Here is a 57,671-nt window from a genome sequence, read left to right as displayed (position 1 = left end):
CATCATCAACTAAAAAAATAAAAGGCGCCTCAGAGTTTTTACGCTTAGGCATTAATATTTCGTTTAGCTGACTAAAGCTTCCTCGCCCAAAAACCACTCTGGGAACCATTGGAAAATTTTTGTACTTCATGTATGCTTTTTGAATTATATCCGTTGTTCTAGTTCTAATCTCTATTTATCTTAAACCCACTATGGAGTTTTTATTAATTGTAATATCTCTTTTATAGTTGCTACCGTTTTATAGGATCCATTTGCATCTTCCTCTTTCACCATTTCATGCGCCCATGTGGTATGAAAAGGAATGTGGATTGCCTGAGCTCCTATATTAATTAACGGCAATACATCCGATTTTAAAGAATTTCCTATCATTAAAAAATTCTTCACATCTATTTCTAAATGATCTAATAGATTTTTATAATTTTCATCTTTTTTATCACTTAAAACTTCAATATGATGAAAATATTTTGAAAGTCCCGATTTCTCTAACTTTCTTTCTTGATCTAATAAATCTCCTTTTGTTAATAAAATAAGCCTATAATTATCAACTAAAGATTTTAAAACCTCCTCAACACCATCTATAACTTCTACTGGTTTTAAGACCATCTCTTTACCTAGATTCAAAATTTTGGAAATGGTTGCATTGTCAATCTTACCATTTGACAAATCTATTGCACTTTCTACCATAGAAAGTACAAATCCTTTGATTCCATAACCATATATTTCAAGATTCTTCATCTCCATCTTGAAAAGTTCTTGATCTATTTTATTTTCTGTTTCGTATGCTGAAAGAAGTTTTGCAAACTCATGCTCCACCTCTCTAAAGTACGTTTCGTTTACCCAAAGAGTATCATCAGCATCAAAACCTATAACTTTTATGTTACTATAGTTTACTTCCATACTTTCTTTGCACGTTCCAAATCTTCAGGAGTATCAATTTCAATTCCTTCAGAATCTGTTTCTACCATTTTAATTTTCTTGCCATATTCTAAATAACGAATCGCTTCAATTTTTTCGGTAGCCTCTAAAGAAAGCATCGGTAATTTTTGAAAATCAACAATAGCCTGCTTTCTAAAAGCATATACGCCTTTGTGTTTAAAATAACTTACGTTTATAGATTTATCTCTTGGATATGGAATTGGAGAACGCGAAAAATAAAGTGCAAAATCTCTGCTATCGGTAATTACTTTTACCGTATTTGGATTATTTATCTCGTCCCAATCTGTAATTTTTGTCATCAAAGAAGCCAAATCAATCTCTTTATCTTTATCTCCTTTAAAAACTTCTATTACCCTTTCCAAGCTTTCTTTATCTGTAAAAGGCTCATCTCCTTGTACATTTACAACAATATCTACATCCATTTGCTCAACAGCTTCCGCAATACGATCACTTCCACAGTCATGCTCTTTCTTACTCATAATAGCCTTACCGCCATTATCTTCAATTTCTTTATAAATAATTTCACTATCGGTAACTACAAAAACATCGTCAAAAAGACCTGTCTTTACAGCGGCCTTGTAGGTACGAAGAATTACGGTCTCCCCCCCGAGGTCTTGCATTAATTTTCCTGGAAAACGAGATGCGGCATATCTGGCCGGTATCATTGAAATAATCTTCATAAGTTCTTAAACCTTTCTGAATAAACAAAAATAAGAGATAAAATTGAGAATTTAGTTGCTACGCACCCTCAGTTTTTTATAAAACCAATATATTAATAATAATATTATGATTACTAATACAATAGCCAATATGGGGATAAATATAGAAATTATTGCTAACATAAACGAACCTCCTGTTTCTACCGTTGAGACAATTGGATTACCCAATCCAGCCGTTGTAGCCGAAGACGTTAATCTCGTCCCTGCGCTTGCACTTTTAAACAAAGTAGCCGTTCCTCCGCCAGCTATAATTGCCATAGACCAAGTTACAATTGGAGACAAATCTGCTACTGTAGACACCATCACGGTAGTTCCAGCAATAGCTGCCAGCGGCACTGCTATTGTATCTAATAAATTATCTATAAATGGAATGTAATATGCAAAAACTTCTAATAACATTGCAACTCCAAGCGTTATCAATGCAGCTATTGAGCCTATCCACTCCCAATTATCGGCTAAATTTAGCACATTAAAATATGCGGATAGACTTAAAACAAATAACGGAAGGAAAACTCTAAATCCAGCAGAAGCAGCCAAACCTATTCCTAAAAAGATACTTATTATTGTTTCTGATGTCATTATTTATATTTTTCTTAAAAATAAGAATTTCAATCGAATAAATAGATTCTATATTTACTACCATTAATGTCCGATTAAAAATATAAGACCGCTTCACTGTAAGAAAAAAGAACAAAGACTAAATCTTAACTATTATAAAATGAGTAGTTTAAAGAAGTTACATTGTTAAAATTTTCTTTTTCATTCATTTTTATTAATAGCAAGGGAGCTATTTTAAAAACCTCTATTGACTCTTGATATAAGTAGAGTCCAATAAAAGTCGTTAACCTTTATCGGACAACAATATTTTATTACTAATTATCCACAAAGAAATCGTCTTTAAAACCAATTAAATACAACTTATTTTTTGCTCTTGTTACTGCTGTATACAACCAACGCAAGTATTCTTTATCTATGCCATTTGGCAAATAGGGCTGCTCTACAAAAACTGTGTTCCATTGCCCACCTTGACTTTTATGACAAGTAATGGCATAAGAGAATTTTACCTGAAGTGCATTAAAATATTTGTTGTTTTTTACTTTTAAGAACTTTTTATACTTAGAGGTTTCTTCTTCATAATCTTTCATCACTTCTTGATAAAGTCTATTTGAATCTTCATAAGAAAGCGAAGGGGAATTTACATCCAAAGTATCCAATAAAAGTACTGTCTCAAAAGGTTTCATCTTTGGATAATCAACCATTTGCACCTTTACTTCAGCAAATTTAAACCCATATAATTCTTTAATTGAAAAAATCTCTAACACTTCTATAATATCTCCATTTGCGATGAATCCAGCGTCAGAAGAAGTTTTTAACCAGAAATAATTATTTTTTACTACCATTAAAAAATCTCCTGTAGCAAGTTCATTCTCCAAAAAAAGAATCCTATTTCTAATTTGTTGATTGTATAAATTAGCTCTTTTATTGGAACGTACTATAATTGCAGTTTCTTCTTTTCCATTTTCACTATAAGAATCGTTTATAGCATCTTGTATTTCATAGCCATCTACTAAGCGAATAATATCGGTGAAATTTGTAACTTTAAACTTAAAATCCTCTGCATAATCATCTTGAAGCTGCTCTCGTAAATTGGTAGCATTTAATAAAATTCCAGAATTTAATTGCTGACGAACAACTTCATCTAATTCCATTTTTTTAACTTCCTTATTATAGTTCAGGGATAAGGTGTTCTCGTTTAACGCAGGACTCAAAGAAAGGTTTACAGGCGGTAATTGCGCAGTATCTCCAATAAAAATTAATTTACACTTATGTCCAGAATACACATATTGAATAAGATCGTCTAATAATGAGCCGTTTTCAAATAATTTAGAATCGGAAGGAGCATCAGGAATCATAGATGCCTCATCCACAATAAATAATGTATTAGTATGCTTATTTGGCGACAAAACAAATTGCACGCCTCCGCCAGATTGCTTTTTTGGAAAATATATATGCTTATGAATGGTATGAGCCGTGGTTCCAGAATAATTAGTAATTACCTTTGCAGCACGACCAGTAGGTGCCAAAAGAACAGATTTCTTTAAAGTTTTCCATAAATTGGTAACTAAAGCACCAATAATTGTTGTTTTTCCAGTTCCTGCATAACCCTTCAAAAGAAACAATTCATTTTTATCTTCTGAATAAATAAAATCCGAAAGTTGTTGAAGCACAACGTCTTGCTTCAATGTAGGTTGATGAGGAAAATGTTCTTTTAATAATTTATAAAATGATGCAGCGTCCATAAAATCTAATTCAGACCCAAAATTAGTGATGTTTTTTTTGGGTATCCCTTTCATGAATGAAAAAAAATTGTAGATTTGCGTAAACCTCTTTAATACAAAAAATAAAAATGAAGACAGTAATACAAATTGCTCTTTGGCTTTTAAGTATTTTTTTCGTGTATCAAATCTACGTTTCTGTAATGGAACCTATCAGATTTGATAAAGTAAAAAAAGAAAGATACTCAGCCGTTATTGGAAAACTGAAAGATATTAGAGATGCGCAAGAAGCATACAGAACTGTAACTGGAAAGTTTGCAAAAGATTTCCCTAGCCTTATCAAATTCATCGATACAGCTCAGTTTACACTTACTCAACAAAGAGACTCTTCTTATATGGAATACGACAAGGTATACCGTATTGATATGGAAAGAGAAGTTAAAGTTATTGATACTTTAGGGTTTGTACCTGTAAAAGATTCTTTATTTGGCGGTACAGATTCATACAAAAACTTAGCTTCTGTTCCTTACGCTCAAAATAATGAAAAATATACTATGGCTGCTAAAACTATTAACACAAATGGTTTTGTTGCTCCAGTATTTGAAGTAAAAGTTGATAAATCAGTTTTACTATATGATCAACCTAAAGACCTTGTTGCTAAAGAGAAAGCTGCTATTTCTGTTGAAGAAGTAAATGGTCCAGAAATAAAAGTGGGTAGCCTTAGTGAAGTAAGCACAAGTGCAAACTGGCCTCCATATTATGACACAAAACAAGACAACTAATATACTTAGTAATCCATTTAAAGAACTGTCCATTCAAGTTAGCTTGAGTGGACTTTCTTTTTGTATTCTAGACGGTGCTAATAATCAAATAGATTTATTAGACATTATTAGCTTTGAAAAAAAAGCTACTCCAGAAAATCTTATCCAACACCTTGAAAATTGGTTTTCTAAAGAGAATATTAAGGAACTTGCCTTTCATAAAGTTTCAGTAATTCATGAAAATGACCTCTCTACATTTGTTCCCAAATCCCTATTCAACGAAAGTAATCTTTCCAATTATTTAAAATATAATATAAAAATACTAGAGAACGATTTTATTAGTTTTGATGAACTCAAAGAGCATGATTTATACAATGTTTATGTGCCGTTTGCCAATGTAAACAACTATATATTTGATAAATTTGGAGATTTTGAATACAAACATTTCTCCACTATATTAATAGAAACCCTTATTAATACAGCTAAAAAAAGTGATGAGCAAACGCTGTATGCATATATTTCTAAAAATCATTTTGAAATTACTGTTTTAGATCAGAAAAAATTAGTTTTATATAACACCTATCAATACCAACAAAAAGAAGATTTTATATATCATCTTCTCTTTGTTATTGAACAATTAAATTTAAATCCTGAAGAAACTCCCACCTATTTATTAGGAGATATTTCTGAAGATAGTGAGTTGCATAAAATAGCATATCAATACATAAGGCATGTGGAAATTAGCAATTGTTTTTACCCTAAAAAAATAAAAGAAACCACAGAACCAACCATCAAAAACTCAAATACATTTATCTTACTAAATAGTCTTTAATGCGAATAATATCTGGTAAATACAAAGGAAAAAGATTAATGGCACCGCAAAAATTACCGGTACGCCCAACAACCGATTTTGCAAAAGAAGGTCTTTTTAATATCCTCAATAATCAGTTTTACTTTGATGAAGTTTCTGTATTAGATTTATTTTCTGGTACTGGAAATATTAGTTTTGAATTTGCCAGTAGAGGTGCGCAATTGATAACTTCTGTAGATGCACATGCTGGTTGCGTTCAATATATAGGTAAAATAAAAGACGAATTAGAGTTTCCAATTCAAACTGTAAAAAGCGATGTCTTTAGCTTTCTAGAAAAAACAGCAATGACTGCAGATATTATTTTTGCAGACCCTCCTTACGATTTTACAACAGAACAATTTGGTGAAATTGCTCTATTAGTAAACAAAAATAATTTACTAAACGAAGACGGACTCTTAATTATTGAACACTCTAAACACACAGATCTTAGCGATTTAGATGGATATACCGACGAACGAAAGTACGGAGGAAGTGTTTTTAGTTTTTTTGAATTCGAATAAAAAAGCAGGTCATAAGCCGGATTCTGTATCTATAAATAGATCCTTATCATTTATCTGGATGTTACATTACTGCAACATTCTAGCCGCCTACCCTCCAACATCGGGCGCGCAACCCTCAAACATTGGTTTACATGACGTTGCACCGCATAGAGTTTACCTGATTTCACTACAGCATTACCTGTACATCCTTTCTTTTGCACTTGTCCTAATCTCTCGACCGACGGCTGTTAGCCGCTATGCTGCGCTGCGGTGTCCGGACTTTCCTCTTCATTTATAAAACAAAGCGATAAGGTGACCTGCCGCGCAAAATTACGGTTTTAAACCAATTTATCTCCTATATCCATCATAATAATTAATTGTAATGTTTTTAGAGATGGAAGTTAAAAGCAGTAGGCTTTAGGCTTTAGGCAAAAAATTGTTATTCGTTATTCGTTAATAGTTATTTGTTAATTGTTATTGGTTAATATCTCTGTCTTTTATATTGAATTTTTCAACTTCGGTCTTCCGACTTCCGACTTCCGTCTCCTTCAACCCCAAGTCAATTGTTAATAATTAAATACAAAATCCATAGTAAAAATGAGATTATAAAGTTTCAATTTTTATCTTTGTTACAATGGAACACTTTGTAGTATCTGCTCGCAAATATAGACCCAAAACTTTTAAAGATGTGGTAGGCCAACAGGCTATTACCAATACTTTATTAAACGCTATTGATAATAATCATTTAGCGCAAGCTCTTTTATTTTGTGGTCCTCGTGGAGTTGGAAAGACGACTTGTGCCCGTATTTTGGCAAAAAAAATTAATGATGACGGCACACATGCCGAAGATGAAGATTTTGCCTTCAATGTTTTTGAGCTCGATGCCGCTTCTAACAATTCCGTAGATGATATTAGGAGCCTTATCGATCAAGTTAGGATTCCACCTCAAGTTGGTAAATACAAAGTATATATAATTGATGAGGTGCATATGCTTTCTCAGGCAGCTTTTAATGCGTTTCTTAAAACATTGGAAGAGCCACCAAAACATGCTATTTTTATTTTAGCTACCACAGAAAAGCATAAAATTATCCCGACTATATTATCGCGTTGTCAAATATTTGATTTTAAGCGAATTACCGTTAAAGACGCTAAAGAATATTTACATTATATTGCAGAAAATCAAGGGATTGAAGCCGAAGACGATGCACTACACATTATTGCTCAAAAGGCAGATGGTGCCATGCGAGATGCGCTTTCCATATTTGATAGAGTGGTAAGTTTTGCTGGAAAAAATTTGAGTCGCCAAGCAGTTACAGAAAATCTAAATGTATTAGACTATCAGACTTATTTTGAAGCTACTGATTTAATTCTGGACGGTGATATCCCAAAGCTGCTAGTCGATTTTAATAAAATATTATCGCTAGGTTTTGATGGTCATCATTTTATTGCTGGCTTAGCATCCCATTTTAGAGACCTTTTAGTCTGCCAAAATGAAGCTACTATCCCACTATTAGAAGTTGGAGACGAAGCAAAACAAAAATATCTCGAACAAAGTAAAAAAGCTCCCCGAGAATTTTTATTGAAAGGGATTGAAATTGCCAATACATGCGACCTTAATTACCGAAGTAGTAGGAATCAGCGATTACTTGTTGAACTTAGTCTTATGAAACTTGCCTCCATCACTCACGATGGAGAAAAAAAAAAAGGTAGCAATTACATAATTCCACCATCATTTTATCGAGTTACATCAAAAGAAACAACTAATAAAGTTCCGCAGAAGGTATCTACAACTGAAAATAAACCAGCAGAAACTTCAGTAGAAAAAAAAGCGGTAAAAGATGCTGAAGAAAAAAAACCAGAAGCCCCAAAGGTAAACATCAATTTAAAAAATAAAAGTAGCGTTTCTGGACTTTCACTTTCAAGTATTAAGAAAAAGAAAGCACATGAACTAGCCAAAAAGAATCATGTTGTAGACGAAGCAAACCTTCCAGAAGATCCTTTTGATGAGCCAACAATGCAAAAACATTGGGATGATTATGTGAAGAAAATTGACAACGAAGGAAAAAAAATATTAGGTTCGGCATTAGGTTCTGATACGCCTAGATTAAAAGGAAAAAATACGATTTGGATTGAACTCGCTAATGACACGTTAAAAAAAGAGGTAGAAAGAGATCAATATCCGTTAATGGAATACCTAAAAGAGCATCTTAACAATTACCATATTGAGCTTTATATTACCATTAATGAAGAAGTAGCAAAACAATATGCTTTTACTCCACAAGAAAAATACGAAAAACTTAGAGAGAAAAATCCGCTTATAGACCGCTTACGAATGGAGTTTGATTTGGATGTTTAAGCCCACTACAACGAGAAATTTGTCAACTCAATTTCTCTATTCTCTAATCAATCTACTTTAAACAAAACTAAATAGGCTTTCAGTAATTAAACCTTCTATAAGAGATAAACTTTCTACAACCTTATAAAGTTAGTATATTTGCAATTCATTTAAATGAAATTAGATTATGCTCGGTTTGAAACTCCCAACAGATCCTAGATGGGTTAATATCGTTGAAAAAAATTTAGAGGAAATCCTTACTGACCATGCTTTTTGTGAGCAAAAAGCTACAAGTACAGCTATTTCATTTATAGTTCTATTTCCAGAGTATACCGATATTGTACAAGAAATGACAGCTTTGGTAAAAGAAGAAATAAGTCATTTTAAAATGGTACACGATAAAATAATCGAACGAGGTTGGGTTCTTGGTCGCGATCGAAAAGATGAATACGTAAACCGCTTAATGACATTTTTTCCAAAAGGAGGAAGCAGAACTACTTTTTTGGTTCATAAACTCCTATATGCCGCATTAATAGAAGCCAGAAGCTGTGAACGCTTTAGACTTTTATCTGAAAATTTAGAAGACGAAGAACTACGTACTTTCTATAGAAATTTGATGGTAAGCGAAGCAAACCATTACACTATGTTTTTACAATTTGCCAGAAAATACGGAGGCGAAACAGAAACTAACAAAAAATGGCAAGCCCTTTTAGATTTTGAAGCTGAAATAATGAAAGACCTTGGTAAAAAGGAGACTATTCATGGTTAAGACTTTATCATAATTACAATTTTTTTTCTAACAGCGTAAGCGGTCTTACATCTTTATTCAGACTCTAATAGAGTTTAAATAATCTTTTACTTTTTACTGAATTAAAGGCATATTTTTTTCTTTTTCAGTATTATAAAGCAGTTTTATAATTCCATCAGACAAGCCTATTTTAGGAACATGAATTTTCTTAGCTCCGCTCCATTTTGAAGCATTTAAATAAATTCGGGATGCAGGAATAATTACATCTGCACGATCTGGATTTAGCCCTAATTCGGAAATCCTATCTTCATAACTCATTTCTTGAAGAAATTGGTACTGTGCATTTAAATAAATATAAGATAACGGCTCTCCAGGCTTTCTACCTGACATTTTAAAGAGTTTATTGATATTTCCGCCAGAACCAATTATTTCTATGCTCTTGTACTTTTTGGAATGATTTTTTATCCATTTCTCAATATCCTTCCAAGTTTCTGCAGAAATCATTTCGTTAAGCAAGCGTACAGTTCCTATTTTATATGACTTTGAGGCTACAATCTTACTATCACTAAAAATGGTAAACTCGGTACTCCCCCCTCCTACATCAATATATAAATACGTCTTATCTTTTTCTATTAAAGTATGTAAATCTGTAGAAGCAATAATAGCTGCCTCTTTTTTACCATCTATAATTTCTATCTCAATGCCAGACTTCTTCTTAATAGTTTCTACCAACTCATTTCCATTGTTAGCCTCTCTCATAGCCGATGTAGCACAAGCCATATATTTTTCTACTCCATGAACTTTCATTAGTAATTTAAAGGACTTCATAGCATCTATCATTCTTTCACAGTTTTGCTTTGAAATCTCTCCCACTGTAAAAGAGTCCTGTCCCAATCTTACAGGCACTCGCACTAAAGAACTTTTCTTAAACTGAGTATCTTTAAAATCATACTCAATTACGTTATTTATTAATAATCTAATTGCATTCGATCCAATATCTATAGCGGCAAACTTTCTTATTTTCAACATACAAACTCTTTATTATTTACCTATTTGCTTTCTTAAATAATATTCATAAGTTTCAAACTGCGATCTATATTTAGCTCCTTTAGTCTTTCTATAGGCATTATCATGCCTTTCTGATAAAACTCTTGCTTTTACATTGTCCTTCCAACATATTTCAAAAGTATCTAATAATTCTTTTTTGATATCTTCATCATAAATTGGACAACCAACTTCTACTCTAAAATCTAAATTTCGGGTCATCCAATCGGCGGAGGAAATATAAAACTTTGGATCGCCATCATTTCCAAAAATAAACAACCTAGGATGCTCTAAAAATCTATCCACTACACTAATAGCTTCTATATTTTCACTCATTCCTGGCACCCCTGGAATTAAACAACAAGTCCCTCTAACAATTAATTGAACTTTAACCCCATTCCTACTAGCCTCATATAGTTTATCAACCATTTTATAACTTGTAAAGCTGTTCATTTTAATTTTAATAAACGCTTCTTTTCCAGCTTTTGCATTTTCAATTTCTTTATCTATTAGTTTAGAAAATGCTCTTTTAGTGTAATGTGGAGAAACTATTAAATGCTTGTATTTATTGATTTTATAATTGGTTTGAAAGAAATCAAAAACCTTATCCAGTTCCTTTAAAACCCCTTGATCTGCAGTAAAAAGTGTATAATCGGTATAAATTTTTGCAGTAGACTCGTTAAAATTTCCTGTACTTACAAAACCATATCGCACCATTTTTTCTTCTTCTAAACGCTCAATAAGACAAATTTTACTGTGGACTTTTAATCCTTGAACTCCAAAAATAAGCTTTACCCCTTCCGATTGAAGCATTTCTGCATATTCTATATTTGCTTCTTCATCAAAACGCGCTTGCAACTCTATTTGTACAGTAACTTCTTTCCCATTTTTTACAGCATTAATTAAGGAACTTGCTACCTGAGAATTTCGAGCCAGACGGTATACCGTAATCTTAATAGTTTTTACTTTCGGATCGATTGCAGCCTCTCGTAAAAACTTAATCACATTTGAAAAAGTATGATAAGGTGCGTATTGTAAATAATCTTTTTTAGCAATTGCTTCAAATAAACTCCCATCGTGAGTTAATCCTTTTACTGGTAATGGCGGGAACTTTTTATACATTAAATCAGGTCTTCCCAAACTCGGAAACCCCATATAATCCCGTCTGTTATGGTATCTTCCCCCAGGAATAACACTATCGGTATCGTCTATTCCCATTTTATCTTTAAGGAACTTTAGCGTGTCTTTTTCAATATTTTTATCATAAACAAAGCGCACAGGTTCACTCAATCTACGTCCTTTTACGCTGGAAGAAATTTTTTCGATAAAACTTTTACTTAAGTCGCTATCAATATCTAATTCCGCATCTAAAGTAATTTTAATCATATGAGCCGAAAGAGAATCGTAATTAAAGATGTTAAAAATACTTCCCATACAATAGCGAATCAAATCATCTAAAATGATAATAAATTGCTTATCTCCCTTACTAGGAAGTACCACAAACCGGTCAATAGTTCTTGGAATTTCTACCAAAGCATATCTTACATCTTGATGTTTAGCCTTAAATAATCCTTTTACACCTTCCACTTTCTGATCCGTCTTCATGGACATTTTAACTGCTAAATACCCAGCACTATCTTTTAGATTTGGAATTTCATCCAAATCGTTAAGCATAATTGTTACAAGAGCTGGACTAACTTTTTCATAAAAATAATTTTTTATAAAATCGTTTTGCTCAGGAGTTACTTCGTCTTCTTTTATCATAAAGATATTTTCAGACTCTAATTCTTTTTCAATATCACTTAAAATCCTAAGGCTTTCTGTTTGATGATTAATTACTATTTGGGTAATATCTTCCATCAAATCTTTGGCTTTAGCACCTCCTAGCACACTTTTTCCTGTTTTTCCTGAAAGCGCAATCCGTTTTACAGTAGCATAGCGCACTTTGAAAAATTCATCCAAATTATTTGAAAAAATCCCCAGAAAACGAAGCCTTTCGATAAGTGGAACTGTTGTGTCTTCTGCTTCTTGTAATACTCTGGCATTAAATTGAAGCCAGCTAATTTCTCTATTTATATATTGATTTTTTACTTCGTTCATTTATTTAAGTTGCTTTGGAAAAATAATTAATTCTGTTGTGCCATACTCAACATCTTGCCATCTTTCAATATCAAAATTTAATTTAACCACTCCAGATGTTGGAAGATTATCTATGGATTTATTTCCAAAGATATTAGAAATTGAGGTGAATGCATGATTATGTCCAAAAATCATAACATTTTTATAGCTATTATCTAATTGTTTTATAAAATTACTCACGGAAGTACCTCCAAAATCATAAAGTTGCTCTGTAATTATAACTTTAGATACATCCAACTCTAATTTTCTCATAAAAATTAAACAGGTATGTAAAGCTCTATTTGCAGGACTTGAGAATACAGCATCAATAGCTTTAACCTTTTTTTTAAGATGATTAGAGACCAAAATGGCGTCATTAATCCCTCGTTCCATCAACGGGCGGTCTTTATCATCAACACCATAATCCCAAGAAGATTTTCCGTGCCTAACAATATAAAGTTGCTTCATTATTTTAAAATTTAAACTTACTATTAAGGCTGTTTATTAGTAGCCAAAACAAACGCAGTTTACTATGAAATGAAAATAATAAATCTTTTTATCATTTTAGTGCATTGCGAGCGCTTTCTTTCCTAATAAATGATTAAAAAAACACTTCAGAATTTACTAAAATAAAGGTAAGTGAAGACTTACTAATACTTACAAATTGTATTTAATTTGAAGCAACTGAACATAAAAATAATTACAAGTAGAAAAATAGATTTGATTTATTTACACGAAATAATAGTGTGTAATTCTATTATCTTTTAACGAAGATATGAGTATAAAAATAGTCTCCTTTTTTATTCTGCATAGCAGAAATCCCAGTTGTGGTATAGTCTCCTTCAATATTTTCCCGGTGAGAATCACTCTTTATCCAAGCATCTACCACTCCTTTGGCAGTATGGTAACCATAGCCAACGTTTTCTCCTACCATAACAGCATTAACACTTTTTCGTAAATTATATTCCCTATCAGCAAAATAATCATGGTTAACTTCATTTTCAGAAATCATATACTCTGTATGCTCCTTTGCTTCCATTGATATTAAATTAAGCTTCTCTAAAGGAGATAGATTCTTGCTCATTCGATATTCATTTATTAGATGGATAACGTCATCTTCAATTTTAACATAGAAAACTGAGTTTTCAGTGTTAAGTTCTTCAATTGTTGAAACATCTTCTGAACTACAAGAGTAGAAAGATGAGAAACAACAAACTAGCAGAGCAGTAACGAATATTCTTACTAAAGCATCCATAATAGTGTGTATATGTGGTTTCTATAATACAAATTTATAGAAACAAAACCATATCATCTATGAAATGCACAAATAATCGATGAAATGCACTTTTTATTAAGGATTCAATCTTTCAATTTTCCAATCATACTCATTTTGTAAGATAAATCTGATTCTATCATGAAGTCTATTCGGTCTTCCTTGCCAGAATTCTATAGATACTGGTTTAATAATATACCCACCCCAATAATCTGGTCGCTGTATTTCTTTGTTTTCATAATATTCTTCTAAATCTTTAAGTTTTAATTCTAGTTCTTCACGAGAACTTAAAACTTCACTTTGACTTGAAACTATTGCTCCTAGCTGACTTCCTCTAGGACGCGATTCAAAATAACCGTCAGAAAGATTAGGAGCTATTTTCTCTGCTTTTCCTTTAATAATGACTTGTCTTTCAATATTGGGCCAAAAAAAAGAAGCACATAAATTGGGGTTTGCAGCAATAGCTTTTCCCTTTTCACTATTGTAATTAGTGTAAAATATAAATCCTTCCTCTGTATATTTTTTTAAAAGAACCACTCTATTTTTAGGAAAACCATCCAAACCAATTGTAGAAATTGTCATTGCATTTGCCTCATCCACTCCACCGCTTTTCTCAACTTCGTAAAACCAAGTTTGGAATAATTGAATAGGGTTATCGGGAATATTAGTCTCTAATAATTCGCTTTTTTGATATACTTTTCTATAATCGCTAAGATCCTTTTCACTTTTCATTGCACTACATTTTTCATTACTTAAAAGATAGCTGCTTTCAGTTTTTTTAGAATAAAAACTCTTTACCATCTTCTGCAAGAGCTACTTTATCAAAAACCTGTTTTGCTTCTTCTTTAAATTCATTTAAATCGTTATACCTTGTTGAGTAATGCCCCAAAATCAATCCCCCTACAGCTGCTTTTTTTGCAATAATTCCTGCTTGTTTTGCGGTAGAATGACCTGTTTCAAGGGCTAATTTTTCATGTTGCTCCAAAAAAGTAGACTCATGGTATAACATGGTTACTTCTTTAATTATCGGGACAATATCTTCCTTGTAAGAAGTATCACTACAAAAGGCATAGCTCTTTGGCTTCTGAGGGTCTAAGGTAAGTTTATCATTAGCTACTACAGACCCATCATCTAAGGTAACATCTTTTCCTTTTTTTATGTTCTGATAAAAACATTTATCAATATTATAATTTAATACAGCATTGATATCTAGCTTTCTATCTCCTAATTTTTCTTTAAACAAAAAGCCATTAGTATACACACGATGTTTTAAAGGAATTGTGAATACCTCAACTTTATCATCTTCAAAAATTAACTCAGAAGTATTAGTCTCTAGTTCATGAAAAATCAATGGATAATTAGTCCAAGCACTCCCTACTTTCAGCATTAAAGTTACCGCTTCCTTTATCCCTTTTGGTCCATAAACATGGAGCGGTGTATCCCTCCCAAGCAATCTAAAAGTAGACAATAAACCCGGAAGTCCGAAAAAATGATCTCCATGTAAATGAGAAATAAAAATATGCTTGATGCGGGCAAATTTAATCTTCTGCCTCCTTAATTGCACTTGGGTACCTTCTCCACAATCTATCAGAAAAATATGGTTTTTTATTTCTAGTGCCTGCGCTGTAGGATTTGTAAAAGCCCTTGGTGTTGCGCTGTAACACCCTAATATGTGGAGTTTAAGATTGTTCATACTATTTATAGAAGATTTACAACTGTTATCTTAAAAATCAAGATCACGTTCAATATCTTCCATTTCTATTACATCGTATGCTTCCTCTATTGTTGGTGTAACCACAAGCTCTTCATTTACATCATTAAAACTTACAGTATTGGTTACTATAACAAAGGATTTTTTTGCAGAACGATGATCTCGAGACAATTCTAGAAACTCCATTAAATCACTAGCTGAAAGATTACTTAATGAAAGTAAATTTAGTATTAAATGGTCTTTTTTATATTTTGAATACGACTCTTTAAAGCGTTCTATAAACTTTCCAAGAGAAACACTCTCTTGAGTTATTACGGTAATATTCTCTTGTCTATCAATTATCATAATCCTACTGTTTTATTTTAGAAGCCAATAAATAAATTGCTGCCATTCTAACTGCCACTCCATTTTCCACTTGATTAAGGATAATAGCCTGTTTAGAATCTGCCACATCGCTGGTAATTTCTACACCGCGATTAATAGGTCCTGGATGCATTATTATAATTTCTTTATCTAAAGAATCTAACAACGCTTTATTAACTCCAAATTGCTGCGTGTATTCTCTAGTTGACGGGAAATAACTAATATCCATACGCTCATTTTGCACTCGAAGCATATTAGCAACATCACACCATGCTAAGGCCTTTCGTAGATCGGTTTCTACTGCTACGCCTAAGGAAGTAATATATTTTGGAATCAATGTTTTGGGGCCGCAAACTTTTACATTTGCCCCTTGCAATTTTAGAGCAAAAATGTTTGACAATGCTACTCTAGAATGTAAAATATCTCCAACAATAACTACATTTTTTCCAGCAACATCGCCTAGTTTTTCTCTTATTGAATAGGAATCTAAAAGTGCTTGCGTTGGATGCTCATGAGCTCCATCTCCTGCATTTATAATACTTGCCTTTACATTTTTAGAAAGAAATACCCCAGCGCCTGGATTTGGATGTCTCATTACAACCATATCCACTTTCATGGAAAGGATATTGTTTACGGTATCAATAAGCGTTTCTCCTTTTTTTACTGAAGATTGTGCCGCAGAAAAATTGATAACATCCGCAGAAAGTCTTTTTTCTGCTAACTCAAAAGAAAGCTTTGTACGCGTACTATTTTCAAAAAATAAATTAGCAATGGTAATATCTCGAAGAGAAGGTACCTTTTTAATTGGTCTATTAATAACTTCTTTAAAATGATCTGCAGTTTCAAAAATCAATTGAATATCTGCTTCATTTAGATATTTAATTCCCAGTAAGTGGTTTACACTTAATTCGCTCATCTTGCAGCTATTTATTTATCATGTATACTTTATCTTCTCCTTCTTGCTCCTTCCACATCACCTTCACTTTTTCCTGATTAATAGCATCTACTTGTCTTCCTCTATAATCTGGCTGAATTGGCAAGTGCCTACTAAAACGTCTATCTATTAAGGTTAGAAGTTCTATTTCATTTGGACGCCCAAAAGATTGTATCGCAGTTAATGCTGCTCTAATACTTCTTCCTGTATATAAAACATCATCTACAAAAACCACATTTTTATCTTCAACTAAAAAATCGATTTTTGTTTTATTAGCTTCCAAAGGTTTGTCGCCTCTTCTAAAATCGTCTCGATAGAATGTTATGTCTAGATACCCCAATTTAATATCGGCAATTTTGTATTCTTCTTCTAGGAGTGTTTTTAAACGTTCGGCTAAAAAAACACCTCTAGGCTGAATCCCAATTAGCACTGTATTCTTAAAATCTATATGATTTTCAATGAGTTGACAAGCCAATCGATGAAGTATGATGTTGATTTCTTTCGCGGAAAGCAAGACTTTTTGACTCATATTTATAATGGAAATATATGGTTTGTAAAATTACATATTTTTAAGGAGAAAATTGCGCCTTGACAGATTTTAGTCGAATTTTTCTTCTTTTCAATCATATAATTTAGGGTTAACTCAAAGGTAACTTTTTAATTTAAAACACTTTATATCTTAGCTAAAAATTAAAACTATGAACACAAAACAAATAGCCAAACGGTTTGTTTCGCTTTTTCGACAAGGGCGTCACATAGAAATTTACCATGAGTTATATGATATGCATGCTATTAGCAAAGAAATAGAAAATCCTGTTGCTGCTATTACTGAAGGTAAACATATTATCATTAATGAATTTCTTGAAAATCAAGAAAACATTGTTGAAATACATCATAATTCTGTTTCAGAGCCTTTGATAGCCGACAATTATTTTGTTCTCAAAATGACAAGCGATATTACTTTTGCAGATATCGGTCGACGCGAAATGGAGGAATTATGTCTTTACAAAATAGAAAATGGAAAAATTACTGAAGCTCAATTTTTCTATTCTCCAATTGAGGCTACTCCCTTTTTGTTTGACCTTTATAAAAGCAAAAAGTCCCTCGAGGAGGAACTTTTTGTATAATATTACTTTTAATGAAAGCTTAATCTAAACGCACAATTTTGGCGCCAATAGCTTTTAATCTTTCATCTATATCTTGATATCCTCTATCTATTTGCTCAATATTATGAATGGTAGATGTTCCTTTTGCAGAAAGTGCTGCAATTAATAAGGAAATACCAGCTCTAATATCTGGGGAAGTCATGGTAGTGGCTTTTAAAGTAGATTTAAAATCGTGTCCAATTACGGTGGCTCTATGTGGATCACAAAGAATAATTTTTGCGCCCATATCTATTAATTTATCCACAAAGAAAAGTCGACTTTCAAACATTTTTTGATGGATCAAAACGCTTCCTCTAGCTTGTGTTGCTACCGTTAAAATAATACTCAATAAATCTGGAGTAAAACCTGGCCACGGAGCATCAGAAATAGTTAGAATAGAACCATCTATAAAGTTTTGCACCTCATAGCCATTTTTATGTTCTGGTATATAAATATCGTCTCCTTTTTGCTCAAGTGTAATTCCTAATTTTCTAAATACGGTTGGGATTTGCCCAAGGTAATCCCACCTTACATTTTTTATTGTAAGTTCACTTTTAGTCATAGCAGCCATTCCAATCCAGCTACCAATTTCAATCATATCTGGCAAAATAGTATGCTCGGTACCTCCAAGTTTCTTAACTCCTTCAATAGTAAGTAAGTTAGAACCAACACCTGTTATTTTAGCGCCCATTCTATTTAGCATGTTACACAGCTGCTGTAAATAAGGCTCACAAGCAGCATTGTAAATGGTAGTTGTACCTTCTGCAAGTACCGCTGCCATTACTATATTTGCAGTACCGGTTACAGAAGCTTCATCTAAAAGCATATATGCCCCTTTTAGTTTTTTGGCTTCTACTCCATAGAAATACTCCTCTCGATTGTATCTAAATTTTGCGCCTAACTTTATAAAACCTTCAAAATGTGTATCTAGTCTTCTTCGTCCAATTTTATCTCCTCCTGGTTTTGGAATGTATCCTTTACCAAAACGTGCTAATAATGGCCCAACAATCATAATGGAACCACGTAAGCCGCGACCATCTTTTTTAAATTGTTCCGATTGTAAATATTCTAAATGAAGATCATCTGAAACAAAAGTATAAGAAGAAACTCCTATTTTTTGAATCTTAACACCTAAGTTTTCTAGAAGCTCAATAAGTTTATTGACATCTATTATATTTGGAATATTGTGTATGGTAACTTTCTCGTCGGTAAGTAAAACAGCACAAAGTATTTGCAATGCTTCATTTTTTGCACCTTGTGGAGTGATCTCTCCTTTTAATTGAGCTCCACCTTCTATTTTAAATGTTCCCATGTAAAATTTAGTATGCTTTTAGTATCGTTTTTTACTTCTTCCTTTATTGTTATTGTTATGGTGTTTTCTAGTATTTGTAGTTCTAGACTTACTATTTGTAGGCCTACTACGTACTAAATTTTTACTTTCTGTAAGATCTTCATCAAACCTTGCTAAGTTAATTTTACCATCACTCAATTCATATAAATGATTAAAAATAGCTTTATCTTCCACCGTATCTTTGTTCCAATTAAGGTAACTTTTTTTCATGTGGTTTGCTATGGTAAACTTTAGTGCATCTTTCAACTCTCCCTCTTCCCAGCTTATACAAACATCTATCATCCGCTTAATATTATTTCCATAGAAACGATATTTAGGATGATTTTGTGGATATTCTAAAGGCTGTGGTCGCTCTTCCAACAATTCTCGTGTTGGTTTTGGGTATGGTGAATCTGCATCCAATTTAAAATCAGAAATTATAAATAACTGATCCCATAGTTTATGCTGAAAATCTGAAACGTCTCTAAGATGCGGATTCAAATTCCCCATCACTCCAATAATAGCTTGCGCTACTTTGTTTCGTTCTTCTCTATCTTCAATTGAAACGGCATAATCTACCATTTTCTGTATATGACGTCCATATTCAGGAATAATTAGTTTAGGACGTTCGCTGTTGTATTCTATATTTTCAACCAAAATTAAAATGATATTATTTAAAATGAAGTATAAAGATGCTTCAATACATCTTTATTGTTATGCAAAATAACAAATTTTATGGTGTATTAAAGAAATTTATAAAGAAATAACTCCTTCTACTGCACTAACTTCTTTGTATTTGTGTATTACGGCATCAGAACTATCTAAATTCACTTCAATAGATAAGCTTGTATATTTTCCGTTTGATGAAGTTTTTGTTTTTATAACCGCCCCAGTATTGTCAAAAATAGTTTCTATTTGCTTGATTTTCTCATCACTAGTTGGCACAATAAATTTATAAAGATATAACGCTGGCCAAGTGGTTGTTCTATCCAACTCCACTTTTAGTCTCTCATAAAATTCTTCTACTTCTTTTTTATCTTTCTCTTGCATTTTCTATCTCTTTTCTGCAAAGATAGGATTTACGAATCAATTTTTTAATTCCGATATCATTTAGTTATTTTGCTCTTTAGAAATCAACTCCCTTAGGGCAAGCCTAGAGGTAGTTAAACAAAGAAAATTTAACTTATTTCGACTTAAAAGCCCTTCCATAAACTCAGGAAAGCTTTGAAAAAATATACCTCTATGAGGGATTTAATTATGAGTACAAACAAAAAAATAGTTATTACTGGAGGTCCAGGAACTGGAAAAACATCTATAATTGATTTTTTAAAAGAAAATGGACATCAGTGTTTATTAGAAATTTCTAGACAAGTTACCTTAGAAGCGCAAGCTCAAGGCATTGAACAGCTTTTTCTTACCGACCCACTATTGTTCAGTAATAAATTACTAGAAGGACGTATAAATCAGCATAAAGAATCTGAAATCCTTTCTGGAACTATTTTTTTTGACCGTGGAATTCCAGATGTTGTTGCCTATATGGATTATGCAGGAGACAATTATCCTTCTTATTTTAAGGAAGCTTGCTTGAATTACCGGTATCATCAAATATTTTTACTCCCTCCTTGGGAAGCAATTTATACTTCTGATAACGAGCGGTATGAAAATTTTGAGCAAGCAACCGAGATCTATCATCATCTAAAAAAGACATATTTAGATAGCGGATACGAGCTTTTAGAAGTTCCTCAAGGAAGTATTTCGGAAAGAGCTAACTTTGTATTAAATAATCTTCGGTAAAATAGCTTATAAATGGAGTCGAGAAAAAGTCCTCATGAGGTTTTAAAAAAATATTGGGGTTTTTCTTCATTTAGAGAACCACAAGAACAAATTATTCAGCAAGCTTTAGACAAAAAAGATTCTTTAGTTTTATTACCTACAGGAGGCGGAAAATCGGTTTGTTTTCAAGTTCCAGCGCTTATTAATGACGGGATTTGTATTGTAGTTTCTCCTTTAATAGCCCTAATAAAAGACCAAGTAAATGCTTTAAAAGACAAAGGAATTAAAGCTATTGCTCTAACCAGCGGATTAAAATATACAGAAGTAGATTCGCTTCTTGATAATTGTATCTACGGAAATTATAAATTTTTATACCTCTCTCCAGAACGCCTTCAACAAGATTTGGTTCAAGAACGTATTAAAGCAATGAATGTTAATTTAATTGCTATAGATGAAGCGCATTGTATTTCTCAATGGGGAAACGATTTTAGACCTGCCTATAGAAATACGGCAGTTTTAAAAGAGCTTTTACCAGAAACTCCAGTAATGGCACTTACTGCTTCGGCTACAAAAATGGTTGCTGAAGACATTATTGAAAATCTTCATCTGAAGAATCCAATTACCATAAAAAAATCATTTAAAAGAGAGAATATATCGTATCGTGTATACCACTCTGAAGATAAAATTTCTAAACTAGAACAGCTCCTTAAGGAAAATACTGGCGCAGCAATTGTTTATGCAGGCACAAGAAGAACAACCGTAGAAACAAGCGAAATACTTAATAAAGTAGGAATAAGCGCTACTTTTTTCCACGGAGGGATTTCTAATACCGAAAAAAATAAAAAGCTCGACGCTTGGCTAAACAACCAAACTAGAGTAATGGTTGCCACAAATGCTTTTGGAATGGGAATAGACAAAGCAGATGTTGGAGTTGTAGCGCATCTTGATTTTCCAGATTCTTTAGAAAGTTATTATCAAGAAGCAGGACGAGCGGGAAGAAATGGAGAAAAAGCCATTGCCGTAATTATAAAAAATCAAAGCGATGAAGAAAGTCTTAAAAATCAATTTATAAAAACATTACCTAGTGTTGATTTTATAAAACTGCTGTACAAAAAGCTAAACAATTATTTTCAAATTTCATACGGAGAGGGTTCAAATCAAACGTATCCTTTAAATTTTAATTTGTTTTGCCACACCTACAAACTCAATTTACGGATTGCCTATAACGGACTCAAAATGCTCGATAGGCATTCTGTTATTTCATTATTAGAAACCCACTTAAAAAAGACAACTGTACAGTTTATTGTAACCAATTCTCAATTATTCTATTATTTAGACCAAAATCCTTCTGTAGAAAAAATAGTACAACATATACTAAGAACCTACGGTGGAATTTTTGACTTACCAACCAATATTAATCCGCTTGCAATTGCAAAAAAAATTGGCACCTTCGAGCAAAAAATCTTGGATGTTCTTACACAATTACAAAAAGATAACATTATTACGCTTGAAGGATCTGACACAGATGCCACAATAACATTTTTAGTTCCGCGAGAAGACGACAAAACAATAAACGTTATTAGCAAGCTTATAACACAACAAAACGAACTTAAAACCCAGCAAATTACGCAGGTTTTAAGGTATGTTAATAACGACAAAGTTTGTAAAAGTATTCAACTCCTTACCTACTTTGATGAAAAAGTAAATGAATCCTGTGGTATTTGCTCGGTTTGTTTACAAAAGAAAAGTAAGATTTCTTCGGATGTTTTATCTATTGCCAAAGAAGAAGTTTTAAAATGCTTAAAAAAAGCGCCACTTAGCTCTAAGGAATTATTAGAAAACATCACTTTTAAAGAAATGTATGTTCTTGAAGCCTTAAAAGAACTTTCTTCAGAAGAAATTATAAGTGTAAACCAAATTAATCAATATTACATTCTGTAGAGAATCCCTCTCAAAATTTCTTAATAATCTCAGTATCTTTGACACTAAATTTTCAGAATAGATATTATGAGCGAGCAATTACGAATTGTATTTATGGGAACCCCAGATTTTGCGGTGGCTACTTTAAAAAACATTGTAGCGTCTAATTATAAGGTTGTTGGAGTTATTACAGCTCCCGATAAACCTGCGGGAAGAGGTAGGAAATTACAGCAATCGGCAGTAAAGAAATATGCAGAAGAGAATAATTTAAACGTATTACAGCCAACCAACCTTAAAGACCCCAATTTTTTAGAGGAATTAAAAGCTTTAGACGCCAATCTACAAGTTGTTGTTGCCTTTAGAATGCTCCCAGAAGTGGTTTGGAGTATGCCAACACATGGCACATTTAACCTTCATGCATCCCTCCTACCAGATTATAGAGGAGCTGCACCTATAAATTGGGCACTTATTAATGGAGAAACTAAAACAGGAGTTACCACTTTTTTTATTGACGAAAAAATAGACACAGGTGCTGTTATTCTTCAAAAAGAAATTCCAATTGAAGCAGACGAAAATGCAGGTGCACTTCACGATAAATTAATGAATCTTGGAGCAGACTTGGTAACAGAAACTTTAAAAAATATTGCAGAGGGCACTGTTACCACAAAATTACAGTTACAAACAACCGATTTAAAAACGGCATATAAATTAAATAAGGACAATACTAAAATAGACTGGAATTTAAATACTGAAACAATTTATAACCTTATTAGAGGGTTAAGTCCATATCCAACTGCGTGGAGTTTTCTAAAAAATAGAGAAGAAAATCCTATAAATGTCAAATTTTATGATGTAGAAAAAGAAATTAAGCTACATAATGAAGATCCTGGAGCTATTTTAGCCGATAAAAAAGAAGTAAAAGTAGCCACAAAAGATGGATTTATTAATCTGAAAGAGATACAGTTACCCGGCAAAAGAAAAATGAATATAAAAGACATCCTTAACGGATACGAATTTGACAAAAAAGCCAAAATGCTGTAACACCGCACTCTGATTGGCATTAGCGATTTGTAGTAAAAAAACACCTACTTTATTAACAATACACCAAAGTTATTAACAAAAACCCCGATTTCCTTTGATATTACTTGCGTGGCAAGTAAATCCGTATAATTTTGTGTAGCAAATTAAATAAATGTTTAACCTTAATATTCATTTAAATCTTTAAAATTATGAACAAAACAGAATTAATCGATGCGATGGCTGCTGATGCAGGAATCACTAAAGCTGCAGCAAAAAAAGCATTAGAATCTTTTTTAGGTAGCGTAGAAGGAACCCTTAAAAAAGGTGGTAGAGTATCATTAGTAGGATTTGGATCTTGGTCTGTATCTCAAAGATCAGCAAGAGAAGGAAGAAATCCACAAACTGGAAAAACTATCAAAATTGCTGCTAAAAATGTAGTTAAATTTAAAGCAGGTGCTGAATTAGCAGGTGCTGTAAACTAATTATATAGCTCAATATAGTAAACAAAAAGCGTCTATTAAGACGCTTTTTTTGATTTATATCGAAAAAAAATCATCACATTTATTTGAAGATTAACGTTTTTTTTATAGATTTAAAATAAAAACCAACAGCTTATGGTTGCTATTACTCCTAAGAAAGGCCATTTGCTTATTGCCGAGCCCTCCATAATTGGCGATGTAGCTTTTAATAGGTCAGTAGTCCTGCTCGCCGAGCACAATAATGAAGGTTCCATTGGGTTTATATTAAATAAACCGTTAGAGTTTAGACTCAATGAGCTTGTGCCAGAAATATCAAAATCGCTTAAAGTCTACAATGGCGGGCCTGTAGAACAAGATAATCTTTATTTTATTCATAAAATACCGGATCTAATTTCCAACAGTATTGAAATATCTAATGGAATTTATTGGGGCGGAGATTTTGAAACTATTATAGACTTAATTAATAGTGGCGATATTAAAGATTCTGAAATAAAATTCTTTTTAGGATATTCTGGATGGGATATTATGCAATTGGAAAAAGAGCTCTCCAGTAATTCTTGGGTTGTTTCTGAAAATAAATACAAGAGTAATATTATCAAAAAAGCTCCTATGACTTTTTGGAGAGAAAAAATGTTGGAATTAGGAGGCGATTATTTGATATGGTCTAATGCCCCTGAAAATCCAGTTTATAATTAACCTTGCAATCTTGCTCTAGCATTTAACTTTCCTACTAATTGTTTAGCTGTACTATTAGTAAATGTTTTCTTACGGTATTTTGTTACTGAAATTATTCCTGAAATAACGTTTGTAATAAAAAGTTCATCCGCTTTTTGAATTTCAAATGGAGATATTTCTGCTTCATTCAATTCTAAATCGTCTGTTTTACTAATAATTTCAATTAGTTGCTTTCTTAAAACTCCATTTAAACACCCTTCGGTAATAGGTGGTGTTTTTACAACATTCCCTTTTACTAAGAAAATATTTCCGTTTGTAGCTTCAATAACATTCTTTTTTTCATTCACTAACAAACAGTTATTATAGTCATTTTCCTTTGCATAAATTCCAGCAAGTACATGCAATGCTTTATTATTAGATTTTAAGGTACTTAACAACCCAGCATTTACATAATGGTCTTTAAAAAGCTCTACTTCATATGGAGCGTCTTCCAGTATATAAAAAGGATTGTCTAATACTTTTGTTTCTATGATGTAAGAAACGTTGTTATCTAACGGCGTATAAAGTCCGCCATTATTTCTAAAAACAGTTATTCTAACTCTAACTGCTTTATCTTGTTGGTTATTTTCAGCAATACTATTTTTAATCTCATCTTGAAGAAACTCCATTGTAAAATTCATAGGAATTTCCATACGAAGAATCCGCATAGAAGCCATTAAACGGAGGTAATGCGACTCCCAAAAGTAAATTTTATTATTTACCACACGAATTGTTTCAAATAAAGCATCTCCATAACGAAGTCCTCTATTCTCTTCATTTAAAAAATCTGTGTTTGCTTCTAGAATCTTTCCGTTAAAATTTACCATAAAAAAAGTGCCTTGAGAATTTCAAGGCACAAATATACTTTTTAAGATTAAGGATTCCTAAGCAGAACCCAATACTTGTTTTAAGTCGGATATTTGATTTTCCCAAAGCATTTTGGCTTCTTCCACCTCATCTTCATCTGTAAAATCTGTTATCATTAAAGAAACATCTTTTGTTATTTCATCTACAACAATTTTAATTTCAAAAAAGGTATCCTCTTCTCCTTCAATCCATTTAAATTTAACAAGCTCTCCACTTTTCTTTCTTAGCAATTTAGCTTGTTCCTCTGCACCATCCCAAATAAAAGTAAATAACTCACCACGAGAATTTACATTATCCGCAAACCATTCTGACAATCCAGAAGGAGTTGAAATATATTGATACAATAATTGAGGTGAGGAGTGTATAGGGAACTCTAATTCATACTTAACTTTCTCTTCCATACGTAATTCATATTTTATAAAGCGACAATATAATTATTTCTATTTAACTGGCTCTATTTTTTTAAATAAAAATATTTTTCATGTTTGGTTTGATTGCTACCAATTTGTTTATATATTTGCACCCGCCTAACAGAAATAGGTTAGCATAAATTTACAAATGGCGAGGTAGCTCAGATGGTTAGAGCGTCGGATTCATAACCCGGAGGTCCCGAGTTCAAATCTCGGTCTCGCTACTAGGAAAATCAAGGCTTCACAGAGATGTGAAGCTTTTTCTTTTTACACCTAGTACAGAATAAGTACAGAATTTTACGTATTTCAAATAAATTAAAATGAGTGGTTTAGAATGATCTCATTTGATAGCAATTGAAACCAAATTCTAAGTTTTTTCCGAAAATTTAATCGAGAAAATAACTCTTACGTCATTTTCTAAGTTTAATATTTAAGATCATTTTTAACTGTTTCACCATTAAGTGGTGGTAGATTTCTGAATTTCTGCAAAAATTTAAAAGTCTAACTTTCTTTTAAACTGAATGTTTAAGATTAAATGAGGCTTATCTCATATAGATTGAGATAGGTCGAAATAAATATTTTTAAATCCACACAATTCATTAATAACCTCTACATATTTTCGATCAGGTTTATAATTGAGATTTCTAATTTCCATTCTTGCATTTAGTTTCCCTTCCTGAAGGTTACTGATTCTTCATTTTAGGTTTTTGATTCCCACCCACGCCGTACAGTTATTCTTTTTTTGGTCGCAAAACACCAACATTTTGGAGTTGAACCGGACTGCATAAGCCGCTCCCCTACTCGCTTTTATAAGTCCTTATCAATCCAAAATATTGAAATCGTGTAAGCATCAAAAAAAGATAACAGCTATACGGCTCTATGGGAAGTAAATCAAAACAGTTTAATATGAAATCATCAATAACATATCGATCCGGAAGGGAAACTAAAAAAATCAAAAAAAGAAAAACGCTACCGGATATAATAAGTAAATCAATTTTTTTAATCAATGTGTAACCGTCTGCTTAGAAGGCAGACCTCTAAAACTTTTAATTATGAGTAATCTAAGAAACAAAGTGCAGTTAATCGGAAATGTAGGGCAAGAACCTAGCACAACCAAGCTTGACAATGGCAAAAAAGTAGCCCGCTTATCATTGGCGACCAATGAAAACTACAAAAACAGTAAAGGCGAAAAGGTACAGGCTACCGACTGGCATACGGTCGTGGCTTGGGGCAAGACCGCTGAAATCATTGAAAATTATGTAAGCAAGGGCAAAGAGATTGCCGTGGAAGGAAAATTAACTTCCCGTTTCTATGAGGATAAGGAAGGGGTAAAACGATATGTTACCGAAGTGCTAGCTTCTGAAATCCTATTAATGGGTGGTAACGCCTAATTCTTAAAAACAAAGAGGGCGTCACCGTCGAAAATTGCGCCCTCTTTTAATTATTAACCCATTAAATAAGCTAATAATGAAAGACAAAGTTAATGAAATACAGATAAGCTACCGGGAAAAAATCGGAACATTAAAATCTGACCCGATTAAAGGTTCTAAGCACGCAGCGGAATTACTTTATAATAACTGGGATAAAGGAACCATAGGTTTACAGGAAAGCTTTAAAATCCTGTTATTGAATAATTCCAATAAAGTGAAAGGGGTTTATCCTTTATCCATTGGAGGTATTACGGGTACTTTAGTTGATATTCGCATCCTTTTTGCGATTGTATTGAAGACCTTATCCGTGGGAATCCTGCTTGCTCATAACCATCCAAGCTATAAACTTGTACCTAGTGAAGCAGACAAGCGATTGACCCGTAAAATTAAAGAGGCAGCACAGCTTTTTGACGTGAAAGTCTTGGATCATATCATTATCGCTCCCAATGGGGACTATTATAGTTTCGCCGATAATGGATTGTTGTAATTTAAAATTTGATGATGATCTATTTGAATTATACCAACCTTGATAGTGAAACACAGGAACGTTTGCTTTCGATGTCTAAAAAAGAAGTAGAAAATCGTTTCGGAAAGCAGTTAAAGAGCTATGCCCAACAACACTACGTTAATTACGACACCCTGTTGGAAGAGGAAGCGATACGAAATCTATACAATTATAATTTTGTATTCAATATGTAAAGACTAAAAAACACCAAACAAGCCCTTATTAAATGAGGGCTTTTTCTATGGCTTATTTCTTTTAAATCGTATCTTTAGAAGGTTGACAAATAACACTTTTGGTCATTATTTAATCCCAATTATTGGGTGATTTGACTTTCCTTAAATGACCAATCCATAAAATAATAAAGGCGTTCCGCTTTAGTGGAATGTCTGGAAATTTGGGTCCCTGCGGGACGGAAATTGGAAGAGCAAGAGGGTGACACGCATAGCGGTGTCTCGGCTGCCAATTTCTATGTAAATCACTAATAATCAGTTGTTTAATTATGTTTAAATTATATTGATTTTCAGGACTTTGCAGCAAAACCCCTGGAACCCATTGTAAACAGCCACTTTTTTGCAGCAAAAATGAAGAAATTTTCAACATACGGCTTTTCAGGGATCAATATCAAAAAAGATATTGCCGAGCGTTTTCGGGCATTTTCCAAAGACATTTCCAAGTCGCATTCGGAAACCCTGGAGGCAATGTTGAACTTCTTCAAATGGAACAATCTTGACCCTAATGACAATCTTGGCGTAAAAACGGATGCGACCAAAAAAAGGATTAATGCCCTGATTGCTATTGTACGGAATATTGAAAAGCAACAGACACTGCCTACCAAGGCAATGCTGGATACCTTATTTCAGGAAATGAACAAGGTAGACGAGGAAGAAAAGGAAGCGGAACAGTTTGATTTTGGGACACCGGAACCTTTCTCACGCGATAGCGAACTGGAGCATTACAAAAACCGCTATGAACAGATGCAACAAAAGCTCAACACCTACCGAAATAACACAAAAAACCTACTGGAACATTTATCCTATGTGAAAGGGACTTTTGGGAAGGGATATTATAAGCTGAATATGAATACAGAGGAATTGGAACACCTCAAAAAAGAACTCAATAAAAAAATTAATAATGTACATCACCATCACCGCTCAGAAAGTGCAGGGTAATTATGCGCAAAGTGCTGCCGATTTTGTGGATTACCTGGAAAAGGAAAATGAAGGGAAACCGCTTCCCGAACTGGAACATTTTTTTGATCAGCAGCACGATGAAATAGCTGCCGAAGAAGTCATCCGGGAAATCGATGACAATACGGCTAAACTTAAAAATAAAGAACCCAAGTTCTATTCCATTACCCTAAATCCAAGCGGTCGGGAACTTAAAGCCATTCAGGATTCCCCGGAAGCCCTCAAACGCTATACCCGGGAAGCGATGAAGGAATATGCCAAGGCTTTTCATCGGGAAATTGATGGTCGCCCAGTGGCTATTACGGATATTAAATATTACGCCAAGGTAGAACGTCAGCGCACGTTTAAAGGGACCGATAAGCAGGTTCGGGAAAATCAGCCTTATGCAACGAAGATTTTGGAATTGAAAAATGATATCCGAAGTATCAACCGGGGAGAGCAAATTGGGAATACTAAGACGCTTCAACAAAAAATCCAACGGCTGGAAGCAGCAGCACCCTATCAATTGGACGGAAAACGCATCGTGCGGGGAATGGCCAAACCGGGATCGCAAAGTCATATCCATATCATTGTAAGCCGAAAGGATGCCTCCAACCGCTACAGTCTTTCCCCAGGAAGCAAGCACAAAGCCTCAGAAGTAGAAATGCACGGCAAGATGATTAAACGGGGGTTTGATCGTAATGCTTTTATCAAAAATTCAGAGAAAACCTTTGATCAACTATTCCGTTATAAGCGTAATTATGTGGAAAGCTATACCGCTCGAAAAACGTTTCTTAAAGATCCGAAACTGTATTTCTCTACGATTACCAAGCTCCCGGCCAATGAAAAGGCAATGGCATTTAAATTATTACAGCAATCAGGAGTGAATACAGCGGTACTAAGCATTCCTACGAATAAGTTTCAGGTGGCGATAAAAGCCCTAAATCAATTGAAAAAAGGGGTTGGCAAAGCTATTGAATCAGGATCGATCGGGATATGAACTGGCAATGGGAACATATTACCCTCTATATCATCGCCCCGGCTTTGTTCTTGGGTGCGGTGGTATACGGACTCTTTTTCGCGGAGCGCAAAGCACCAGGGGATAAAAAATACCAGGTGCGTTTTCAGTTGAGTAACGGAAATTTTAAAGCGGACAACATCCGCCGGGGTGCCTCCATCATCGGATCGGCAGGAAGTGGAAAAACCGAAAGTGTGATCTATAACTTCTTGCAGCATTTCAGTGAATATGGTTTTTGTGGGGTGATCCACGATTACAAGGATTTCGAACTGACGGAAATGGCCTATCCCCTATTCAAAAATAAAAACTTGAACTTCTATACCATCGCTTTTGATCAGATCCATTATCGGGTCAATCCTATTGCCCCAAAATACCTGCCCAATGAGGAAAGTGTGAATGAGGTTTCCCGGGTCCTGATGGAAAACCTGCTAGAACAAAACCTATCGGCTAGCACTGGCAGTAATAAGTTTTTCTCCGATGCCGTCGAAGGCTTATTAAGCGGGATGATCTGGAAGATGAAAACCGCTTATCCTGATTGCTGCACCCTGCCCCACATTATTGCCTTGTTTCAATTGGTCAGTACTAAAAAACTGGTCGCCTTTTTAAAGTCAGATCTTACGGCGCGCAGTATGGCCAGCGCCTTTATCAATGGAATAGAATCAGAAAAACAGACTGCCGGAGTGAAAAGCACCCTGGCCAATGCTTTTAAAAAGATCAGCTCACAAAAACTGTTCTATGTACTCTCTAAAGATGAAGTGCCTTTGGATATCAACCACCCGGAACATCCTGCGGTGATTGCCTTAGTCAACCATCCGAAATACGATGGGGCTTACTCTCCCATCATTGCAATGATAATGCATACCATTATCAAACAAATGAGTATCCGTCATCGGGAATCCGCTTTTTTATTGATGGAAGAAGCGCCTACTCTTAAACTGCCCAATATGCATCGCATTCCGGCCACACTACGAAGTTATGATATTTCTACCGTCTATGTGATGCAGGACAAGGTACAGAACGATCTGTTGTATGGCGATAAAGCCAGCAAAGCGATCCTAAGCAACCTCTCCTACCAGTTTTTTGGAAAGGTGAATGATCCCGATACGGCTAAATATTATGAACGCTTTTTTGAGATCATCAAAACCCCGACAAAAAGTGTGAGTAAAAGTAGTGGTTTTAGTTACGAAAGCCGGATTACCAAAGGGGAAAAAGAAATCTCCAAACGAAGGGCTGATGCGTTTTTTCGATTGAAACAAGGGGAATTCGTCGCTTTTGCTGACGGAAAAGATAAAAAGGTACGGTTTAAACTTCAAGATATTCAAAGGGAAATTCCTATTTCTAAGGCGAACATCACTCAAGAAGATTTACTGTTCCATCAGCAGCAAATTTATAAGGATCTGAAGAATATTTTGTAAGTATGTGATGAATGCAATATCCAGATTGAGAAGAAATATAGTTATTAGTATCTTATTACAAATCTCTTGACATAGAATAGAGGACAATGCTTTTATATTTTTTTCAATAAATAGAAATTCTCATTTAAAATAAGTTGTCTATCTTGATTAATTTTATTTTCATATTGCGCTGAGAGACTATAATAATCTTGATGATCAATCAAGTTATAATTAGTCTTTGATTTATAATATTCATCTTGGATCGTTTGGTAATCATCCTCATTAGTCTTGGAGACTTTCTGATTAAAAAATTTTAATAAATTTTCAAAAGCAATGGTATCCTTTAAGGTTTCTTGAAAAGAAGCACTCCCTATATAATCACCACCTTTTTGAATCGTATCGAAAAAGTTAAATAAACTATCTGTTTCCGATCTACTCAGGAAAAACAAAACACCTTCTATGAGTATAAAGCTAGACTTTTTCCCTTTGATGGAATCAATTTTTGACTCTAATTTGTCCCTATAATCAGTACTAAAATCAACGCCTACAAAATAAATAGTTCTTTTAGGAAGTATTCCCCTGCGCTGAAAATCTTTAACTTTTTCCCTTTTGTAATCAACTATTTCTGGTTTGTCAATTTCTATATGAATCATATCTTTCTCCAGAAGAAATGGATACATACTAAAACCACTTCCGAAGTTGATCAGAACCTCTATCTCTTCAGACCCTACAAGATTTCTGACGGTATCCAAAAAATACCTATTTCTTAAACAATGAGTATAAGTTTCTTCAGAAGAAACCTGATCAAGGTATTCCTCAATCCATTTTTCCGTTTTTTGATTTTTCCATAGCTTAGCAAAGTTATCTTGGCTTAAGCGCTCATCGAAAGCTCTGAAGGCTGATGTCACAAATGCTGTTTCGTGTATAACTATATTTTTTTCTTTTCTCATTTTATTTTAAACTTCCTGTAATATCTAGACTCCCGCGTGACCACCCGATATTGTTATTTTAAGTATAAAAATTAAAAACAAAAAATCTTGATTTTTGTATTTTCTTCATAACAAAATTATAGAATAATCAGGAAATAATTTGATAATCATCAATATTATCCTACATTCTTTCCTGTCTGAATATTTTTCATTTCGATAAAGTCATCTAGTTTCTGAATTTCAGAAACAGCAAAATCTTCATCGATATGAGTAAAATTTTGATACCAATCACTCATTAACTCCTCCTTATTAAATAAATCGGCACCTTTGTACTTAGATGCCAATTCCACATGTTTTGCAGCAGGAATATACAAATTTAATTTTGCTAGAACACTATCAATTTCTTTGCTATTTTTGTAAAATTGAGGATTAAAATAATCAACTAACATATCCCAAATTGGACTATTAGGTAAAGGGTATAATCTGGAAACTTCAATGGAAGAAAACTCAACTAACTCCATTATTTCTTTAATATGATTAGTTGTTCTTTTTACCGTCGAAAAGGTCTCTCCGGCGGCTCCTAGCATAAATGATCCATGTACAGACATATCAGCTTTACTTAACAACTTTAAGGCATCAATATTGGTTTTATCTGTGGTTTTATTTTTTCTTTGAGCTTCTAAAATATCAGCGTCTCCTGAATCTAATCCAATATTTACCCGTCTTACTCCTAATTCTCTAAATTTATTTACATTATCCCGCGCTAATAATCCAAGAGTTCTTGCATAAATCATAAATTCTATATTACCATTCTCTATTTTACGTCTTACATAAGCTGGCATGGTATCGAGTAAAGATTTAATATATCTGGGGCTAGCAGTAAAACTGTCATATACTTCAAAAAATAGATTAATATTATATTTATCATGATAGCGAGTAACAGTTTCCCAAAATTGTACTGGATCCCCTGTTGTTACCCTTAAATCTGCAATACTACAGTAAGAGCAACGTAATTTATTTTCGCAGCCTCTTGCATTATTTATAGTAACTACATTCACCTCTTCTCCATGAAGATGACCATGTTGGGAGTAATACTTCTTCGAATACTTAGCAAGATCATTTTTGATGAAATCAAGGTTTGGAACAGTATTTTTATCTTTTAAAGAATACTGTTTAACAGGGTTGATAAATACCTCACCATTATTCCAATAAGCCAACGAGTCTACTTCCTGAACAGACGTTTTTTGAATAATACATGAAACTAAGTCTGAAAATGGCTTTTCAGCAACATCATTGGTTATAACATAATCAATCTCAGAACGGTTACTCAAAATTTCTTTTGGAAAAAAAATAGCGTGATCGTTCCCTAATACAACAATCGCACCTCTTTGCTTCGCAAAGGATGCTATTTTCAATCCTTCTCCGTAGGTAGGGGTTAGCACAGATATTCCTACTATCGAAGGTTCAAATCTTACTATCTTTTGCTTAATTTCTGATATAGTTTTTATTCCTCCATCTATTACTTCAACGTTAATTAACTCACCAAAATCTTCTTCTAAACGAGTTGCTAGTTGCACGATTCCAATATGAGGAAATAAGGAATAATTTGCATTTTCAAGCGAGTTATCTGTTTCATTAGGACTATTTATAAGAAGAATATTCATGGCAATGATTTTTTATCATACTGTTTTACCCGATTGGTTATCTCGGAGTCAGGTTTAATAAAGACCATTTTTAGCTTATATGATTAATGTAAAGTGCATTATCTTAGGTGTAAAAAAGGTTTATTAGTATATTTATCATAACCTATTAATTATTGTTAAAAGTAACTTCATTTTAGCGAAACCGAAGAAAACTAAACCACATAAAATATGTGGTAAAGCCACGTTTTTGATAGTATTACTTTATAGGATTTCAAGCAATTAACACTGTATTTAACTGGCTCTAATACAGACACTGTTAGTTTTAGAAAATTAAATTCCGTCTTATTAATAGATATTTATAAAACTTTATCCATGTTGTGGTAATAAACACTAGTCTTCTTCACATTCATAGTTTTCTTCTTTCTTTCATACTAAAGTTTTTTGGAATATAACAAAACTTCCGTGTGACATTTAAAATCAAAATCCCTAATAAATAATAGCCCTCTTAGAATCAGATTTTTAAAAAGTCGATGTAATAGTACTTTTTTCCAAAACCTAATAAATCAGTACGAAAAAGAAAACGCAAATCTATATCGGTGAAACTCCACTCGGCATTAAGTATTGATTGTTGTTTCCTTTTTTATCGATGATAAAAAATATTCCGGTCACTTGTGGGTCTCCAATCGTAATAAAATACCACTGTTCTGGTTCGAATTCTATTGGGCAGGTTGGTAAGCGTTCCAATCCCATACCCAAAGGAAGACGCTTTTTTCCGTCAACAGTTGTCCTTCCTAAATCTTTATGCAAATATTGAAAATCAGCTGTATTTTCAATCCACCAATATTTTCCTTTTTTGTAAATACAATTTTATCCGGTGGCTCTGGTGGTCGCCCTTGGGGATGATCAATAATACAGTTTGTCCAAAAATTTACCGTGTATTTAGCAGGCAATCCATCTACCCCGATAGAGTCCACAGTAATTTTTTCAATGGTCACCCCATCTATAAAATCTCTGTTTGTCGAGATATTATTTTCGGTAATTTCAATCTTTAGGGGCTGTAAAGATGTAAAAAACTGGTATAATAGAAATCCTGAGCCAACTACCAAAATCAGTAGGACGACACTTATGATGTGTACTATTTTTCCAGGGTTTCATTTTAATCTTTATAAAATGAAACCCTTTTTGAGGATTTTTCTATTAATATCCAGATTTTAATGCGCGTAAATTAAAGTGCCTTTAAGCGATTCTCTAGCTTGTCTTGTCCAAACTACTTGAGTAATTTTGCCCAACACTAATTCTCTTCTTTTTCAAATTCTTCAGCGGTCATAAAATCGCCTTTTTCTATTTGACTTTCGGCAATAGCTAAGGCAATTTTATAGTCTTTACGGGTCATAGGGGTGCCATCTGGATGGTAGGCAACCACTTCATTTTTAAAATAACCTTCATATAAGGCATCTACCATTTGTAGAAAACGTACATCTACCGTCTTAATAGATTTCTTCCATTTTTCCCTTAATTCTGCGGCTCCCATAATCTCAGCTTTTATTACAAATATAACAAATCTCTTGAATCCTGTATTCGATGTTTAGATACGCTTCGCGTTTATCTCTCACTAAAATTGGCTAATAATACCCATCCCATTACGGTTTTCCTTAAAATACTTTGAAAAAGCTCTTTTACCTAATGAATAAACACACCACTAGTAAATAGAAAAACCGCTAAAATGCGGTTTAAATAAGTGGATTTTTTTAAGAATTATTGCTTGTGCAAAAATTACCATTGTTCTCTAATTTTTTGCGCTTATTACTTTTTCGGTTTACTTGGTTTTAAAGATGGTTTATTGCCCGGTGTACTTTTGTTGTCTCTTCTTCTTTTATCAAGAGTCCCATCTTGCTTTTTTGGCTTTGGCCCCGGTTTAATTGCTTCAATATTCATATTATTAATTATTTATGTTACTTAATGTTTTAAAAGTACTTACTACTAAGTCTTAGCAACTTTTTCCGTAGATCTCTACTCTAAAATAATTAAAAATCCTCAATCTCAACGGTTTTCCCGAAAATACTTGTGAAAAGCTTTTTTTCGCTAAATAGGTCAGTTTAAAAGAAAAAAACACTAGAAACGGCTTATTATTTTATATAATTTCTCTTCTTTAGTTTGCTTTGAAGAAATCTTATAGTTAAATGCTTTATTCAATTGGTTTAATTAATTTATCATCAATATAATTTAAGTGAAAATCAATTCCTTCCGTTGCTTTATTGAAAGTTTCATCAGAATTTTCAAAAGAAGCAAATAATAACGTTTGAGCAGTTTTATAAGTTGATAGTTCATTTAAAAAACTTGTAAAATCATTTATTGACATATCCTGTTGTTTTGGCTCATCAAACATTAGTAATTTTGGATGATTTCCGTTTTTTTCTTCCGAAGTTTTGTATAAACTACAAGTATATGCCCAAATACTTCTCACGAAATCACTAGCCGAAGAATCAAATCTAATATTATAAAATAAGTTATCATTTGGTTTTTTAGCTAATGGTAAATAGTTTTCTTTGGATATAGCTAAATCATTTATTGTTTTACTACTATAATTAAACTTACTTAACAATAATTTAAAATTACGTGTCAAATTTTCAATTTTATCCAAATCATTTGCAGAAAAAATATCATTTTTCAGTTTTTCTTGTTTTTCTAATATTTTTTTCCAATTTTCAGAAAGTATATATAGTTCCTCTTTTAATTCTGAAAAATCCTCTAGGTATTTAGAATAAAATTGAATTCTTTTTTCAAGATTTAGGCGTTTTTCTATGTCAATTATTGATGGAAGTCTTTCATCTGAAATCAATTCTCTCTTAAGTTCTCTTATATCACTTCTCAAATTGTTCTGTATTTCTCGTAATCTTCGTAAATTTTTGTCTTTTTCTGTAATCTTTAATTCTAGACTTTCAATATTTACTTCAAGCATTTTAATCTGAGCAGATAAAAAGTTGATATTATCATCTAAACGCATAGGAACTTGTTTGACTGATAGAGGTAGAAGAGAATCATTTATTTCTTGATTACAAGTGGGACAAACATTTTCCGCTACTTTTAAATCAATTTCTGCACCCATTTTTTGAACTTTTAAAGCTCCTTTATTTTTTCTTAAATCTTCATTGAGGCTTTCAAGTTGATAACTAAAATTACTTAATTTCTGTTTGTCAAAAGTTAGCTCACTTGAAATCATTTCGACATCAAAGTTTATTTGATTTAATCTCTCTTCTTTTTCAGTAATTTGAATTTCATTGTCGCTTATTTTTTCTTTTACACTTAAAGCCACAACTTCATCTAATTCGTCAAACTCTTTAATCATTAAGTCTAGATAATTAGATATAGAAAAATCATTTTCATCTTTTGATATTAGAATATTTATTTCTTCTAGATTATTTATAATCATAGGTGTTTGAGTTAAGCCTGTCAATTTCCCTCCTCCTTTCTCTGTAAATCTTTCAAATCTTTTATAAAGGTTAACCCAGTCATTTTCAAGAATTCTTTTGCTAATTCCCAGTTCTTGCTTTTTCATTTTATTATCATAAACATCCATATCAAGTATGAATTCGATAACACGAGCTTCTTTATTGTTTAAACCATAAATCGGCATTGTTGCAAAAAAATCTGACCAGCCAGATTTTTGTTCAATTATAAAACTAGAAGCTATCTGTTGAATATATATTTTTCGAAGTTCTCCTTTGTTTGTTAATACTTTTGGTAGTTCCCAATTTAAGAACTCTTCTAAATACATATGGAAACCATAGTTTTCATCAGAAGCTCCTCCTTTATCGTGGACGTACATTGGACGGCTTTCTAGCTCATTATAAATTAGAATACTGCCAGAATAAACGTCTATCAACTGAGATTTACGATTTGGATTTTGAACAAATCTACGAAGTGTAATAATTTCGCCTTTTGTATTTTCAATTTCTAATAAAATAAAAGATTGAAGTACACTATGAAAAGAGTTTTTTGGATACTCAACTTGGTCCTTTAAAACAGATTGCATTGTTTTCTCAAACCTCCCTCCAATTAATTCTTCAAAACCTAACGCGTATACAATTGCTTGAAACAAACTACTTTTCCCACTAGTATTATTTCCTCTGATAATGTTTAAACCAGAATTAAAAGTGTGAAAAGTACCATAAAGACCGTTATTAGTATTTACTTCAATTTTTATATTATTTATTTTAAGCATTTTGTATTTTCCATTTTTTATAAATTGATTCGATACGGTTATCTGTAATTTTTCTTTTACCTAGAAATTTCAAAAATTCAATTTCTTCATTTAAAAAATTAGAATCTGCTAATATTTTAGAATAAAAGATGTCTCCTTTTTCTTCTAATAAATATTTACCGTTTTCAATTTTGCAGATTCCCTCGTGAACAGAAAAGTTTAAAGCTCTGTTTAAGCTTGGCTCTATACCCCAAGTTTTTGAACTTTCATTATAATTACTGCGGATGAATTTTTTTATAGAATCTTTATTTTCATTGCTTTTAAGAGCCCAATTAATCAAGTGAAGTTTTAGTAAACTTGATTTCGATCCTTGACAACATATTTTTAAAATTAGAACAATCAGTGCTATTGAATATGATGGTCTATATTCAGGAGGAATCGAAATAGGCTTTTTCGAAAATGTTATTTTTTCAGCAAATATTTGCATTTATTCGAAGTTTATAGGACATCTAAAAACCCAGTCTGCTAATGCCCAGTTCGTTAATTTTAAAATCATTTGAGGTGCTAAATTTTTAAACGAATTTTGTAACTCTTTTTTTAATAAAGCTCTAAAATCTTCGTACAATTCACTAGGTTCTTTTGTATTTGTAATACATCTTTCTTCAATTTCAGATTCTATTACACTCGTTATTTTTAAAAAATTTTCATAGCCAATTGGATAATCTTCTTCCCATTTGGTTAAAATATTATTTCCTTCTAAAAAATGTTCTACATTTAAGTCAACTAGTTTATCTAGCTTAGTGTCAAAATTTTCTGAAGTTTCATTTAAACGATGAGCATTTTTGCTTTGAGAATTTTCAATTAAAGAAATTTCAGAATCCTTCCATTTTAGTTTGTCATTCGATACTATTTGATTTTCAGGAACAATATCAATTTTAATGTTTGAATTTTCAATAGCTGTTTTTAAATAAGGATGAAGAAAATCTATATTCTCAAAAATAACCTCAAAATTATCGTTATCAATTATTGATAAATTCCAACTTTTTACTTCTTCTTTTTTCTGAGTGCAATGTTGAACAATTTCATTTTTAGCGTAATTGGGAGTAACAAAATACCATTTATTAATTTTTGTAGATCCTAGGATTTTTTTGAGTTGCTTTTCATAAGTTCTTAATTTCTTTAAATCTTTTGTGATTTTATTTCTATGGTTATCATAAAGTTCTTTACTTGAGTAGTGTTCATTTGGACAATAACATTGAAAAGCCTTCCCAGTTCTAGTAAAGCCTTCTATCCCAAAATCTCCAGGCGTTGCTTTAATTTCTTGATACGCTTCTTCTCTAAAATTGTTTTTAAAGCATAACTGAGAAACACTTTCCCATTTATTACCATCAAAAGTTCCGTATTCAGTTTTTATCATTTACTCTATAGATTTCTTAGCAATAGGGTATATCAGGTTTACATACGAATCGCTTTTATATATACCCTAAAATTAGCCAAAATTTTCAATTTCTGTTACGGTTTCCCTTAAAATACTTTGAGAAAGCTCTTTTACCTAATGAACAAACACACCACTAGAAAATAGAAAAACCACTCAGTGGCGGTTTAAATAATTGTGATTTCATAAGAATTACAGGCTTGTGCAATAGTTATCGCTCTTATTGCTTGTATTTTTTTATAGTTTGATTTCGAGTTCTGGAATTCTATATAAATTAGATCTGACTATTCTTTTTTTAAATCCGATTTTTACTAATTTATCTTTATATGACTTGAACAATTTATATTCGATTCTAGGATCGAATACAATATCATCAATTAACTCGTAAGGATCAATTTCGAATCCAATTTTTGTATGGTTAAACTGGTTATACGAATTATATATTAATCTTACTTCATTTTCGTGTTTAAAAGCAATCCTTTTAAATAATAGCGTTTGAGCGTGACCAACTCCTGAATCATCAAATATAAAATTCGCACCTTGTAATTTTAAAAGATTTAATAACTCTTTTGTGTTATAATACTGGACTTTACCAATAAAGCAATTTTTATATTTTTCTGGATTCCCATACTCTTTAAGAGAGTAAAGTAGTTTTCTTGAAGTAGTAGTTAATCTAACACCCTTTTTTTCTGGTGAATATATTCTCCATAACGCATCATTTTCCCTTGTTTGTGTCCAACACTGCCCGTAAAGATTTTTTCTAAAGCCAAGTCCCATTGAAATTCCCGATTGAAATTTCACCTTTGAATTCATTATAAAATTTTCGAAAGGATCTTCCCAAAGTTCTGGACTGACTAAAATATTGATTTTCTTCTCAAATAGTTTGAATAATCTTTCAATTGGAATTATTCTAAAAATAGGTTTGTCAATATCAGCCCTTGAGAAATTTAAAAAATTGTTTTCCATTCTTGATTTAAAAATTAAAGGTTACCCTTTATATCTACTTAAAAATACGTTTTTATCCTTTCTAATTTCCGGTTATCAAGACTTTAAATTTATCTAATTAATGTAAGAAAAATTATTTTAAAGAAATGGATTATTACTTTTCATAGGATACATTGATGACAGAAGTTATTTTAACTCACCAGTAGCTTTTTGAATACTCTTCTCTAATTCTTCTTGTTTATCTTTATTTTTTCTTTTTAAATAGTCTTGTTCTAATATTGCAACAATTGCATCTTTTACAATCGGAAAATATTTTAAACATTCCTGTTCATCCAACTCGTGGATTCCTTTACTTATAATTGAATAAACATTTTTATATTTTACAACAGCTTCAGGAAGTTCACTTTTTAATAATTCAATTTTATCGGTAATTCGTCCATTTTTATAACTGTTATCATCCCAATTATCTATTTTTTTAGCATTTTGATGATGTAATTCTAATAAATTTTCAAATATTCTTCTTAAATAAACGAAAGAACCGACTCCTACGCCATTTGCCGCTAAACCTATTGATTTATTAAATTCACGAAGATTTTCTTTTGATATAACTTTAGAAAATCTTTTATATCTTCCTATTTCAAGATCAGCAATTGTTGGAAATTGTCCTATTTTTTGAAGAGTATAAAATACTTTTTCATTTTTCTCATCCTCAATTTCCTCAAGAAGAAAAAAGTAAGTGATTATAAAACCAGTTCTAACACATTTAAGTCGACATTTATGAATACCGCAATACATATCAATGCTATATGAATTACGAAAATCTGAAAAGAAATTTACTTGATAACTGGTATTCTCATTAATTTCTGGATTGTATCCATCGATTAAACCATTATAGTCAAAAATATCAGTGATAACTTTTGCTCCTTCTACATCCTCATCACTAATTGTTATTTTTTTATAAAGAGGTATTTTAAAATATAATTCTTCCAATTTTCTTTGTTTTAATTTTTGCCATAGATTAGTATATGAAAAGTAGGCGATTTCGATGTACTAAACTTTCGGTTAAGCACAAAGTTTGATACGAGCTAAACCCTTTAATTTTACTACTATTTCGCCTAATTTTTATATACATTGTTACTTGCTGGCTTTTTTATTTTTATATAAATAATCTGTAATCATATGTTCTGCCTTCAAATCTTGAAAGTAATTTTCCAATTCTCGCAATCTTATTTGATGAGTCGATAGTTGAAGGAAGCTTTGAGTATAAATCTAATGAGTTCCAATTCATTTTAGTTAAGCTTAAAATTTCTGTTGAAATTAAATCAATATTAGATTCTCCGTAATGCTTAGTTATTTTTACTGGTGCTGGGATACTTCTACCGCCTAAGTAGAATTTATAATTCGGTTGTCGAACAGAAGGCACAATTCCGTGAGTCCATAATAGGGCAGTGTATTTATTCGTTACAATACTGGTTCCTCTTGAAATGGGGAACTTATCTACTTGTAATTCTTTATTATATACGCTCATTGCCACAAAACGTGCGTCAGGTTCAAAACTTATTTCAATAAGGTCTATTTTTTTGATTCCAGCTTTATGTAAACTAGCTTTAATTCCGTCTATTTCATCTTGTGTAAATTTTGTTCTTTTGTGTATAACTACCCTTTCAGGAAGTTTATCTAATGATTCGTAAAACAGCTCTCTAATTGAAACGCCAAATTGAAAAGCATCTTTAAATGATAAAAAAGGATTGTTTTGCTTATCAAGGAAATAGTTGTCGATTTTAGATAACTTATATTTTAAACCCTGACCGTTTGAATCATAAATGTGACTACAACCAATAACAATTTCTGATTTATCTTTTATTTTTGAAATACTATACCCAATTCCAGCATATGCTGTGTTTTTTTCCTGATTATTTAAAATCCAAGGTGTTCTTAAAGATTTCACATAAAATGATAATGATAACCACCAATTAATCTGACAAGTTAAATTGTCTTCTAATGTTTTCTCTCTAATTAATTGTGTCGCAACTCCTTTTGAAGCAGCAAATGCTTTTACATAATCGTGTAAGTCAAAACTTTCTTCTTTGTTTACAAAACTTTCAAAATTTTGCCATTCGTTTGGAATAAAAATAACGATTGTACTTTGACTTTGGGTATTCGCTATTTGTTCAATTTTTGAAGTTATAAGTCTAGCGAGTTTAATTGCATTTTCGTGTGCTTCAAGTTCATTTTCACCTCTAAAATCAATATCCAACCAACTTCCATCATTCTCAAAGTATGGAATGTTTAAGGGAATATTATAAATTGATGAAAAGCCTGGGTAATCTATTAAGTAATCAGGGTTTATATTGTCAGTTGAGTGTTTTGTTTGTAGTTGGGAAAGAAAGGCATAAAACTTATTTGAATATTTTCCTCCACAAATAACAGATAAGTTTATTTCATTAGATAAGATTACTCCATTTAGATTAACATCATAAGGACGATTATTTACTAAACCTCTCATTGGATGGTAATCTTTGAATTCCATATCTGATGAAATGTTACGGAAAACAAGTTGTGGTTCTAAAAATTGAACACCTTTAAATTGAGTTTGTCTATTATCGTATTCTTTTGGTGAGTAACCTCTAAATTTAGGGTCTAGAACATTTATTTCTCCAAACGCTGTACTTGAAGATATTTGAAATTCAAGACCACTACCAGATTGAAGAGGATATTCAAATTTTATTCTAGGTTTATTAAATAAAAGCTTATTCCAGTTTTCTAATATTTCGTCATACTTATTGTTATATAATTTCTCTAAGTTGTATTTACTAATAGTTAGTTTGTCTGTTTTTGAAATTTCTTGGTCAGAGGTTAAGTTTATTGTTGGTGTAAAAGTTAAGTAGCCAAAGCTTTTGTTTTTATCAAAGTAAAATGAAAGAAACAACGCTTTATGAATTTTGATGCTTTTATATTCACTTTCATTTGAATTCAACCATATTTTATTTTTATTATTGGTGGAAATTCTTTTGTCATTGGCAAAATGTTTCAAAATTGCTTGCAGCATTAAAGACTTGAAAGCTGATACATTTTCTACATCAAACTTACTTATAGATTCTCTTTTAATATCACTTTTCAAAAGACCATTAAATGCCTTTGAGATATCGGTTAGTGTTCCTATGGCAAATACTTTTCTTTTAAAGGGAACCGCACAAATATTATTTGTTTGGCAAATGGTTTTTAAAAAACTCCACGGTTTTTCATCCTTATAGTCAATTTCAAATTGAAATACCTCTTTTGGAAAAACAACAGGATGTAAATTACTTTTAATATATTTTCCTGTATTTGAAAAATTTAAATGAAACTCTGTTTTTAAATACTCTTCATTTTCTGAGCTTTCAAGTGCATTTTGAATTTCTTGTGAAAGAGAATCATTATCCTCAAATGCTGATTTAGCTAAATGAATTATAGTCTTATCAAATCCATCTGTTGTTACATAATGAGCTTCTCTTCCAGAATCTCGAACAGTCCTAAGTAACTTAGATACTTCGTCCGATATTTCACTTCCATAACCACACCAATACAATCTTCCAGCCCCTTTTCGAGTAAAAGCTTTTAATAATGCGTCCATTAAAGATTTATCTCTTCCACTATAACCAGTAATTATCAAATTTTTATCTAGATGATAATTAGATAGATTTTCAATAAACACTTCATTTTGAGAATCTAACTCTTCTACTGTATTTTTTAATGAACTGAATTTATAATCACCGTGAAGGGCGATTGCAAGAAGTTCTTTGTTGCTTTGATTCCGATAGATTCTGTCTACATTATCTAGATTTATTTCTATTGGTGTCAGTTTGTTCTGATGAGCTGAACGAACAATAAGTCCGTCAAAATTAGTAGTCCATACAGATTTGATGATATTATGCTCTGCAAGTAAGCATAATAGTTTATATCCAATATACGGCTCTTTATTTTCTATTAGACTTAAAAAGTACTTTCTTCTATCATCACTAATTGGATATGCCTTTTCTGCAAAAAAGGAATATTCTTCATTAGAGTCTAATTCAGGATATTCTCCTTGACTATCCAGCCATTTTTGTATGCTTTTTCTAACAGAATCCTCTTTGTAATTTTTATAATAATCAGATGCGTTTATGTTCTTAGAGAGATAAATGTCTTTTTTCCATTCCCAAATACAGTCATATGCAGATTGAATTCCTGAACTTATTGAAGCACCAGCTCCTAACAATATTGAATGAGGAACATCAGTATTTCTTTTAAAAGACCTTAAAAAAGCATCATAATCTAGTCTTAATTCTTCTGTCATTCAGTTTGTTTTTTTTCAGCTTGCAGGTAACGTAAGCATAACCCCACAAGTTGTGTTATATCTATTTTATAAACCTACCCAAAACCTCCAACGCGCTTTACGGTTTCCCATAAAATACGGGAATTAATCATTTATATTTGTTCACAATAGTTTCTTTTAGAGAAGAATAATATTCTTTTTTCTCTTGGGTAAGTTTGTCTTCTAATTTAAAAGATTCCTCTACGATAGATAATAATTCCTGTTTTGACTGAAGTTTAAATAAACTACAAAAATCAACTTCCAATTGTTGGCTGATAGAAAGAATTTTATCCCAACTACTAACATTTTCAAATCTTTCTACCCTTCCAATCATAGTGGGATTAGTTCCCAATAATAAAGCAAGATCAAGTTGGGATAAACCTTTGATCAATCTTGAATATCTTAGAATACAGCCTATTTGAATATTAAGTAATTGAAGTTCGTTTTCATTATACTTTCTCATAGAGTAAACATTGAGAAAAAAAATCAAACTATTCGATACAAATTTGTATTGAATAAAAAATTTATTATATTAGCTTCGATTTATTAATTTTGCGAATCTTCAAATAAAAAAATTGAAGCTTTTCGCTTTGAATCTTGTATAGGAAAACTGGTAATTTTCAATGCAAACAAGATGATAAGTAGAAGGCTCACGCTTAAATGGCGTGGGCTCTCTTATTGGTTTGCAGGGTATACCAGTGCCTCCTATACGATAAGTTGAGTTCCACGCCTATTTTTATTCATAAAATAAGTTGATACTCTTTCCTTAAATTCTTAGCAAGCTTCCTATTTAAAACTAGAATCGCAATTGATCACAGTTCTCAAACCGTGATAAGCTTTATTGAGTTAGTCATTTAAGTTCTGTATATTATTGTCAATAAAATTGGGATTATGGAAGTATTCAAAGGTCAAAACATACTAAACTTTATAAAAGAATTACCTGATGATGATGCTTGTAAGGCTTATTTGGCCAAGATGAAGTGGCAAGATGGTTTTACTTGTGGGAAGTGTGGCCATACTAAGGGATGTGAAAAAGCAGGTTACAAGTATCAATGCTATAATTGCCAACATGTGGAAAGCGCAACTGCCAATACTTTGTTCCATAAGGTGAAATTTGGTCTACAAAAGGCCTTTTGTATTGTTTTCGAAATGTCCACTAGTAGTAAAAGCATATCGAGTATCCAAATGGGAAAACGTTTTGATATCCGCCAGGGAACAGCTTGGTATTTTATGCAGAAGGTAAGGACCTCTATGGAAAGCAGCCGGCAATACCCACTGTCAGAAATTGTGCACGTTGATGAATTCACCGTTGGAGGAAAGGAAGAAGGGAAACAAGGCCGTAGCTATGATTCCAAGAAGAAAAAGGCGGTCATAGCAGTGGAGCTCAACAACAAACACCAAATTAAAAGGGCTTATGTCAAGTCTATTGAAGATTATTCCTCGAAATCATTGACGCCTATTTTTGAAGAGCACATTGGTGCCGGTGCTAAAGTGGTAACCGATAAATGGCGCGGTTACGAGCCCTTGAAAAAAACATATAATATCGAACAAAAACTAAGTTCAAAAGGCAAGAACTTCAAAGAATTGCATATTATAATCATGCAAGTAAAATCCTGGCTCCGGGCGATCCCCACGCATGTTAGCAATTGGCATATCCAAAAGTACTTTGATGAGTTCTGTTTCAGGTTGAACCGGTCACAGGCAAAGCAAACTATATTTCACAAAACAATGGAAAAAATGGTGACGAAAAAACCGCTTTATCAGTCACAAATAAAACAGATATTAAGTGTATAACTCAAAAGCTTTATTTAAAAAATTTATTTGGATATGCCATTCGGCTAGTCCGGGAAGCTACGGCCAAACCAACGTTTTGCTGTGGTTATGGGTGGGAATTTCCCCTAACCCCAAAAGGGGGAATTCTATTGGGTGCGATTAAAATGCAGTATAGAAACTTTTAAAATTAAATACTAATGAAGAAACGTTAGAAATTAAAAAATAGATGCTAGACCGCTGTACTGTTAGAAGTGAGAAAAGCTTACTGCTATAAAACCGGTCACTTCGTTACGATTTCTACGAAATCACTCAGTGACCTCAACTATCACGGCGGCTGAGTGATTTTTCAAAAGAAATATGAATCGAAGCCATAGTGGTGAATTAAAAAAGAAAGCTGAAAAGCACCTAGCAGGGTAAGATTGCGGGTCAAGCCCGGAATGACGAACAAGTTACAACATCATAATACCGGACACTTCGATACAATTTCTACGAAATCACTCAGTGACCTACAATGATAACGGCGACTGAGTAGTTTTTCAAAAGAAAAATGAATCGAAGCCATAGTGGGGAAAGGAAGTTAGAAGTACGAAATTAGAAGTTAGAACGCTAGAGGCTAGGAAATAGAACGCTGGGCTTTTTGAAGTTAGAAAAGCTAACTGCTATAAAACCGGACACTTCGATACGATTTCTCCGAAATCACTCAGAGACCTCAACTTAAACGGCGGCTGAGTGATTTTTCAACAGAAAAATGAATCGAAGCCATAGTGGGGAATGCGAAGAGAATGCTGAAAAGCACCAAGCAGGATGAGATTCCGGGTCGGAGCCCGGAATGACAAGTTTTCTGGAAATAAAAACGGCCTATCTAAAAAAATATTGAAAATCAAGGAAGCAGCGTGGGGTAAGGATGAAAAGCTGTTTGAGCGTAGCGAGTTCTTTTCATCCGTGGAGGTGCGTTCCGTAGTATTTTCTGATGTTTTTTTCGTAAGCCTAGACCTTTTTGTTTCTTTTTACGGCAATGGTAAAAAGAAAAGAGGATAAAAGTAAATCGAATGTTCATCATTGAAAAAAGTGAATTTAGAATTAAAAGCGTCAATCGGGATGAGATTCCTTGTCAAGCAAGGAATGACGAAAACGTAAACTAAAGTATTAACCTTAAAAATAAACTCTATAAGATTAGATAAACAAAACCACACACATTTGAGTTAGCCTAAGGCTAAAAAGTCAAAAACCTTCCCCGCGCGATTGGAGTCCGTTGGGGAAGGCTATGGCTTGATTATCTATTAACGTAAACAAACCACAGCAAAATTATGAAAAATAATTATACGTGCTGCCCTTGGGCAGTGCCCCTATTCCTATTGTCCTGTTTTTTAGGGCTTATACAGGTACAAGCCCGTACCGAAACAAAAGAAAATAGATTTCAGCAGCTCATCACTGGTACGGTAAACGATCAACAAGGTCTCCCCTTGCCCGGTGTAAATATTATTATTAAAGGCAGCCGCCAGGGAGCGATGACCAATTTAGAAGGAAAATATAGCATTAACGCCGCTATAGGCGATACCCTCTCCTACTCTTTTATCGGTTACACCACCAAAATACTGGTGGTGACCAAGGATTTTAATCCTGATATTCAATTACAACAAAACACCGATGCGCTCTCTGAAGTCGTGATCAATGCCGGTTATTATACCACTACCGAGCGGGAACGTACCGGGAATATTGCCAAAGTTACCGCCGAAGAGATCGAACTACAACCTTTGGTAAGCCCGTTGCAAACTTTGCAAGGACGTATGGCAGGAGTAGAAATCAGTCCGGGTAATGATCTGCCGGGTTCCGCCCCTACTATTCGTATTCGCGGACAGAACAGTTTAAGGGCAGAAGGGAATTACCCCTTGTATATTATTGACGGAATGCCCCTCAATTCTTCGCCCCTAGAGAGCAATAGTAACCTCAGCTTTACAGGCATAGACCCCTTAAGCACCTTAAATGTTTCTAGTATAGAAAGTATAGAAGTCTTAAAAGATGCCGATGCCACGGCGATCTACGGTTCTAGAGGTGCTAATGGCGTTATCCTTATAACTACCAAACAGGGACAATCTGAAAAGACAGAAGTTCAGGTACAGGTTTATTCTGGATTTTCTGAAGTACCTAACCGAATAGATTTATTACATACCGAGCAATACCTTCAAATTAGGAGACGGGCTTTTGAAAATGATGGTACTGAACCTACCCAGAATAACGCTTACGATCTTTTGGTATGGGATCAGGACCGGGATACCGATTGGCAGGAAGAAATTTTAGGAGGTAATGCGGCGATTACCAATCTTAACCTTACCGTCACCGGAGGAAACCAAACTACGCGCTATCGCTTAAATGGAGGGTTTCGAGAACAGGGAACCGTATATCCGGGAGATGCTAACTACCAGAAAGCTACCGGAGGGCTTAGTTTGAATCATCATTCAAAAGATCAAAAATTCAAGTTACAAACTGCGATTAATTACGGTTTGGATAACAATAAAATTGTTGGTAACCGAAGCCTTGTTTCCAGCATCTTCAATTTAGCACCTAATGCTCCGGCTATTTTTAACGAAGACGGAAGCCTTCACTGGGAAGAATGGATAGAAACAGGAATAGATAATCCCTTCAACGGCTACTTTAATACCAGTAAGATTGAGGCTTCCAATTTAATTAGCAACCTATCCCTATCTTATGAATTATTGAAGGGGTTTCGCTTAAAAACCAATTTAGGATACACCAATTACAACAGTGAAGAAATATTTAAAATTCCTAAAAGATCCTACAATCCGCTGTACTCGGAATTTTTGGAAGCACAATCTATCCATCTTTTACAAAAACGTAATTCTTGGATTGTAGAACCGCAACTGGAATACACCACACAACTAGATAAGCTTCAAATAGAAAGCCTTATTGGTAGCACCTTTCAGGAAAACCAAAGCCGCATTACTGAGTTTACCGCAACAGGTTACGTATCAGAATCCTTAATTGGTAATATTGCAGCCGCAGAAAGTCTGAGCAATGGTAGAAGACAGTCTACTACTTATAAATACAATGCCCTATTTGCGCGTATAGGTCTTAACTGGGATCATAAATACCTGCTTAACCTTACCGGCAGAAGAGATGGTTCTTCGCGCTTTGGGCCGGGAAAACGCTTTGCCAATTTTGGAGCAATAGGTGCAGCCTGGATATTTACTGAAGAAGGCTTTATGGATCATCTTGATTTTCTATCCTTTGGGAAACTCAGGGCCAGTTATGGAAGTACAGGAAACGATCAAATTGGGGATTATGGTTACCTGGATGCTTATGAAGCTACTCCGGGAGCGGGAGGGCTCTATCCTGTAGCCCTGGCCAATCCTGATTATTCGTGGGAAATTAATAAGAAATTGGAAGCCGCGCTTCAATTAGGTTTTTTAAATGAAAGATTAAATTTAAATATCAGTTGGTACCGCAACCGTTCTTCCAATCAACTGGTGGGTTTGCCCTTGCCAGGGGTAACCGGTTTTAACAGCGTACAGGCCAACCTTCCGGCCACGGTAGAAAACCGCGGATGGGAACTGGAATTTACCAGCCTTAATTTTCAGAAAAAAGATTTCAGCTGGCGAACTTCAGTTAATCTAACTTTCCCCGAAAATGAATTGGTCAGTTATCCCAGTCTGGAAGAATCGCCCTACGCCAATACGTATCGTATTGGAGAACCTCTCAATATTGCCCTACTCTATCAATATGAAGGTATTAATCCCGAAACTGGTTTCTATGAGGTTGCCGATATAAACGGCGATGGTCGATTTGACTATGAAGATCAGGTAGTGGTACAAAACCAAAACCGTCAATATTATGGGGGAATACAAAACCAATTTACCTATAAAAATTTCTCCCTTCAGTTCTTATGGCAATTCGTTAAACAAGAAGGCAGGTTAACCTTATTTAATACAGGATCTTTGGGGAACTCGCGTGCGGTAGTGGCAGAAGCCTTAACCGATAATAGTACTTATCAAAGCATTTCTAATTCCTCTGAATCCAGAAGAGCTTATAATTATGCCAGTGCTTCGTCTTTGGGCTATACCGATGCTTCTTTTTTACGTTTAAAGACACTTGCTCTAAACTATAATCTTCCCAGCGCTCCATTACAAAAAATAGGAATGCGCGGTGCCAAACTATTTCTTACCGGCCAAAACCTCTTCACTTTTACCGATTACCAAGGAATGGATCCTGAAGTAACCAACGGCACGGGTGCCAGTTTTTCCAATCTAAGAACATACAGCCTTGGTATTCAACTTAACTTTTAAAATTAACATTATGAACCTCAATAAAATTTTTGCTCGTCCAATGATTTTTAGTCTTTGCATTCTGCTCTATGCCTGTGAAGACTTTGTAGAAGTCGATCCTCCTGCTCATAAACTGGTTAACCAACAGGTTTTTAATAATGATGAAATGGCAGAAAGCGCCTTGCAGGGAATTTATAACGAACTCTTTAGAATTGGTAATTTCAGCAACGGCGGGGCTAGCAGTGTAACTGCATTAGCGGGATTAAGTGCTCACCAAATTACAGCGTATGATCAAAGCGATTTGGAATATTTAGAATTTGAAGAAAATGAAATCCTTCCCAATAATCCTCCCAACCTAAGCCTTTGGAACAGTGCCTATAAAATTATTTACCAAGTAAATGCTTTACTGGAAGGAATGGAAAGTTCAACCCAAATCACAGCAAGCCTTCAAGAGAGAATTGAAGGGGAAGCAAGGTTTATTCGTGCTTTTACATATTTCTATTTGGTGAACCTATATGGGGAAGTTCCTTTGGCGTTAACTACCGATTATCGTGAAAATGCCACATTAATACGTGAGCCGGCAGCTGATATTTATGATCAGGTATTACTTGATTTACAGTTGGCTGCTGAAGTTTTACCGGAAGAATACCGGGATGGCGAGCGCATTTATGTGAATAAATATGTAGCAATGGCATTCCTGGCAAGAGTACACATCTATTTAGAAAATTGGGAACAAGCTGAGTATTACAGTACCCAGGTGATTAACCAATCGGGAATTTACTCCCTACTTTCAGATTTAGATGCAGTATTTCTTAAAAATAGTACAGAAGCAATTTGGCAACTATCCCCTGCCGGACGAGGTTCTGCAACATCAAACACCAATGAAGGCTACCTGTTTATTTCCAGTTTTCCGGTATTTACTCTTACCGATAATGTTCCTGAAAACTTTACAACAAATGACCTCCGCTATATTCACTGGATAGGATATGATGAGGAACGGGAAGCTTACTATCCTTTTAAATATAAAGATCCCAATAGTTCAAATAACATCACGGAATATTCGATGGTACTACGATTGGCTGAACAATATTTTATCCGTGCAGAAGCCCACGTTAAAAGTCAAAACATTTCCGGGGCGATTGCAGATATCAACCACATCCGCTCAAGAGCCGGTATCGATTTAATAAATAGCAACTCCAATATTACAGAAGAAGAGCTTATCGATCTTTTAATGGAAGAGCGACAGCGTGAACTTTTTACGGAATGGGGACATCGTTGGTTTGATCTTATCCGCTTCAACAAAGCTTCTACCATACTGGGGGCTAATAATGCTAATTGGGAATCTACCGATGTACGATTTCCCATTCCCGAACAAGAACGCATCAAAAACCCTAATCTGGGGCAAAATCCAGGATATTAAAACTCACAAATGATGAACTATTTATATTACTTACTAGTTTATATCTTACTGGCAGGGGCAAACAACCTTAATGCACAGGAGCCGGAAAATTTAAATAAAGAAGATTCTACGCTTACGTCTGCGGTTTACAGCAATCAATTGAATAATGGTTTAAACTATTACCTAAAACCCATTAAAGGAACAACTAATATTTCCTTAAACCTATGGCTACGTGCCGGATTTAATGAAGAAGCTTCTGACCAACAGGATATTTCACACGCGGTTGAACATTTGGCTTTCAGGTCTAGTGTTCATTTTCCTGAGGGTATTAAGAATACTCAAAAATTAGCGGCCTTAGGCATTGAGAAAAACGACGCTACGGCTGGGACCGCTTACCATTATACACGTTATACCATAAGTATCCCTAGTGAGAGTCAACGAGCTTTGCATAATGGCCTACTTTGGTTTAAAGATATTCTAAATGGTTTATTGTTAACTACGGAAGATATTAACATAGAACGAACAACATTACGGCAGGAATTTTTACATCGTGCCGGGAATGACCTTAGCAATCGTATCGTAAAGAGCCAAATCGATGCAAAACGTAATTCCTGTAAAAAATCACAAGAATTTTTTTTGGAAGATAACGCCAATTTTCCACCACAAGTAGTTAGGCAATTTTATAAAAAATGGTACCGTCCAGATTTAGCAGCGGTAAGCGTGATTGGAGATATCCCGAATTTAGAAATTATAAAAAAAGAAATCCATCAGCTCTTTTCAGACCTCCCTAAACCTTCAACACCAATTCGTAAATTAAATTGTGATGTCCTTTATTACGAACAGGAACCAAAATTTTATAAAGTGGAAAGACCGTCCAGTAAACCGGAAGAAGAATTATCTCAGGAAGTCGAAATTCATCTTGATTACCGGGATTCCCTGATGTATAAAGAAATCCAGAATGTAAAAGGACTGAAGAGGAGAATACTTTTCGAAACCATAAGCGCTATCCTCAATAAGCGATTTAAAGAACAGCAATCCATCTATTGCCCTAAGTTTAATTTTTGGATGAAGTATAAAGAAAATCCGTTTTTTCTAACGAGTCAAATATCCGTAACACCAGGCTATGAAAAATTAGCCTTGGAACGTTTTTTTGAATTGGTACATCAATTAAAAAAATATGGAATTACGGAAAAAGAATGGGCAACGGTGAAAAACGATAGGAAAACACAGAAAGCTAATCATAATAGGCATTGGGTGGAAGAAATTATAAAGTTTGATGTTTATGGAGAAGCTTTACCTAATGATAAAATAGAGAAGCTCAATGAATGGTGGCAGCATTTATCGCGATCAGAATTCAATAGCTACTTGCAAGAATTGATTCGGGAAATGCCGGAAGATATTGGAATTATTGCTCATAAAAATCAAAAGGCATTTAAGCTTAAAGAAAAAGAAGTACGCTCGTGGATTAAACAATCCTGGATAAGCGAGATTGATCCCTATAACCCCCCAAAAATCCCTGAACATTTGATGGATGGTAGTCATCTTGATAAAAATATCTCCAATAAAAAGTTGATGTATTCTTCTACTAAAATGGGAACAAAAGAGTTAACGCTGGAAAATGGTGTGAAAATTATCTTTTTACAGGACAGTAGTATTGCTCCTATAAAAAACCCTACTATTACCCTACACGGATTTGTACCTTACGGAGCTGCCAATTTTCCAAAGGAAGATTATCACTCGGTCATCAACGCTCCGTTTATTATTGAGAATTCAGGAGTGGGCAGTTTTGATAAGTTTCAGGTAAATCGATATCTTTCTCAATCGGAAGATCCAATTAATCTTCACTCCTACATTAACTATAGTGAGTCAGGCTTTACGGGGTATGCTAAACTTCATTCTTTTAATGATCTTTTACAGATGATTTACCTTTATACCACCCAACCGAGAAAAAATAAGTTGGCATTTAAAGACTGGAAAGAAAGGAAACGAAAAGAATACAGTAATCCTCCTTATGGATTAGGTAATGTGGATATGATAAATGAAATTAAAGCCATTTTAAAGGATAGTAGTTTTATAAATATGGGAACTTTTCAACACCAAGGATTATCTAACATAGATTTGAATAAAACCTATACTTCCTATCAAAATATCTTTGGCAATGCCGAAGCTTTTACTTTTATCCTATACGGAAATTATTCTATAGAGATGTTATTGCCCGATATACAGAAATATCTAGGAAACCTTCCGACTAATAAGGAGGGAATATTAGAAAAGAGCACCAATGATGTACCTTCCTTATTAAATGGTGGCCCTCTTTACAAAAAACTGAACTTAGGTTATCTAATGCAAAGTGATAATTACCAAATGTATTTTCTAAGTCGCAAGCCTGAAGTTTTTACGTGGAAAAAGAAGTTACAACTGGGAATATTGGGCAAGATTTTGGATCAGATGTTATTTCTAGATCTTAGGTATAAAAAAGGATATGGCATATATTCCCCACACGCCACTACAGAGTACAACATTAGTTTATCCCGTTTTATGACCTCTTTGCGAATAGAATGTGAACCATTTGAAAGTACCGCTATTCAAGATGATATCCATAAAATTATAAAAGACATACAAACAGGGAAGATTAGTAGTGATCACTTTGAAAATGCCAAAGCCAATGTTAGTAGCAATAATTCTTCAAGCCTATATAGACAGGAACAACGACTATTCGAATATTATAGGTATCAGATCCCTTGGATATCTAAAACAGATATTGATAGGGTAATCTCTGAAACAACTTTAAAAGACATCGTGGCACTTGCCAAAGAAGTTTTTAAGCCTAAAAATCAATATGAATTTTTGGTCCCTTCTAAAAACTCAGTTGTGAAGTAATAAGAATGATTTTTTGATTAAAATAAAGCCTCGGGATAGAATCCCCGAGGCTATTTTCAGGATGAAATGATTGATTACAATTCAACTTCTCCTTCAGATTCACCGGTACCCGGTTTAGCATCTCCAAAACTTTGAGAATCATACACTGTATAATCCAAGCCATCGGGATTTACGGTAACCTGACAATCACTTGCTCCAGAAACGCAAGATACTTCAGGTATCATATGCCAGTTTCCATTTCTAAAAATATAATCATTATCTGGATCTACAGCTGTTCTTGCTGTAGTAAAGGACATCGCGGTAGTAAAAATTACCGCTAACAACGGAATTAAAAATTTACTTTTCATAATTTAAAAATTTAAGATGAATAAAAATGCCTACTATTTTTTACAGGTGTTCAGCTTTCTCCTGGTTTTGTCGCGCAACAAAACGGTTTATCAGTATTTTTAAATCTTTCGTAATCTTAGTAAGAGTAGTGTTAGCACCAAACAGCTTAAGGTAAAATATAGGTGACCATACCATCCTAAAAATGGTAAGACCGTTCTACAGGTACAGGGAATACCATCTCCAAAAAAAAGTAGAATAACTAAATAAGCGGTATAAAGTAGCATAAGTCCAAAGCTGAATAACACACCTATCATTCTTCGTGTAAATAGCAGTAAAAATAACCCCGTAAGGATTTCAACTACTGGAATACCAATACTCCCCCACTCTGCAAAAACCTGACTTTCCAAATAAGGTGTACTCAGTAAAGTATGGTAAAATAAGTCACCTTCCCATACCTTTTTTAATCCAGCATAGAGAAATATAATTCCAAGTATTACTTGTAAAATTTTTATAATAAATCTCCTTATTCCCATAACTCTTAATTTTCATTGGGCTAAAATTAAAAGAGCGAAATGCTTGTTATTAGGAAAATGTACCCCTGAAGGTATTACGATTGTAAGAAAGTTATCGTTTCTAATTTTTATGGCTAATCATCTCCCTTCTTTCATTTACATTTTCCGAAGCTACATTCCACCTCTTCCAAATTCAAGCCATCGTTGTAAGCCATATATTAAATGACCTATAAAATTTGATTAAAGTTAAATGAACTATCTTAAAAATAAGAGGGTAAAAAGCACGTTTGTTGCGTGGAGAAACCACGTTTATAATTGAAGGTCGGTATTAGGAAAAGGTAGTTTATTTAAGTTATTTTAGATTCTCTAAGCTTAGCCTTTAGGAGATTTTCCAAGATTATAACTCACTCCTAAGTAAACCATTCGGGGAACGATTCCGTAGATATTTCTATCTATCTGAGTACTCGAAAATGTATCAAAAGAAAGTTGTTTAGTATCCAATAGGTTTCTTCCGGTAAGCTGAAAAGAAAAATTACTCTCTTCGGGTTCATAATTGATCTTAAAATCTATAAAATGAGAATTTAAGTTAGGCCAGAAAACCTGCTCATAAATTATTTCTGAGGAAAGCGTTTCTAAAGAATCCAATAATAAATTGAATTTGTTATTGTACACGGTGGTCTCAAAAGCAGTGTTGGTTAATTTATCTTTTAAGGTGGTAGTTCTAAAATTAGCTTCACATTTTAAATTCACAATTCCAGAGAAAGCTGTATAAATAAATAATCCTGCGCCGTGATTTATCACCGGATTTACCGCTATTACATTATTATCTTGAAATCTATTTATCTGTGTAGATGATAAAGATCCTTTTATACCTATTCGGCTTCTTAAGGGATAGAAAAATTTATTAACCTCGGCATTTGAATTGAAAAAATTGTTCGATAAGGGAGAAGGAAGATAATTTATATAATTAAGTAATTCATCCACATTCAAATCAACAATATAAGGTGACTTTTGGTTTCTATAGGATACATATAGAACTGCTCTTAAATAATTAGATGATGTAAAATAGGAGTACCTTAAGTTGTATTGAAAACTTTTTATGGTGTTGAGTAAATTCGTTTTATTCACTACCGAGCGATAATCAGAGAAAATAGGATTTTGGTACAAATCAGTAGGTGATGGGTTTGTATGCGTAAGGGTGGCACCTACTCTTATGTGATTGGCTTTTTTGATTTTAAATGATGTGGATACCGATGGATTGACGAAAAAGGTATT

General features: G+C 33.3%; 56 protein-coding genes, 1 tRNA gene and 1 other RNA gene (2 of these 58 cut by a window edge). 23 read left to right on the top strand and 35 right to left on the bottom strand.

Annotated elements, in window-relative coordinates:
* The 5 genes from JOOMADRAFT_RS17775 to JOOMADRAFT_RS17755 all read right to left on the bottom strand — a co-directional run.
* A protein-coding gene (locus tag JOOMADRAFT_RS17775; RefSeq protein WP_008615876.1) for an iron-containing alcohol dehydrogenase family protein crosses the window boundary here: on the bottom strand, window positions 1-130 show its 5' end (the start). It extends 953 nt beyond the left edge of the window; the window shows 130 of its 1,083 coding nt (coding positions 1-130); its start codon is at window positions 128-130; its stop codon lies off the left edge, out of view.
* A gap of 59 nt (window positions 131-189) precedes the next feature.
* Entirely contained in the window at window positions 190-897 is a 708-nt protein-coding gene (locus tag JOOMADRAFT_RS17770) for an HAD family hydrolase (protein WP_008615875.1), read from the bottom strand.
* On the bottom strand, window positions 888-1,601 hold the full coding sequence (gene kdsB, locus JOOMADRAFT_RS17765) for a 3-deoxy-manno-octulosonate cytidylyltransferase (RefSeq protein ID WP_211206205.1): 714 nt from the start codon (window positions 1,599-1,601) through the stop codon (window positions 888-890). Before kdsB ends, JOOMADRAFT_RS17770 begins: the two co-directional genes overlap by 10 nt.
* A 66-nt stretch (window positions 1,602-1,667) precedes the next feature.
* Entirely contained in the window at window positions 1,668-2,234 is a 567-nt protein-coding gene (locus JOOMADRAFT_RS17760) for a DUF4126 domain-containing protein (protein ID WP_008615868.1), read from the bottom strand.
* 293 nt (window positions 2,235-2,527) lie between these two features.
* Complete coding sequence (locus JOOMADRAFT_RS17755) at window positions 2,528-3,955, bottom strand: ATP-dependent DNA helicase (protein ID WP_040880344.1); 1,428 nt, start codon at window positions 3,953-3,955, stop codon at window positions 2,528-2,530.
* Window positions 3,956-4,062: 107 nt separating this feature from the next.
* Between JOOMADRAFT_RS17755 and JOOMADRAFT_RS17750 the strand changes: the two genes are divergently transcribed.
* From JOOMADRAFT_RS17750 to JOOMADRAFT_RS17740, 3 genes are read left to right on the top strand one after another with little or no spacing between them, the layout of a single operon-like run.
* Window positions 4,063-4,713, top strand: a complete 651-nt coding sequence (locus JOOMADRAFT_RS17750) for a hypothetical protein (protein WP_008615864.1) — start codon at window positions 4,063-4,065, stop codon at window positions 4,711-4,713.
* A complete protein-coding gene (locus tag JOOMADRAFT_RS17745; RefSeq protein WP_008615862.1) occupies window positions 4,691-5,524 on the top strand; it encodes a DUF3822 family protein in 834 nt (277 codons plus the stop codon). Before JOOMADRAFT_RS17750 ends, JOOMADRAFT_RS17745 begins: the two co-directional genes overlap by 23 nt.
* Window positions 5,524-6,063 (top strand): RsmD family RNA methyltransferase, encoded by a 540-nt coding sequence (locus JOOMADRAFT_RS17740; RefSeq protein WP_008615860.1) that lies wholly within the window; start codon window positions 5,524-5,526, stop codon window positions 6,061-6,063. The genes JOOMADRAFT_RS17745 and JOOMADRAFT_RS17740 overlap by 1 nt, the downstream gene beginning before the upstream one ends.
* Here JOOMADRAFT_RS17740 and rnpB read toward each other — a convergent pair.
* Window positions 6,061-6,366, bottom strand: an RNA gene (gene rnpB, locus JOOMADRAFT_RS19780) — RNase P RNA component class A. The genes JOOMADRAFT_RS17740 and rnpB overlap by 3 nt on opposite strands.
* Before the next feature lie 310 nt (window positions 6,367-6,676).
* Here rnpB and JOOMADRAFT_RS17735 point away from each other — a divergent pair.
* Window positions 6,677-8,398, top strand: a complete 1,722-nt coding sequence (locus JOOMADRAFT_RS17735; RefSeq protein ID WP_008615852.1) for a DNA polymerase III subunit gamma/tau — start codon at window positions 6,677-6,679, stop codon at window positions 8,396-8,398.
* A 166-nt stretch (window positions 8,399-8,564) separates the two neighbouring features.
* A complete protein-coding gene (gene miaE, locus JOOMADRAFT_RS17730) occupies window positions 8,565-9,146 on the top strand; it encodes a tRNA-(ms[2]io[6]A)-hydroxylase (RefSeq protein ID WP_008615850.1) in 582 nt (193 codons plus the stop codon).
* Between the two features lie 93 nt (window positions 9,147-9,239).
* Here miaE and JOOMADRAFT_RS17725 read toward each other — a convergent pair whose 3' ends face one another.
* The 9 genes from JOOMADRAFT_RS17725 to pyrR form a co-directional block, all read right to left on the bottom strand.
* Window positions 9,240-10,154 (bottom strand): Ppx/GppA phosphatase family protein, encoded by a 915-nt coding sequence (locus JOOMADRAFT_RS17725; protein WP_008615849.1) that lies wholly within the window; start codon window positions 10,152-10,154, stop codon window positions 9,240-9,242.
* A gap of 12 nt (window positions 10,155-10,166) precedes the next feature.
* Entirely contained in the window at window positions 10,167-12,269 is a 2,103-nt protein-coding gene (ppk1, locus tag JOOMADRAFT_RS17720; RefSeq protein ID WP_008615848.1) for a polyphosphate kinase 1, read from the bottom strand.
* On the bottom strand, window positions 12,270-12,755 hold the full coding sequence (locus JOOMADRAFT_RS17715) for a SixA phosphatase family protein (RefSeq protein ID WP_008615847.1): 486 nt from the start codon (window positions 12,753-12,755) through the stop codon (window positions 12,270-12,272). It lies immediately after the preceding gene.
* Between the two features lie 289 nt (window positions 12,756-13,044).
* Window positions 13,045-13,542 (bottom strand): CAP domain-containing protein, encoded by a 498-nt coding sequence (locus JOOMADRAFT_RS17710; RefSeq protein WP_008615846.1) that lies wholly within the window; start codon window positions 13,540-13,542, stop codon window positions 13,045-13,047.
* A 96-nt stretch (window positions 13,543-13,638) separates the two neighbouring features.
* Window positions 13,639-14,292 carry a pyridoxamine 5'-phosphate oxidase gene (pdxH, locus tag JOOMADRAFT_RS17705; RefSeq protein WP_008615845.1) on the bottom strand — a complete coding sequence of 218 codons (654 nt, stop codon included), beginning with the start codon at window positions 14,290-14,292 and terminating at the stop codon, window positions 13,639-13,641.
* 46 nt (window positions 14,293-14,338) lie between these two features.
* Entirely contained in the window at window positions 14,339-15,253 is a 915-nt protein-coding gene (locus JOOMADRAFT_RS17700; RefSeq protein WP_008615844.1) for a ribonuclease Z, read from the bottom strand.
* 30 nt (window positions 15,254-15,283) lie between these two features.
* The gene (locus JOOMADRAFT_RS17695) at window positions 15,284-15,616 is read right to left on the bottom strand and encodes a hypothetical protein (protein ID WP_008615843.1); all 333 of its coding nucleotides are present in this window, start codon (window positions 15,614-15,616) and stop codon (window positions 15,284-15,286) included.
* Window positions 15,617-15,620: 4 nt separating this feature from the next.
* On the bottom strand, window positions 15,621-16,550 hold the full coding sequence (locus JOOMADRAFT_RS17690; RefSeq protein ID WP_008615842.1) for an aspartate carbamoyltransferase catalytic subunit: 930 nt from the start codon (window positions 16,548-16,550) through the stop codon (window positions 15,621-15,623).
* 7 nt (window positions 16,551-16,557) lie between these two features.
* Window positions 16,558-17,097, bottom strand: coding sequence for a bifunctional pyr operon transcriptional regulator/uracil phosphoribosyltransferase PyrR (gene pyrR, locus JOOMADRAFT_RS17685; protein ID WP_008615841.1), 540 nt, complete (start codon window positions 17,095-17,097; stop codon window positions 16,558-16,560).
* A 169-nt stretch (window positions 17,098-17,266) separates the two neighbouring features.
* Here pyrR and JOOMADRAFT_RS17680 point away from each other — a divergent pair, with 169 nt between their 5' ends.
* The gene (locus tag JOOMADRAFT_RS17680; protein ID WP_008615840.1) at window positions 17,267-17,695 is read left to right on the top strand and encodes a SnoaL-like domain-containing protein; all 429 of its coding nucleotides are present in this window, start codon (window positions 17,267-17,269) and stop codon (window positions 17,693-17,695) included.
* Window positions 17,696-17,714: 19 nt separating this feature from the next.
* Here JOOMADRAFT_RS17680 and murA read toward each other — a convergent pair whose 3' ends face one another.
* From murA to JOOMADRAFT_RS17665, 3 genes are all read right to left on the bottom strand, one after another.
* Window positions 17,715-19,025 carry a UDP-N-acetylglucosamine 1-carboxyvinyltransferase gene (gene murA / locus JOOMADRAFT_RS17675; protein ID WP_008615838.1) on the bottom strand — a complete coding sequence of 437 codons (1,311 nt, stop codon included), beginning with the start codon at window positions 19,023-19,025 and terminating at the stop codon, window positions 17,715-17,717.
* Between the two features lie 18 nt (window positions 19,026-19,043).
* Window positions 19,044-19,700, bottom strand: a complete 657-nt coding sequence (locus JOOMADRAFT_RS17670) for a DUF4290 domain-containing protein (RefSeq protein WP_008615836.1) — start codon at window positions 19,698-19,700, stop codon at window positions 19,044-19,046.
* A 96-nt stretch (window positions 19,701-19,796) separates the two neighbouring features.
* On the bottom strand, window positions 19,797-20,093 hold the full coding sequence (locus JOOMADRAFT_RS17665) for a DUF493 family protein (RefSeq protein WP_008615826.1): 297 nt from the start codon (window positions 20,091-20,093) through the stop codon (window positions 19,797-19,799).
* Window positions 20,094-20,300: 207 nt separating this feature from the next.
* Between JOOMADRAFT_RS17665 and JOOMADRAFT_RS17660 the strand changes: the two genes are divergently transcribed.
* The 5 genes from JOOMADRAFT_RS17660 to JOOMADRAFT_RS17640 all read left to right on the top strand — a co-directional run bounded on the left by JOOMADRAFT_RS17660 (window position 20,301) and on the right by JOOMADRAFT_RS17640 (window position 24,931).
* Window positions 20,301-20,837 carry an AAA family ATPase gene (locus JOOMADRAFT_RS17660; protein ID WP_040880268.1) on the top strand — a complete coding sequence of 179 codons (537 nt, stop codon included), beginning with the start codon at window positions 20,301-20,303 and terminating at the stop codon, window positions 20,835-20,837.
* A gap of 12 nt (window positions 20,838-20,849) precedes the next feature.
* Complete coding sequence (locus JOOMADRAFT_RS17655) at window positions 20,850-22,757, top strand: RecQ family ATP-dependent DNA helicase (RefSeq protein ID WP_008615822.1); 1,908 nt, start codon at window positions 20,850-20,852, stop codon at window positions 22,755-22,757.
* 66 nt (window positions 22,758-22,823) lie between these two features.
* Window positions 22,824-23,777 carry a methionyl-tRNA formyltransferase gene (fmt, locus tag JOOMADRAFT_RS17650; protein WP_008615821.1) on the top strand — a complete coding sequence of 318 codons (954 nt, stop codon included), beginning with the start codon at window positions 22,824-22,826 and terminating at the stop codon, window positions 23,775-23,777.
* Between the two features lie 188 nt (window positions 23,778-23,965).
* Complete coding sequence (locus JOOMADRAFT_RS17645) at window positions 23,966-24,238, top strand: HU family DNA-binding protein (RefSeq protein ID WP_008615819.1); 273 nt, start codon at window positions 23,966-23,968, stop codon at window positions 24,236-24,238.
* Between the two features lie 132 nt (window positions 24,239-24,370).
* Window positions 24,371-24,931: a YqgE/AlgH family protein gene (locus JOOMADRAFT_RS17640; protein WP_008615817.1), complete on the top strand. Its 561-nt coding sequence runs from the start codon at window positions 24,371-24,373 to the stop codon at window positions 24,929-24,931.
* Here JOOMADRAFT_RS17640 and JOOMADRAFT_RS17635 read toward each other — a convergent pair.
* A complete protein-coding gene (locus tag JOOMADRAFT_RS17635) occupies window positions 24,928-25,776 on the bottom strand; it encodes an aminotransferase class IV (protein WP_008615815.1) in 849 nt (282 codons plus the stop codon). The genes JOOMADRAFT_RS17640 and JOOMADRAFT_RS17635 overlap by 4 nt on opposite strands.
* A gap of 57 nt (window positions 25,777-25,833) precedes the next feature.
* A complete protein-coding gene (locus JOOMADRAFT_RS17630; protein WP_008615813.1) occupies window positions 25,834-26,217 on the bottom strand; it encodes an START-like domain-containing protein in 384 nt (127 codons plus the stop codon).
* A 159-nt stretch (window positions 26,218-26,376) separates the two neighbouring features.
* On the opposite strand from JOOMADRAFT_RS17630, the gene JOOMADRAFT_RS17625 reads away from it, so the two are divergent.
* The 7 genes from JOOMADRAFT_RS17625 (at window position 26,377) to JOOMADRAFT_RS17595 (ending at window position 31,760) form a co-directional block, all read left to right on the top strand.
* Window positions 26,377-26,450, top strand: a tRNA-Met gene (locus JOOMADRAFT_RS17625).
* An 828-nt stretch (window positions 26,451-27,278) separates the two neighbouring features.
* The gene (locus tag JOOMADRAFT_RS17620; RefSeq protein ID WP_008615812.1) at window positions 27,279-27,617 is read left to right on the top strand and encodes a single-stranded DNA-binding protein; all 339 of its coding nucleotides are present in this window, start codon (window positions 27,279-27,281) and stop codon (window positions 27,615-27,617) included.
* A 76-nt stretch (window positions 27,618-27,693) separates the two neighbouring features.
* On the top strand, window positions 27,694-28,143 hold the full coding sequence (locus tag JOOMADRAFT_RS17615; protein ID WP_008615811.1) for a JAB domain-containing protein: 450 nt from the start codon (window positions 27,694-27,696) through the stop codon (window positions 28,141-28,143).
* Between the two features lie 14 nt (window positions 28,144-28,157).
* Window positions 28,158-28,355, top strand: coding sequence for a hypothetical protein (locus JOOMADRAFT_RS20015; protein ID WP_008615810.1), 198 nt, complete (start codon window positions 28,158-28,160; stop codon window positions 28,353-28,355).
* Between the two features lie 387 nt (window positions 28,356-28,742).
* Complete coding sequence (locus tag JOOMADRAFT_RS17605; RefSeq protein ID WP_008615809.1) at window positions 28,743-29,330, top strand: BfmA/BtgA family mobilization protein; 588 nt, start codon at window positions 28,743-28,745, stop codon at window positions 29,328-29,330.
* Complete coding sequence (gene mobB, locus JOOMADRAFT_RS17600; RefSeq protein ID WP_008615808.1) at window positions 29,293-30,327, top strand: MobB family relaxase; 1,035 nt, start codon at window positions 29,293-29,295, stop codon at window positions 30,325-30,327. Before JOOMADRAFT_RS17605 ends, mobB begins: the two co-directional genes overlap by 38 nt.
* Window positions 30,324-31,760 (top strand): type IV secretory system conjugative DNA transfer family protein, encoded by a 1,437-nt coding sequence (locus JOOMADRAFT_RS17595; RefSeq protein ID WP_008615807.1) that lies wholly within the window; start codon window positions 30,324-30,326, stop codon window positions 31,758-31,760. Before mobB ends, JOOMADRAFT_RS17595 begins: the two co-directional genes overlap by 4 nt.
* Window positions 31,761-31,852: 92 nt before the next feature.
* On the opposite strand, the gene JOOMADRAFT_RS17590 is transcribed toward JOOMADRAFT_RS17595, so the two are convergent.
* The 12 genes from JOOMADRAFT_RS17590 to JOOMADRAFT_RS17535 form a co-directional block, all read right to left on the bottom strand.
* Window positions 31,853-32,689, bottom strand: a complete 837-nt coding sequence (locus JOOMADRAFT_RS17590; RefSeq protein ID WP_008615805.1) for a class I SAM-dependent methyltransferase — start codon at window positions 32,687-32,689, stop codon at window positions 31,853-31,855.
* 155 nt (window positions 32,690-32,844) lie between these two features.
* A complete protein-coding gene (locus JOOMADRAFT_RS17585; RefSeq protein WP_008615803.1) occupies window positions 32,845-34,332 on the bottom strand; it encodes a B12-binding domain-containing radical SAM protein in 1,488 nt (495 codons plus the stop codon).
* 567 nt (window positions 34,333-34,899) lie between these two features.
* Complete coding sequence (locus JOOMADRAFT_RS17580) at window positions 34,900-35,118, bottom strand: hypothetical protein (RefSeq protein WP_040880266.1); 219 nt, start codon at window positions 35,116-35,118, stop codon at window positions 34,900-34,902.
* Between the two features lie 484 nt (window positions 35,119-35,602).
* Window positions 35,603-35,842, bottom strand: coding sequence for a hypothetical protein (locus JOOMADRAFT_RS17570; RefSeq protein ID WP_008615801.1), 240 nt, complete (start codon window positions 35,840-35,842; stop codon window positions 35,603-35,605).
* 272 nt (window positions 35,843-36,114) lie between these two features.
* Complete coding sequence (locus JOOMADRAFT_RS20630) at window positions 36,115-36,246, bottom strand: hypothetical protein (RefSeq protein ID WP_008615799.1); 132 nt, start codon at window positions 36,244-36,246, stop codon at window positions 36,115-36,117.
* 250 nt (window positions 36,247-36,496) lie between these two features.
* Complete coding sequence (locus JOOMADRAFT_RS17565) at window positions 36,497-38,533, bottom strand: hypothetical protein (protein WP_008615796.1); 2,037 nt, start codon at window positions 38,531-38,533, stop codon at window positions 36,497-36,499.
* On the bottom strand, window positions 38,526-38,999 hold the full coding sequence (locus tag JOOMADRAFT_RS17560) for a hypothetical protein (protein WP_008615794.1): 474 nt from the start codon (window positions 38,997-38,999) through the stop codon (window positions 38,526-38,528). The genes JOOMADRAFT_RS17565 and JOOMADRAFT_RS17560 overlap by 8 nt, the downstream gene beginning before the upstream one ends.
* Window positions 39,000-39,929, bottom strand: a complete 930-nt coding sequence (locus JOOMADRAFT_RS17555) for a hypothetical protein (RefSeq protein ID WP_008615793.1) — start codon at window positions 39,927-39,929, stop codon at window positions 39,000-39,002. It lies immediately after the preceding gene.
* Window positions 39,930-40,184: 255 nt separating this feature from the next.
* The gene (locus JOOMADRAFT_RS17550) at window positions 40,185-40,913 is read right to left on the bottom strand and encodes a DUF2971 domain-containing protein (protein ID WP_008615791.1); all 729 of its coding nucleotides are present in this window, start codon (window positions 40,911-40,913) and stop codon (window positions 40,185-40,187) included.
* 165 nt (window positions 40,914-41,078) lie between these two features.
* Window positions 41,079-41,882, bottom strand: a complete 804-nt coding sequence (locus tag JOOMADRAFT_RS17545) for a hypothetical protein (RefSeq protein ID WP_008615789.1) — start codon at window positions 41,880-41,882, stop codon at window positions 41,079-41,081.
* 166 nt (window positions 41,883-42,048) lie between these two features.
* Window positions 42,049-45,207 carry an SIR2 family protein gene (locus JOOMADRAFT_RS17540; RefSeq protein WP_008615787.1) on the bottom strand — a complete coding sequence of 1,053 codons (3,159 nt, stop codon included), beginning with the start codon at window positions 45,205-45,207 and terminating at the stop codon, window positions 42,049-42,051.
* A 127-nt stretch (window positions 45,208-45,334) separates the two neighbouring features.
* Window positions 45,335-45,688 carry a hypothetical protein gene (locus JOOMADRAFT_RS17535; RefSeq protein ID WP_008615784.1) on the bottom strand — a complete coding sequence of 118 codons (354 nt, stop codon included), beginning with the start codon at window positions 45,686-45,688 and terminating at the stop codon, window positions 45,335-45,337.
* Window positions 45,689-46,116: 428 nt separating this feature from the next.
* Between JOOMADRAFT_RS17535 and JOOMADRAFT_RS17530 the strand changes: the two genes are divergently transcribed.
* The 5 genes from JOOMADRAFT_RS17530 to JOOMADRAFT_RS17510 all read left to right on the top strand — a co-directional run bounded on the left by JOOMADRAFT_RS17530 (window position 46,117) and on the right by JOOMADRAFT_RS17510 (window position 55,557).
* Entirely contained in the window at window positions 46,117-47,019 is a 903-nt protein-coding gene (locus JOOMADRAFT_RS17530; RefSeq protein ID WP_008615782.1) for an IS1595-like element ISJma1 family transposase, read from the top strand.
* Between the two features lie 852 nt (window positions 47,020-47,871).
* A complete protein-coding gene (locus JOOMADRAFT_RS17525) occupies window positions 47,872-48,036 on the top strand; it encodes a hypothetical protein (protein ID WP_157136792.1) in 165 nt (54 codons plus the stop codon).
* Window positions 48,037-48,305: 269 nt separating this feature from the next.
* On the top strand, window positions 48,306-51,299 hold the full coding sequence (locus JOOMADRAFT_RS17520) for a SusC/RagA family TonB-linked outer membrane protein (RefSeq protein WP_008615779.1): 2,994 nt from the start codon (window positions 48,306-48,308) through the stop codon (window positions 51,297-51,299).
* A gap of 10 nt (window positions 51,300-51,309) precedes the next feature.
* Complete coding sequence (locus tag JOOMADRAFT_RS17515; RefSeq protein ID WP_008615777.1) at window positions 51,310-52,698, top strand: RagB/SusD family nutrient uptake outer membrane protein; 1,389 nt, start codon at window positions 51,310-51,312, stop codon at window positions 52,696-52,698.
* Window positions 52,699-52,707: 9 nt separating this feature from the next.
* A complete protein-coding gene (locus JOOMADRAFT_RS17510; protein WP_083833527.1) occupies window positions 52,708-55,557 on the top strand; it encodes a M16 family metallopeptidase in 2,850 nt (949 codons plus the stop codon).
* A 74-nt stretch (window positions 55,558-55,631) separates the two neighbouring features.
* Here JOOMADRAFT_RS17510 and JOOMADRAFT_RS17505 read toward each other — a convergent pair whose 3' ends face one another.
* The 3 genes from JOOMADRAFT_RS17505 to JOOMADRAFT_RS17495 form a co-directional block, all read right to left on the bottom strand.
* Window positions 55,632-55,904, bottom strand: coding sequence for a DUF6520 family protein (locus tag JOOMADRAFT_RS17505; protein ID WP_008615774.1), 273 nt, complete (start codon window positions 55,902-55,904; stop codon window positions 55,632-55,634).
* A 99-nt stretch (window positions 55,905-56,003) separates the two neighbouring features.
* Window positions 56,004-56,417: a MauE/DoxX family redox-associated membrane protein gene (locus JOOMADRAFT_RS17500; RefSeq protein ID WP_008615773.1), complete on the bottom strand. Its 414-nt coding sequence runs from the start codon at window positions 56,415-56,417 to the stop codon at window positions 56,004-56,006.
* Window positions 56,418-56,768: 351 nt separating this feature from the next.
* Window positions 56,769-57,671, bottom strand: partial view of a TonB-dependent receptor gene (locus JOOMADRAFT_RS17495; protein WP_008615772.1) — the 3' portion only. Its footprint extends 1,767 nt past the window's final position; 903 of the gene's 2,670 nt are visible here — the last part of the coding sequence; the start codon falls outside the window, past its right edge — the gene reads right to left on this strand; its stop codon occupies window positions 56,769-56,771.

Origin of the sequence: Galbibacter orientalis DSM 19592, from assembly GCF_000260115.1 — a bacterium.
GTDB classification, from domain to species: domain Bacteria; phylum Bacteroidota; class Bacteroidia; order Flavobacteriales; family Flavobacteriaceae; genus Galbibacter; species Galbibacter orientalis.
Note: the sequence above shows the minus strand (reverse complement) of the source record. Positions and strands in the feature narration are given on the sequence as shown.

Bases quoted from the DNA above. Each gene is read 5' to 3' on its own strand.
- JOOMADRAFT_RS17500 (WP_008615773.1), bottom strand. From the start codon at position 56,417: ATGGGAATAAGGAGATTTATTATAAAAATTTTACAAGTAATACTTGGA.
- JOOMADRAFT_RS17560 (WP_008615794.1), bottom strand. From the start codon at position 38,999: ATGCAAATATTTGCTGAAAAAATAACATTTTCGAAAAAGCCTATTTCG.
- JOOMADRAFT_RS17605 (WP_008615809.1), top strand. From the start codon at position 28,743: ATGAAGAAATTTTCAACATACGGCTTTTCAGGGATCAATATCAAAAAA.
- kdsB (WP_211206205.1), bottom strand. From the start codon at position 1,601: ATGATACCGGCCAGATATGCCGCATCTCGTTTTCCAGGAAAATTAATG.
- JOOMADRAFT_RS17735 (WP_008615852.1), top strand. From the start codon at position 6,677: ATGGAACACTTTGTAGTATCTGCTCGCAAATATAGACCCAAAACTTTT.
- mobB (WP_008615808.1), top strand. From the start codon at position 29,293: ATGTACATCACCATCACCGCTCAGAAAGTGCAGGGTAATTATGCGCAA.
- JOOMADRAFT_RS17710 (WP_008615846.1), bottom strand. From the start codon at position 13,542: ATGGATGCTTTAGTAAGAATATTCGTTACTGCTCTGCTAGTTTGTTGT.
- JOOMADRAFT_RS17530 (WP_008615782.1), top strand. From the start codon at position 46,117: ATGGAAGTATTCAAAGGTCAAAACATACTAAACTTTATAAAAGAATTA.
- JOOMADRAFT_RS17585 (WP_008615803.1), bottom strand. From the start codon at position 34,332: ATGAATATTCTTCTTATAAATAGTCCTAATGAAACAGATAACTCGCTT.
- JOOMADRAFT_RS17635 (WP_008615815.1), bottom strand. From the start codon at position 25,776: ATGGTAAATTTTAACGGAAAGATTCTAGAAGCAAACACAGATTTTTTA.
- miaE (WP_008615850.1), top strand. From the start codon at position 8,565: ATGCTCGGTTTGAAACTCCCAACAGATCCTAGATGGGTTAATATCGTT.
- JOOMADRAFT_RS17655 (WP_008615822.1), top strand. From the start codon at position 20,850: ATGGAGTCGAGAAAAAGTCCTCATGAGGTTTTAAAAAAATATTGGGGT.
- ppk1 (WP_008615848.1), bottom strand. From the start codon at position 12,269: ATGAACGAAGTAAAAAATCAATATATAAATAGAGAAATTAGCTGGCTT.
- fmt (WP_008615821.1), top strand. From the start codon at position 22,824: ATGAGCGAGCAATTACGAATTGTATTTATGGGAACCCCAGATTTTGCG.
- JOOMADRAFT_RS17755 (WP_040880344.1), bottom strand. From the start codon at position 3,955: ATGGACGCTGCATCATTTTATAAATTATTAAAAGAACATTTTCCTCAT.
- JOOMADRAFT_RS17695 (WP_008615843.1), bottom strand. From the start codon at position 15,616: ATGATAATTGATAGACAAGAGAATATTACCGTAATAACTCAAGAGAGT.
- JOOMADRAFT_RS17520 (WP_008615779.1), top strand. From the start codon at position 48,306: ATGAAAAATAATTATACGTGCTGCCCTTGGGCAGTGCCCCTATTCCTA.
- JOOMADRAFT_RS17595 (WP_008615807.1), top strand. From the start codon at position 30,324: ATGAACTGGCAATGGGAACATATTACCCTCTATATCATCGCCCCGGCT.
- JOOMADRAFT_RS17550 (WP_008615791.1), bottom strand. From the start codon at position 40,913: ATGGAAAACAATTTTTTAAATTTCTCAAGGGCTGATATTGACAAACCT.
- JOOMADRAFT_RS17725 (WP_008615849.1), bottom strand. From the start codon at position 10,154: ATGTTGAAAATAAGAAAGTTTGCCGCTATAGATATTGGATCGAATGCA.
- JOOMADRAFT_RS17505 (WP_008615774.1), bottom strand. From the start codon at position 55,904: ATGAAAAGTAAATTTTTAATTCCGTTGTTAGCGGTAATTTTTACTACC.
- pyrR (WP_008615841.1), bottom strand. From the start codon at position 17,097: ATGAGTCAAAAAGTCTTGCTTTCCGCGAAAGAAATCAACATCATACTT.
- JOOMADRAFT_RS17620 (WP_008615812.1), top strand. From the start codon at position 27,279: ATGAGTAATCTAAGAAACAAAGTGCAGTTAATCGGAAATGTAGGGCAA.
- JOOMADRAFT_RS17590 (WP_008615805.1), bottom strand. From the start codon at position 32,689: ATGAGAAAAGAAAAAAATATAGTTATACACGAAACAGCATTTGTGACA.
- JOOMADRAFT_RS20630 (WP_008615799.1), bottom strand. From the start codon at position 36,246: ATGAATATTGAAGCAATTAAACCGGGGCCAAAGCCAAAAAAGCAAGAT.
- JOOMADRAFT_RS17690 (WP_008615842.1), bottom strand. From the start codon at position 16,550: ATGAGCGAATTAAGTGTAAACCACTTACTGGGAATTAAATATCTAAAT.
- JOOMADRAFT_RS17665 (WP_008615826.1), bottom strand. From the start codon at position 20,093: ATGCAAGAGAAAGATAAAAAAGAAGTAGAAGAATTTTATGAGAGACTA.
- JOOMADRAFT_RS17535 (WP_008615784.1), bottom strand. From the start codon at position 45,688: ATGAGAAAGTATAATGAAAACGAACTTCAATTACTTAATATTCAAATA.
- JOOMADRAFT_RS17565 (WP_008615796.1), bottom strand. From the start codon at position 38,533: ATGCTTAAAATAAATAATATAAAAATTGAAGTAAATACTAATAACGGT.
- JOOMADRAFT_RS20015 (WP_008615810.1), top strand. From the start codon at position 28,158: ATGATCTATTTGAATTATACCAACCTTGATAGTGAAACACAGGAACGT.
- murA (WP_008615838.1), bottom strand. From the start codon at position 19,025: ATGGGAACATTTAAAATAGAAGGTGGAGCTCAATTAAAAGGAGAGATC.
- JOOMADRAFT_RS17680 (WP_008615840.1), top strand. From the start codon at position 17,267: ATGAACACAAAACAAATAGCCAAACGGTTTGTTTCGCTTTTTCGACAA.
- JOOMADRAFT_RS17540 (WP_008615787.1), bottom strand. From the start codon at position 45,207: ATGACAGAAGAATTAAGACTAGATTATGATGCTTTTTTAAGGTCTTTT.
- JOOMADRAFT_RS17750 (WP_008615864.1), top strand. From the start codon at position 4,063: ATGAAGACAGTAATACAAATTGCTCTTTGGCTTTTAAGTATTTTTTTC.
- JOOMADRAFT_RS17745 (WP_008615862.1), top strand. From the start codon at position 4,691: ATGACACAAAACAAGACAACTAATATACTTAGTAATCCATTTAAAGAA.
- JOOMADRAFT_RS17700 (WP_008615844.1), bottom strand. From the start codon at position 15,253: ATGAACAATCTTAAACTCCACATATTAGGGTGTTACAGCGCAACACCA.
- JOOMADRAFT_RS17555 (WP_008615793.1), bottom strand. From the start codon at position 39,929: ATGATAAAAACTGAATACGGAACTTTTGATGGTAATAAATGGGAAAGT.
- JOOMADRAFT_RS17645 (WP_008615819.1), top strand. From the start codon at position 23,966: ATGAACAAAACAGAATTAATCGATGCGATGGCTGCTGATGCAGGAATC.
- pdxH (WP_008615845.1), bottom strand. From the start codon at position 14,292: ATGAAAAGTGAAAAGGATCTTAGCGATTATAGAAAAGTATATCAAAAA.
- JOOMADRAFT_RS17630 (WP_008615813.1), bottom strand. From the start codon at position 26,217: ATGGAAGAGAAAGTTAAGTATGAATTAGAGTTCCCTATACACTCCTCA.
- JOOMADRAFT_RS17615 (WP_008615811.1), top strand. From the start codon at position 27,694: ATGAAAGACAAAGTTAATGAAATACAGATAAGCTACCGGGAAAAAATC.
- JOOMADRAFT_RS17740 (WP_008615860.1), top strand. From the start codon at position 5,524: ATGCGAATAATATCTGGTAAATACAAAGGAAAAAGATTAATGGCACCG.
- JOOMADRAFT_RS17660 (WP_040880268.1), top strand. From the start codon at position 20,301: ATGAGTACAAACAAAAAAATAGTTATTACTGGAGGTCCAGGAACTGGA.
- JOOMADRAFT_RS17515 (WP_008615777.1), top strand. From the start codon at position 51,310: ATGAACCTCAATAAAATTTTTGCTCGTCCAATGATTTTTAGTCTTTGC.
- JOOMADRAFT_RS17570 (WP_008615801.1), bottom strand. From the start codon at position 35,842: ATGGGAGCCGCAGAATTAAGGGAAAAATGGAAGAAATCTATTAAGACG.
- JOOMADRAFT_RS17760 (WP_008615868.1), bottom strand. From the start codon at position 2,234: ATGACATCAGAAACAATAATAAGTATCTTTTTAGGAATAGGTTTGGCT.
- JOOMADRAFT_RS17510 (WP_083833527.1), top strand. From the start codon at position 52,708: ATGATGAACTATTTATATTACTTACTAGTTTATATCTTACTGGCAGGG.
- JOOMADRAFT_RS17640 (WP_008615817.1), top strand. From the start codon at position 24,371: ATGGTTGCTATTACTCCTAAGAAAGGCCATTTGCTTATTGCCGAGCCC.
- JOOMADRAFT_RS17715 (WP_008615847.1), bottom strand. From the start codon at position 12,755: ATGAAGCAACTTTATATTGTTAGGCACGGAAAATCTTCTTGGGATTAT.
- JOOMADRAFT_RS17770 (WP_008615875.1), bottom strand. From the start codon at position 897: ATGGAAGTAAACTATAGTAACATAAAAGTTATAGGTTTTGATGCTGAT.